Here is a 57,671-nt window from a genome sequence, read left to right on the forward strand (position 1 = left end):
TTCCCCACTGCTGCCTCCCGTAGGAGTCTGGGCCGTGTCTCAGTCCCAGTGTGGCCGGTCGCCCTCTCAGGCCGGCTACCCGTCGTCGCCTTGGTGAGCCATTACCTCACCAACAAGCTGATAGGCCGCGGGCTCATCCTTCACCGCCGGAGCTTTCGACCCTCACAGATGCCTGCGAGAGTGATATCCGGTATTAGACCCCGTTTCCAGGGCTTGTCCCAGAGTGAAGGGCAGATTGCCCACGTGTTACTCACCCGTTCGCCACTAATCCACCCCGAAGGGCTTCATCGTTCGACTTGCATGTGTTAAGCACGCCGCCAGCGTTCGTCCTGAGCCAGGATCAAACTCTCCGTGAATGTTTTCCCGTAATCGGGATGAACACCACGAGAGCGGTGCGAGAGGAGGAATGATCCCCTCGCACACAGCGTCCTCGCTGTGTTATTTCAAAGGAACCTCGTCCCAGCTGATGCTGGAGACGGGGTATCAACATATCTGGCGTTGATTTTTGGCACGCTGTTGAGTTCTCAAGGAACGGTCGCTTCCTTTGTACTCACCCTCTCGGGCTTTCCTCCGGGCTTCCCTTCGGTGTTTCCGACTCTATCAGATCTTTTCTCGATCCGATTTCCTCGGTGCTTTCCAGGTTCCCGCTCTCGCGTTTCCCTTTCCGGCGGTTCCGACTCTATCAGATCCTTTCGGCGTCTGACTCCCAGTCAGGGGGGTTTGCCTTCCGGGCCGTTGGGCCGTTCCGACGTCTCAAACCTTAGCGGATCCGCCCGGCGATTCCCAATCGGGCCGCCGAGTCCCTATTCGAATTGAATTCGGGCATGCCGAAAACAATCCCATCGGGAGATCGTGCTGGTGGTTGGAGTGCCGCACGTGGCGGCGGAGTTGTTGTCGAGGAACCGTTACGGCTCCGTGGCAACCCGAAGAACTTTACGGATCGAGCCGAGGCGTGTCAACCACCCCTGTCAAGATCTTTTTGCTGAACCTGGCCGAAGCTCAGTCCAGGTCGCTGAGGCGACCGCCGGCGTCCGGCTGGGCGTGCTCCACACGGCGCAGGAGCCGGGTCAGCACCTCGCCGAGCGCCGTGCGCTCCGCGGGAGTGAGGTCCTGGAGCAGGTCCTCCTCGAAGACGGTGGCGAGGCGCATCGCCTCCAGCCACTTCTCACGGCCCTCGGGATTCAGCTCGACGATGACCCGGACCCGGTTGGACTCGTCGCGCTCCCGGGTGACCAGGCCCTCGGCGACCATGCGGTCGATCCGGTGAGTCATGGCGGCGGGGGTGAGTCCGAGCCGCTTGGCGAGGTCGCTGGGGCCCAGACGGTACGGGGCTCCGGCGAGGACGAGTGCCTTGAGGACCTCCCACTCGGCGCTGCTGATGCCGAGGGCGGCGGTCTGGCGGCCGTAGGCGACGTTCATGCGGCGGTTCAGCCGGGACAGCGCCGACACGATCTTCTCGACCTGGGGATCGAGGTCATGGAACTCGCGCTGGTAGGCGGCGATCTGTTCTTCGAGCGTCGGCTCCGGGACGCCGGGAGTGTCGGCCATGGCCGCAGTATCGCACGGCTCGACTTTGCCTTGAAGTCCTTCGATGTGTACTCTTTAGCTTCGAACTTTAGCTTTGAAGTCTTCACACCTAACTAGTGAGAGAGGTGAACGTGACCAGGGCGATGGGCGCAGCGATGCGCCGGATCCACGTGGGCAACGCACTCAGCGCATTCGGGCTCGGCTTCACGGTCCCCTACCTGTACGTCTATGTGGCGCAGGTGCGGAACCTGGGGGCCATGACGGCGGGACTCGTGCTCGCTGTCTTCGCCGTGGCCGCGCTGATCGTGCTGCCGTTCGCCGGCCGGGCGATCGTGCGGCGTGGCCCTCTGCCGGTCCTGCTCGCCGCCCTGGTCACCGCCGCGCTGGGCGCGCTGAGCCTCGGACTGGCGGGCAACGCCGTCGCCGTACTGCTGTCCGCCGCGGCCCTCGGGGCCGGGCAGGCGGTGATGCAGTCGGCGCTGGCGACGATGATCGTCGACTGCTCGTCGGCGGAGACGCGGTCGCGGGCGTTCGCGATGCAGTTCTTCCTGCAGAACCTGGGGCTCGGCGTCGGCGGTCTCATCGGCGGCCACCTCGTCGACACGACCCGGGCGTCCTCCTTCACTCTGCTGTTCGCGATCGAGGCGGCGATGTTCCTGCTGCTGGTCGTGGTGATGGCGACGGTGCGGATGCCGCACTCGCCGCAGCTGGGTGACGCGCCGGCCGCTTCGGCGAAGGGCAACTGGAAGCAGCTGCTCGGGAACCGGGCGATGGTGCAGCTGTGTGTGCTGGGCTTCGTCATGTTCTTCGCCTGCTACGGGCAGTTCGAGTCGGGGCTGAGCGCCTACGGCGTCGAGGCCGCGGGGATCTCCACCTCCGCGCTCGGTACGGCGCTGGCCGCGAACACGATGATGATCGTCGTCGCGCAGTTCGCCGTGCTGAAGTTCGTGGAGCGGCGTCGGCGGACCCGGGTGATCGCCGGTGTGGGGCTGATCTGGGCCGTCGCCTGGCTTGCGGCGGGATACGCGGGGCTCGGGCACGGCAGCCAGGAGATGGCGACGGCGGCGTTCGTGTCGACGTACGCGCTGTTCGGGCTGGGTGAGGCGATGTTGTCGCCGACGGTTGCTCCGCTGGTCGCCGATTTGGCGCCGGAGGGGATGGCCGGGCAGTACAACTCTGCGTTTGCGCTGGTCAAGCAGTTGGCGCTGGCTGTGGGGCCGGCGGTGGGCGGGCCGCTCGGGGCATCGCTGCACGCGCCGTACGTCGTGACCTTCCTGCTGTTCTCGCTGGGGATCACTGTGCTGGCGCTGCGGCTGGGGCGGCGGCTCACCGTTGCGCAGGATCAGCCGTGGGTCGCCGCGCAGCGCAGCCGCGTGGTGGCCCGGGGTGGGGCACCTGCAGAGCCGGTGGCCGCGGAGGCGTAGGGCACCCGGGCCGGCCGGGGGTTGCGTCGCTTGCCCGCGCTCGCGGGGTACCGCTGCGCCCACCGTGCCGCCTGGGGTCCCCCAGGCCCTTGAGGCACTCGGGGAGGCACGACTGCCCGCAGCCAAGTCAGCCGGGAGCGCCCCAAAAGGGGCGCGGGGAACTGTGCGGCCAGCCCCCACGCGCCCGCGCTCGGCAAACACCCCTCGGCCCTACGGCACCCAACCCCACGGCGCCCAACCCCACGACGCCCAACCCCACGGCGCCTACCCCTTCGGCAGCAGAAATTCGCACCACACCGCTTTCCCGCCGCCCGGTGTCCTTCTCGAACCCCAGTGGGAGGCGATGGTCGCCACGATGGCGATCCCCCTCCCCGACTCGTCGCCCGGTTCCGCGCGGCGGCGGCGCGGCAGGTGGTCGTCGCCGTCGGTCACCTCGATGATCAGGCGGCGGTCGGTGCGGCGCAGGCGCAGGCGCATGGGTGGGGTGCCGTGCTGGAGGCTGTTCGCGACCAGCTCGCTGGTGGCCAGGACGCCCAGGTCGTGCAGGTCGGCGGGGAAGCGCCAGCTGGTCAGGACGCCGGAGGCGAAGGCGCGGGCGCGGGGCGCCGCCTCCACGCCACCGAGGAGTTCCAGGGCCGCGTTGCGGAAGAGGTCCCCCTCGGGGCCCGTACGGGCGGGGTGCTGGAGGACGAGGACGGCGACGTCGTCGTCGTGGTCGGCGGTGACGCCGGCCGAGCGGACCAGGCGGTCGCAGACGACCTGCGGGGTGCCGGTCGCGCCGGACAGGGCGCGCTCCAGGGATGCGATGCCCTCGTCGAGGTCCTCGTCGCGGCGTTCGACCAGGCCGTCCGTGTAGAGGACCGCCGTGGAGCCGGGGCCCAGCGCGATGGAGCCCGACGCGTGCATCCAGCCGCCGGTGCCGAGCGGCGGGCCGGTGGGTTCGTCGGCGCGCTGGACCGTGCCGTTCTCGTCGCGCACCAGGATCGGCAGATGGCCGGCGGAGGCGTACACCAGGCGGCCCTCGTTGGGGTCGTGGATGGCGTACGCGCAGGTGGCGATCTGGTTGGCGTCGATCTCGGTGGCGAGGCCGTCGAGGAGTTGCAGGACCTCGTGCGGGGGGAGGTCGAGGCGGGCGTAGGCGCGGACGGCGGTGCGGAGCTGGCCCATGACGGCTGCCGCGCGGACGCCTCGGCCCATGACGTCGCCGATCACGAGCGCCGTCCGGCCGCCGCCGAGGGTGATCACGTCGTACCAGTCGCCGCCGACGGCGGCCTCCGTGCCGCCGGGCTGGTAGGTGGCGGCGATCCGGAGGTCGTCCGGCTGTTCGAGTTCCTGGGGGAGCAGGGAGCGCTGGAGGGTGACGGCGGTCTCGCGCTGGCGTCGCTCGCTGGCGCGCAGCCGTTCGGCGGCCTCCGCGTGGTCGGTGACGTCGGTGGCGAAGACGAGAACGGCGCCGCCGCCGCGCTCGCCGTCCTCGGCCACCGGGGTGCAGGTGAAGGTGTAGGAGCGGCCGTCGACGGCCTTGCGGGACTTGAGCGTGCGGGGCTTGCCGCTGCGCAGCACCTGGTCGAGGAGGGGCAGGAGTCCCAGTTCGGCGAGTTCCGGGAGGGCCTCGCGGGCCGGTGCGCCCGGGGGTCGTGCGCCGAAGGCCGCGGCATAGGCGTCGTTGACGTAGGCGATGTGGTGGTCGGGCCCGTGGACGAGGGCGACGAGGGCCGGGACGCGGTCGAGGACGTCGCGCACGGGCAGTTCGTCGACGGCGGGCGTGGACGGCGGTGTCCCGTCGGCCTGCTGCTCGGCGCGAGCCGCGGGTACGGAGCCTTCGCCCCTCCGGTCCGGGGAGACCGCGGTCTCGGTCCGCGCTGCGGCGCGGCGCTGCGTTCCGGGGAGCCGGGCGCTCCAGCGCGTGAAGTTCACAGTGGGGAAAGCCTCGTGGGTGCTGAGGGCGGGCAGGTTCCCGTCCAAGGACGTGGGGCAGTCTGGCAGGTGGCCGTCCGTGGCGATATCCGTCAGACGCCGGGGCGGGCCGTGGAGTTCCTGGGTCCGGTCAGGACGACCCCTTCGGGTCGTCGGAGGGGCTGTGAGGAGGCTTTCCACCGGCCGCGAGTTCGAACTCCGCTCGGGGATGTTCGAGTGAACCGAGCGAGACGATCTCCCGTTTGAAGAGCCCGGCCAGGGTCCATTCCGCCAGGACCCGGGCCTTGCGGTTGAAGGTGGGCACCCTGCTGAGGTGGTAGACGCGGTGCATGAACCAGGCAGGGTAGCCCTTCAGCTTGCGCCCGCCGATCTGGGCGACGCCCTTGTGCAGGCCCAGGGAGGCGACGGAGCCGACGTATGCGTGCGCGTACGTCTCCAGGGGCTCGCCGCGCAGCGCGTGGACGATGTTGTCGCCGAGGACCTTGGCCTGGCGGACCGCGTGCTGGGCGTTGGGGGCGGTGTCGGTGCCGGGCTCGGCGGCGGTGACGTCGGGGACGGCGGCGGCGTCGCCCGCGGCCCACGCGTGCGGGGCGCCGTCGACGGTCAGCTCGGCGGTGCACTTCAGGCGGCCGCGCGCGGTGAGGGGCAGGTCGGTGGCGGCGAGCAGGGGGTGGGGTTTGACGCCGGCGGTCCACACGAGCGTACGGGTCGGGAAGCGCTGGCCGTCGCTGAGGACGGCGACGCGGTCCACGCAGGAGTCCAGGCGGGTGCCGAGCAGGACCTGGATGTTGCGGCGGCGCAGCTGGGTGACGGTGTAGCGGCCCATCTCCTCGCCGACCTCCGGAAGGATGCGGCCGGAGGCCTCCACGAGGATCCACTTCAGGTCCTCGGGGCGGACGTTGTGGTAGTAGCGCGCGGTGTAGCGGGCCATGTCCTCCAGTTCGCCGAGTGCCTCGACTCCCGCGTAGCCGCCGCCGACGAAGACGAAGGTGAGGGCGGCGTCGCGGATGGCCGGATCGCGGGTGGAGGAGGCGATGTCCATCTGCTCGATGACGTGGTTGCGCAGGCCGATGGCCTCTTCGACGGTCTTGAAGCCGATGCCGTACTCGGCGAGGCCGGGGATGGGCAGCGTGCGGGAGACCGAGCCGGGGGCGAGGACGAGTTCGTCGTAGCCGAGGAGTTCGGCGGCCTTGCCCTCCTCGGCGGTGGCGAGGGTGGTGACGGCGGCGGTGCGCACCTCGTGGTCGATGGAGGTCACCTCGCCGACGACGACGTGGCACCGGTCCAGGACCCGGCGCAGTGGCACGACGACGTGACGAGGGGAGATCGAACCGGCGGCCGCTTCGGGGAGGAACGGCTGATACGTCATGTAAGGGTCGGGGGTGACGACGGTGATCTCCGCCTCCCCCTGCCTGAGCTCCCGCTTCAGCCGCCGCTGAAGGCGCAGGGCCGTGTACATCCCGACGTAGCCGCCGCCGACAACGAGAATGCGCGCACGTTCCTTCACCATCCCATGACGCACCCGGCGCAGTTGTTTGTCCACAGCCCCGGCAATTTGTGTGACCGGCGAGCGGGTGTGCGCAGGGTCGGATGCGCCGCGGGGGTGGGGAGAAAGCGGGCAGGTCAGCGGGGGCGGGCGGGAGGGTGCGAAGGTATGTAATCCGGACATAAATGACCCGTACTCCGATCGAGGGGCGCTCTGTACGGAACCTGCCCCTTCTGAATTGACTTCCTCTCAACTATGTTCGTGTGTCGACGGGGTGTAGGGAATGTGGCCGAACGGGTCCGCGACGGGCGGTCCCGCTCGTGGACCGATGCCAGTTCCGAGCACTCCGGAATCAGTGGCGGGGAGTCTCCGGGGGGAGACGTCATTACCGGGGGAAACACATGCATGTTCAGGACACGCATTGGTCATCGACAGCCGCCGTCGCGTCCGGTGGCGGAACGGTGAGCGCGGCAGTGGGCAACGGACGCGCGGACGGGGCGCGTACGGCACCGCTGCGCGTGGATGCACAGCGCAATCTGGAACACGTGCTGCGTGCGGCGCGTGAAGTGTTCGGCGAGCTGGGGTACGGCGCGCCGATGGAGGACGTGGCACGGCGGGCGCGGGTCGGTGTCGGCACGGTGTACCGGCGCTTTCCGAGCAAGGACGTGCTGGTCCGGCGGATAGCCGAGGAGGAGACCGCGCGGCTGACCGAGCAGGCGCGGAGCGCGCTCGGGCAGGAGGACGAGCCGTGGTCGGCGCTGTCCCGGTTCCTGCGGACGTCCGTGGCGTCGGGGGCGGGGCGGTTGCTGCCGCCGCAGGTGCTGCGGGTCGGGGTCGCCGAGGACGGCTCCGACGACTCTCCCGCAGTGGGCTCCGCCGAGTCGGGCGAAGGGACCCGGGTGCCTCAGCAGCGGTCCCAGCCGGGGGCTGGTGCCGGCGAGCTGCGGTTGGTGTCCGACTCGACTGCGGTCGTGTCCCCGGCTCCGGCCGCGGCCGTGCCTGCGGTTGTGGTCGCAGACACGGACGACACGGGGACCGCTGCGCTGCTCGACGTGGTGGGGCAGTTGGTGGAGCGGGCCCGGGCGGCGGGGGAGCTGCGGGCGGATGTGTCCGTGGCGGACGTGCTGCTGGTGATCGCCACGGCGGCGCCGTCCCTGCCGGATGCGGCGCAGCAGGCTGCGGCTTCGGCTCGGCTGCTGGACATTCTGCTGGAGGGGCTCAGGTCCCGGCCGGCGTGAGTGTGCCTCGGCCTCGCCTTCGGCAGCGGTGACTTTCCCACCCGCGCCCCCGTGCAGCTTTCACGGTCGGGTGCGGGTGGCCCCCGTGGGGGGTCTCGCCGTTGTCGGCTGCGGGCCGGGGTGGGGTTGGCTCGCCCCTGCGGGGGCGAGTGACCCTGTAGGGGCCTGCCGCCTAAGACGCGAGCGCGAGCCAGGAAGGATCCAGCCGGCTCGTGGGCGCGGAGGCGAGTGGCCCTGCAGGGCTCTTGTCCCCTTCTGTGTGTGCGGGTTGGGCGCGCGTCTTCGGCGTGTACGGGTTGGGCGTCGGTCGGCTCGCGCGGGCGCGGGCCGGTGATCCCTGCGGGCCTCGCCGAGCTTCGGGCTTGGTGGGTGCTTCTCGTTCGGGGGATGTTCGGGCTGCGACGGTGGCAAGTCCGCTCGGACGGGTGGATGGGTGCAGGGACGGTACTTGAACGAAAGACAATGTGGCACCCTGAGCCGGTGACGGGTTGGGCTGGGGCGGCGTCGGGGGCTTTCCGCGATGAGCGTTGACGGGTGGGACGAGTCGCGCGGTGACGGTGACACGGAATCCGGCGGGCTGACCTCGCCGCAGGTGCCGAGCCAGGGCGGGCGGGCTTCGGTGTCCCCGGCGGACGAGCCGGGCGAGAGCAGTGTGCCCCCTCACGACAGAAGTGTGCCCGCTCAGCGTGACGGCAGTGCGCTGCCGCCGCGCCGGGAGACGCCTCCCGCCGACGGCCAGTTGATCGAACGGATGCGGGCCGGTGACGACTCCGCCTACGAGGAGCTGTACCGGCGCCATGCGGATGCGGTGCGCCGGTATGCGCGAACCTGCTGCCGTGACGGGCACACCGCCGACGACCTGACCGCCGAGGTCTTCGCCCGCATGCTCCAGGCCGTGCGCGGCGGGTCGGGACCCGAGTACGCCGTCCGCGCCTATCTGCTGACCTCGGTGCGGCGCGTCGCCGCGCACTGGACCAGGTCCGCCAGGCGCGAGCAGCTCGTGGACGACTTCGCGGTCTTCGCCCAGCAGACCTCGCGCGCCTCCGAGGTGCCCGACGACAAAACATCCATGGGCCCCTTCGGAGCGGGCCTGGACCTGGGCGCCGATGTACGCGCCCTGCACGAGGCCGAGCAGTCCATGGCGATGCAGGCCTTCCGCTCGCTGCCCGAGCGCTGGCAGGCCGTACTGTGGCACACCGAGGTGGAGGACGAGTCGCCGAGCGAGGTGGCCGTCCTGTTCGGGCTGGACGCCAACGGCACCCGGGTGCTGGCGAGCCGCGCCCGCGAGGGGCTGAAGCAGGCCTATCTGCAGGCCCATGTGAGCGCCTCCCTGGCCGGCGACGAGGAGTGCGCCCGCTACGCCGACCAGCTCGGCACCTACGCCCGCCGCAAGCTGCGCATCCGCGCCGAACGAGGCCTGCGCAAACACCTGGACGAGTGCGCCAGGTGCCGGCTGGCGGCCGCACAGATCGAGGAGGTCGCGAGCGGCATCCCCGCGATCGTGCCGGTCGCGGTCATCGGCTGGTTCGGGGCGGCCGGGTATGCAAAGGCGCTCGGGATCATCGCGGGCGGAGCCGGGGTGGGCGCCGCCGGTGCGGCGGCCACGGCCGGCGGGTCCTCCGCGAGTGCTGGTGGTGCCGGTGCCAGTGGTGGCAGTGCCGGTGCCAGTGGTGGCGCCGGTGGTAGCAGTGGTGGCTCGGTGGCCTCGGAGGGACTCGGGGCGCCGGTGAAGGCCGGGATCGCCACCGGTGTGGTCGCGGTGGCGGCCGCCGTGGTGACCCTGGCGCTGGTGAACGACAGCCACCCGGCCAAGGAGGTGGCCAAGCCGTCGCCGTCCGCGCCGCTCGTCCGGCCGAAGGCGCCGAGCCCCGCGCCGCCGGCGAAGAAGAAGCCCGCTCCGAAGCCGGTGGCCCTGGCCCCGCAGCCGGCCCCGACGCCGAGCCCTACTGCAACGCCCGCGCCCACGCCCACACCGGCTCCCAGACCCAGTTCCGAGCCCACCCCGGCCCCGACACCGACCCCCACACCCACCCCGAAGCCGAGGCCCACGCCGACTCCCACCCCCACCCCCACTCCGGCGCCCACGCCCCCGCCCGTTCCCGTCGTCTACGAGTGGAGCGACCTGCACTACGACGTCGGCGGCGACGGCACCGAGCCCGAGATGCGACTGGGAGAGAGCAGCTGGGTGTGGCAGCGGTACGACATGTCGATCGGCGGCCGGCGATACGCGCCCGGTGTCACCGTCCACGGCGAGTCCTCGGTCACCATCGACCTCAACCGCCAGTGCACCGCCTACGACGCGCTGGCCGGCGTGGACGACCTGGCCCTCGGGCTCGGCAAGGTCTCCTTCTCCGTCTACGCCGACGGGGTCCGGCTGTGGAAGTCCGGGACCGTCAGGGGCGGGAACTCGGCCGTGCCCGTCCATGTGGACCTGACCGGGCGCAGAACCGTACGGCTCGTCGTGGAACCGCACAACAAGGTCTTCGACCAGGTGGCGCTGGCGGACTGGGCCCGGTCCAGGTTCACCTGCCGCTGACCCGGTTCACCGTCCCGGGGCGGGCGCCGTCCGCTCCAGGTGCCGGAGAACCTCCTCCGGGCCGAGGGCAGCGCCCCGGGTGCGCTCGGCCGCGTAGCGGTCCGGGGACAGCACCGCACGGGCCTCGGTGTCGATCTTTTCGGCCTGGGTCCGCTCAGGCTCGGGGCGCGGGTGGCCGCCGCGCCAGTGGTCGGCGGCCGTGAACAGCCGTACCGCCCCCGGCAGATCGCCGAGCCGGGCGAGCAGATCGGCGCCTGTGTCCACCAGGCTCGCGGTGATCGCCTCGGCGCAGCGCCGATCCATCGCCTCGCGCAGTGCCTCGGCCACGATCGGCAGGGCGTGTCCGGGGCCGGACTCGGCGGCCGTGATCCGGGCCTCCACCACGCGCAGGGCGGCCGCGAACTGCGGGGGCGGGGTGCCTCCCGCCGCCGCCACACAGGTCGCCTCGTACAGCTCACGCGCGCGGGCGATGTCCCCGTCGTCATGGGCGAGGTGGGCCCGCATCATCAGGACGAACGCCCGGGACTCGGCCAGTCCGTACCGGTCGGCGGCCGTGCCCGCCTCGTTCAGGGCGGCCAGGGCGGCCTCGCGGTCGCCGGAGCGGTAGGCGATCTCCGCAAGGCGTGCCATCAGGAACGGGGACTCGGCGTGGGCACCCACCTCGTGGGCGAGGCGCAGCGCCTCCTCGTACTCGCCGCGTGCCTCCTCGAACCTGCCGCGGGCCATGTCGGCCTCGCCGGCCGCGCTGCACACCTGCGCCCGCATCCAGCGGTCCCCGACGCGGCGGCTGAGGATCCGCAGCTGTGCCAGGTCCTCGTCCACACCCTGCAGGTTGCCCGGTGAATCGACGACCACGTGGGTGCGGTACATCAGGGAGACGCCGACCTCCCAGTCCCCGCCGTACCGACGGCAGTTGGCGAGCGCCGCGGCCATGTCCGGTCCCACGTCGCTCGCCGAGTCGCCCAGGTAGTAGGCGGTCAGCGGCCAGATGATGCCCGGCAGGCGAGCGGCCCGCGGACCACCGTGCTCGTAGGCGGCGCGCACGCGCGCGAGGTAACCGGGAGTCCGCTCGTCGGCCGCGAACTGCTCGGGGCTCGACTCCGAGATCATGAAGAGTTCGAGCATCCGCAGGTCCATGCGCTGCTCCCGCAGCTGATGGCCTTCCTCGCCGTCAGGGGCGGCGAGGAAGGCGGCGACCGGATCGGCCGAATCCGTCGCCGCCAGCAGGACGTCGGTCTCAGCGCCGCCGGGCAGGGAGTCCAGGGCGACGCCCAGGCGCAGCACCAGGCGCACCCACCGCACCGCCTCGTGGCGGTGGTTGCGCAGCCACCAGAACCAGCCCATGGCCAGGGCGATCGCGGCCGCCTGCGCCTCCTCGCCGGCCCGGACCGCGCGGTCGAGGGCCGCACGGATGTTGTCGTGTTCGCTCTCCAGGCGGGAGATCCAGGGCAGCTGGGCCGCGGACCGCAGCCGGGGGTCGGCCTCTTCGGCCAGTGCGCACGCCCAGGCACGGTGGCGCCGCTCGGCCGCCGCGCGCAGTTCGGGGGTCTCGGTCGCGCGTTCGTTGGCGTACTCGTGGATGGTCTCCAGCATGCGGTACCGCATGCCCCTGGTGCTGCCGGAGCCGTCGTCGCCGTCCGGGCGGCTCGGGCCGTCGGGATGGTTCGGACCGTCCGGGCCGTGGGGGTTGTTGGGGCTGTCCGGGCCATGGGGATTGTCCGGGTCGGCGGGGCCGTCCGGATCGGCCACGACCAGGGACTTGTCCACGAGTGCGCCGATCAGGTCCGCCGCCGGGCCGGTGCACACGGCCTCGGCCGCCGCGAGGTCCCAGCCGCCGGCGAACACCGACACCTCGCGCAGCACCGTCCGCTCCTGCTCGTCCATCAGGTCCCAGGACCAGTCGACCACGGCGCGCAGGGTCTGCTGGCGGGGCAGGACCGTGCGGCTTCCGGAGGTGAGCAGGCGGAAGCGGTCGTCCAGCCGGTCGGCGATCTGCCTCGGGGTCAGCAGCCTGAGCCGGGCCGCGGCCAGCTCGATGGCGAGGGGCAGCCCGTCCAGGCGGCGGCAGATCTCCGCCACTGCCTCGGTGTCGCGGAGCACCGCGCCGGCATCGGGGCGGACGGCCTGCGCGCGCTCCTCGAAGAGGCGGTGCGCCTGCTCGGGGACGAGGGGCTCGACCGGACGCACCGACTCACCGGGGACCCCCAGGGGTTCACGGCTGGTGGCGAGGATCGTGAGCCCCGGGCAGTGGGTGAGGAGAGTCTCGGCGAGGGCGGCGGCCGCGTCGATGACATGCTCGCAGTTGTCAAGGATCAGGAGACGGCTGCGCGGTGCGCAGTACTCGATCAGCAGGGCCGTGGGGTCGGCCTGCGTCGCCCCCAGGTCGTTGGTCAGCAGCGCGGTCTCGCGCAGACCGAGCGCGCTGACCACCGCGCCGGGCACCGCCTCGGGCCGGTCGAGCGGGGCCAGCTCGGCCAGCCAGGCCTGGGGCAGCCCGGCGGCGGCCTCCTCGGCGAGGCGGGTCTTTCCGGAGCCGCCCGGTCCGGTGAGGGTGACCAGGCGGGCCCTGTGCAAGTCGGAACGAATGGCGTCGAGTTCGGGTTCCCGGCCGACGAAGGAGGTCAGGCGGGGGCGGAGGTTGCCCGTCCGCTCCGGGGGCCGGGCGGCGTACGGAGCCGCTGCGGCCGGGGCGGCGGCGGGCGGCGGCTCCTGCTTGAGCAACGAGGTGTGCAGGGCCTGGAGTTCCGGGCCGGGGTCGGTGCCGAAGGCGTCGGCGAGGATGCGGCGGGCGGACTCGTACGCGGCGAGGGCGTCGGCTGAGCGGCCGGTGTCGCGCAGGGCGCGGATGAGCAGGGCGTGCAGGGACTCGTCGTAGGGGTGGGCCGCCGTCAGTTCCGTCAGTTCCGGTACGGCGTCCTCGGCTCGGCCGAGTCGCAGGCGGGCCTCGGCACGGCCCCGGACCGCCTCCAGACGCAGAGCGTCCGGGCGGGCGGCGGCGGTGCGGTCCGGGAGGTCGGCGAGGGCGGGGCCGTTCCACAGGGCGAGTGCCTCGTCCAGGTCGCGGGCCGCGGCCCAAACGTCGCCACGGTCCAGCGCCGCCCGGGCCGCACGGACCAGGGACTCGAAGACGAAGAGGTCCACGCGGTCTTCGACGGCGGCGAGGCGGTAGCCGCCGGGTCCGGAGATCACGGTGTCCTTGCCGAGGGCGCGGCGCAGGCGGCCCACCAGGGCCTGCAGGGCGGCCGGGGCGTCCTGGGGCGGATCGTCCGCCCAGACTTCGTCGATCAGGGACTGCGGGGCGGTGACGCGCCCGGGCCGCAGCGCCAGTGCGGCGAGCAGGGCGCGCACGCGTGGGCCGCCGAGGGGTATGACGGCCCCCTGGTCGTCCTCCGCCTGGGTGACGCCCAGGATTCTGTACCGCACCGGGACATTGTCCCCGGACGCATGGACACAGGCACGGGGGTTGTGCGTCGACCCTGCCCGGGACGGATGCCCGGGCAGGGCGGAACGACCGCACGGGCTGCGCCGAGGAACCGTCCGAAGCAGCGGAACCGTCCAGGCAGAGCCACCGAACCCCCCGCACCACGCGCCCGGTACAGCCCCGGCGGGTCGGCCTACCCGCTGAGCCCCGCGGCCCCGGCGGTTCCCGCGGCCCCCGCGGCCCCCGCACCCAGTACCCCCCTGCGCGGCGGGATCCCCGCCGGCACCGCACGCGCGCGTGCGGGCGTGCCGGTCCAGCAGGTGCCCCGGCGGGCCAGGAGGCGGCCGAGCCAGAGTTCGAGCGAGACCAGTTCGGCGAGGCCGTCGAGGGGAAGGGGTTCGCCGGCCGCCGCGGAGCGGAGGGCCTTGCGGACCACCCGGGCCTCGACGAGGCCGGCCTCGGCGAGGAGGGGCGTGGCGAAGAGGTCGACGAGGGAGTCGGAGGCCACCCGCAGACCCGCGCGCGTGGCCGCCGCGGAGGAGGCGTGGGACGGGGCGCCCCAGCCGGGCGGGAGGTCGGTGACGCCGGCGCCCTCCAGAACCGTGCGCAGGACGGCGGAGCGGGCGCCGGGCTGGACCCGCAGGGCCTCGGGGAGGGCACGGCAGGCGCGGACGACCTGGTTGTCCAGGAAGGGCGCGTGCAGGCGCTGGGAGCGGATCTCGGCGGCCTGTTCCAGGACGCGGAGATCGGCGGCGGACCGGGCGAGGACCGCACGCGCGCGGAACTCACCGGGGCGCTGTCCGGAGCCCCCTGCCGAGCGGTCCGCCTCGCTCTGGAGCAGAACCGATACTTCAGCCAGTGCCTCCCCGGTCAGCCAGCGCGCCGCCGGCCCGGGTCTCGCCCAGGCCAGCCCGGCGAGGGAGGCGCCGACCGCCCCCTCGGGGTCGTCGAAGCGGCGCCGCATCAGCCGCTCGGCGAGCAGCTCCAGACCCGCCCGGTACGGGGTGCGTGCCAGGCGCCGCGCCGCGCCGTACACGCGCGCGGGGACCATCACCGAGCCGTCGGCCCGCGCGAGGGCCGCGACCGGCCGGACCAGGTGGCGCCGTTTGCGGTCCATGAGGAGGTCCGCGAGACGGGCGGGGTGGGCGTCCAGGACCTGTCGGGCACCGTGGCCGGTGAAGTGGTCGGCGCTGCCGGCGGCGAGCCGGGCACGGTGGCGGGCCGCCGTGACCAGCGAGGGGCCCGGTTCGTCGGTGAGGGGACCGTCGAGGTCGGCGAACGGCAGGGTCTCCTCGCCTCCGGTCACCACCACGTGGTGCAGGCGCGGGTTGGCGGCGAGGGTTCCGGCCCGCTCCACCTCGGCCTCGCGGCCGCTGACGGCCAGGTCGTTGAAGGTGACGGCGAGCAGCCGCTCCCCCGCGCCGGTGCCGTGGCCCAGCAGCGTGCCCGGTCTGCCCGGAAGTCCGGCGGCCAGCAGCGCCAGCGTGCCGGAGGCCGGACCGCCGGACAGGTCGGCGCCGATCCCCGGCACCGGCATCCCGCGCGCGGCCCGCCGCTCGGCGGGGCCCATACCGGGCACCGGCCCGGGGTCGAGGTCGGGCACGTGCCGGGGAGCGGACAGTCGCGCGCGGACCGCCTCGACGAGGGCGTCCCGTACGGCGTCCACCGCACGGTCGGGGTCGGCCGGGGGCGCGGCCACGGCGAGGGAGGCGACCGGCTCGTACCCGGCGATCTCTCGTGCTCCTGCGCGCAGGACGAGCGCGTGCCCCGGCGGAATGCGCCGCACGCCGTCGTACGGGGTGGTGTCGCGCAGCGCGGCCGGCACCTCGGGGGCGGCGAGCAGGGCGGCGAGATGCGCGAAGTCGAGGTTGGCCTCGACCAGGTCCGCGAGCGGCAGCGCGGCCGTGGCGAAGGCCGTACCGCCGGCCCAGGGGGTGTGGAACACCGGGCGGGCGCCCGCGAGATCGCCGCAGACGGTGAGGCGGCGGCCCACCTGGACGACGGCCGTGTAGCTGCCGGACCAGGCCGTCAGATGGCGCAGTGCGCCCCCGCGCGCGGTGAACAGGCCGCGCCGCAGCTCCTCGTCGGAGGCGCCGCAGGTGCCGAGGACGGCGATCCGGTTCTGCGCGTCGGCGTTCACCACGCGCACCTCGTCCGGGCGCCAGTCGCCGACGGCCCACAGGGGATCGGGGTCGCCCCACAGGAGCTGGGAGCCGACGGGGTGCAGGGTCTCGCCGTCGTATCCGGTGGCACCCGCGGAGCCGATCGCGGCGCCCGCGGCGGTGCTGCTCCAACCCACCAACCACCGCATCGACGCCTCCACAGGCTGTGGACAACAGTGCACCGTACGAACCGGATCCCCATGCTGCCATGAAGGACGCGCCCTGGAGGGGCGGTGACGCGGCCTTCGATCGGGGAAACCCGGGGAGGCGGTCCGGGAGACGGCGGGGGAGGGCGGTGCGGGAGGGGCAGGCGAACGGCCGTACCGTGCACGGCGGGTGCAGGGTGAGGGCGAGCCGGGTCCGCGGAAGCCGTACGACGGGTGCGACGCGAATGCGCCCCCGATGCGCTCCCGCAAAACGCCCTTCGCGCCCTCAAGTTCCGTGGTGGGAGCAGACATCGCCCGCGAACGGCGGGGGCGATTTTCGGCCAATTCATGGACGGCCGCCCAGAATTGAGCACGCTCCGTACAGGCCTGCGGAAGGCGGACGGGCGTCGGTACGCGCACAGTCCGGGAGGCGGGCATCGCCTCCCGGACCGGTCCGCCACCCGCGGGGATGAAGGTGGCGGTGTCCCCCAGCCCGCTGGATCCAGTACAGCGGGCCGACCCACGCAAGAGCCATGGAACCGCTCCCCCGATGGCCGGAGAAGAGCGCACGGACGGGCGCACGGCCACACGGGCGGGGGCACGAGACGACAGCGTGTGCACGGTGCGTACAGGGCCGTACTTCCGTACGGACCACAATCCCGCCATCCGGAACAATGCCCCTTAACGCTTGGGATGCGGCGAACTACGCTGGGTTTACGAATGCCGCACGGTTATGCCAGCGCGGCAGCCGTCTGTGTCGAGGGGTGACGCATGTCCAGGGAGCAACGCGGGCCGAACGACAAACTCGGCACCGTTCTCGCCCTCGCGGGAATCAGCAACGCAGGACTCGCGCGACGCGTCAACGACCTTGGCGCCCAACGCGGGTTGACTCTTCGCTACGACAAGACCTCGGTGGCGCGCTGGGTGTCCAAGGGGATGGTGCCGCAGGGAGCGGCGCCGCACCTCATCGCGGCCGCCATCGGCCAGAAGCTCGGCCGCCCGGTGCCGCTCCACGAGATCGGCCTGGCGGATGCGGATCCCGCCCCGGAAGTGGGCCTCGCCTTCCCCAGAGACGTAGGACAGGCGGTGAAGTCGGCCACCGAGCTGTACCGGCTCGACCTCGCCGGGCGCCGGGCCGGCTCCGGCGGCATCTGGCAGTCGCTCGCCGGGTCGTTCGCAGTGAGCGCATACGCAACGCCCGCCTCGCGATGGCTGATAACCCCCGCCGACAGCTCGGTCGCGCGGGAGGCGAACTCCGCCGAGGACGCCGGCGCACCGATCAAAGTCGGCCACAGCGATGTGCAGAAGCTGCAGGAGGCCGCCGAGGACGCCAGGCGCTGGGACTCCAAATACGGAGGCGGCGACTGGCGTTCGTCCATGGTGCCGGAGTGCCTGCGGGTGGAGGCGGCGCCGCTGCTGCTCGGCTCGTACTCCGACGAGGTGGGCCGCGCCCTGTTCGGGGCCACCGCGGAACTCACCCGGCTGGCCGGCTGGATGGCCTTCGACACCGGTCAGCAGGAGGCCGCGCAGCGGTACTACATCCAGGCGCTGCGGCTCGCGCGCGCGGCCGCGGACGTCCCTCTCGGGGGGTACGTGCTGGCCTCCATGTCCCTGCAGGCGACGTACCGGGGCTTCGGCGACGAGGGTGTGGATCTCGCGCAGGCCGCCCTGGAGCGCAACCGGGGACTGGCGACCGCGCGCACCATGAGTTTCTTCCGGCTGATCGAGGCCCGGGCGCACGCGCGCGCGGGGGACGCACAGGCCGCCGGCACGGCACTGAAAGCGGCCGAGGGCTGGCTGGAGCGGTCCAGGGAAGGTGACAACGACCCCTCTTGGCTTGGTTTTTATGGATACGACCGGTTTGCCGCCGATGCGGCGGAGTGCTACCGCGATCTGAAGGCGCCGCGGCAGGTGCGGCGGTTCACCGAGCAGGCGTTGTCGAAGCCGACGGAGGAGTTCGTGCGGTCGCACGGGCTGCGGTTGGTGGTCTCCGCCGTCGCCGAGCTGGAGTCGGGGAACCTCGATGCGGCCTGTGAGCAAGGGGTGCGGGCCGTGGAGGTGGCCGGACGGATCTCCTCTGCCCGGACCACGGAGTACGTGAAGGATCTTCTGCATCGGCTGGAGCCCTACGGGGACGAGCCGCGGGTGGTGGAGCTGCGGGAGCGGGCCCGGCCGCTCCTGATGATGGCTCCGGCGTAGGGGGTCTCGGCGTCCGCCGGGTCTTGTGGTCCGGCAGCTGCGGGGCGTCCTCGCCTGCTCGCGCCCACGCGGCGCAGCCGCACCCGGACACGGCCCCGCGCGCTCCTCGCGGGGCCGCTCCCGCCACCCTGGGTTTGAAGGCGTTGTCAGTGGCGCAGTGCACTATCGAGGTGGGAGGTGGTGCAGGTGCGGGTGGGTGCGTACGACTGTGATGTGCTCGTGGTCGGGGGCGGAATCGTCGGGCTGTCCACGGCGTATGCGATCACGCGGGGCGCGCCGGGTACGCGGGTGACCGTGCTGGAGAAGGAAGCGGGCCCGGCCCGGCACCAGACGGGGCGCAACAGCGGGGTCATCCACAGCGGGATCTACTACCGGCCGGGCTCCCTCAAGGCGCGCTACGCGGTACGGGGCGCTGCCGAGATGGTGAAGTTCTGCGCCGAGTACGGCATCGCGCACGCCGTCACCGGCAAGCTGATCGTCGCCACCGAGCGGGAGGAGCTGCCGCGGCTGCACGCACTCGTGCAGCGCGGCCGGGAGAACGGGATTCCCGTGCGGGAGCTGGGCCCCACGCAGATCGGCGAGTACGAGCCGGAGGTGCGCGGCCTGGCCGCCATACACGTCGGCACGACCGGCGTGTGCGACTTCGTGGGCGTCGCGCGGCAGCTGGCGCAGGCCTCGGGGGCGGAGATCCGGTACGGCGCGCGGGTCGTACGGGTGGACCGGCGGCCGGAACGGGGCGTGGCCGTGCTGACCGCGGGCGGGGACGTCGTACGCGGGCGGGTACTGGTGAACTGTGCCGGGCTGTACTGCGACGAGGTGGCACGCCTGACCGGGGACGAGCCCGGGGTGCGGATCGTGCCGTTCCGCGGGGAGTACTACGAGCTGGCGCGGCCCGAGCTGGTACGGGGACTGGTGTATCCGGTGCCGGATCCGGCGTTCCCGTTCCTCGGGGTGCATCTGACCCGGGGGATCGACGGGGGTGTGCACATCGGGCCCAACGCGGTGCCGGCGCTGGCCCGGGAGGGGTACGGGTGGGGGGACCTACGGCCCCGGGAGCTGGCCGGGACGGTGGCGTGGCCGGGATCGTGGGTGATCGCGCGGCGGCACTGGCGGTACGGGGCGGGGGAGCTGCGGCGGTCGGTGTCGAAGGGGGCGTTTCTGCAGGCCGTGCGGAGGCTGCTGCCTGCGGTGGAGGAGGGGGATCTGGTGCGGGCCCCTGCCGGGGTGCGGGCGCAGGCGGTGTTGCGGGACGGGACGCTGGTGGACGACTTCCTGATCCGGGAGGGGGCTCGGGCCGTGCACGTGCTGAACGCGCCGTCTCCTGCGGCCACGGCGTCCTTGCCGATCGGCAGGGAGGTCGGGCGGCGGGCGCTGGAGATGCTGGGCTCGCTGTGAGGCTGCCCGGCGCTGCCGACGCCGCCCCAGGGGGCTCCGCCCCCTGGCCCCCCGGACCGATGCCCACCCACCACCCGACTCGGTGGGCCGGAAACGTGCCGGACCGATCGGCTCGGTGGGCCGAAAAGGTGCCGGACGGGGCGGCTCGAGGCACCGGAAGCGTGCTGGGCCGGCCGATCCCGGGCACCGGAAGCGTGCTGGGCCGGCCGATCCCGGGGGCCGAAAGGGTGCTGGGCCGGCCGACTCGGTGGGACGGAAGCATGCTGGACGGGGCGGCTCGGGGTGCCGGAAGGGTGCTGGGCCGGTCGGCTCGGGGTGCCGAGGAGGCGCCGTAAAATCGGTCTCACTGTGTCTGACTCCCTGAATGCCCCCGAAGCCCAGCGGCCCGCCACCGGCCCGTCGCCGTCCGCGCACGTCCCCGGTGTCTCCGTTCGGCACACCCGGGACAAGGGGGAGCCCCGGTTTCCGGACGGGCCCAAGGCCGATCCCGCCGGGTCGCACTTCGAGCGGCGGATCCGGAGCTTTCAGCCGCGCCGGAGCCGGGTGACGGCCGGACAGGCCGATGCGCTGCAGCGGCTGTGGCCCACATGGGGATTGGACATCGACGGGCAGCACGTCATTGATTTCGAAGAGATGTTCGGGAACGATCGTCCCGTCGTCCTCGAAATCGGGTTCGGGATGGGCGAGGCGACCGCGCAGATGGCCGCCGGGGACCCGGACACCAACATCCTCGCCGTCGACGTGCACACGCCGGGGCAGGGGAATCTGCTCAATCTCGCCGACCAGAACGGCCTGTCCAACGTCCGGGTGGGCAACGGGGACGCCATCATCCTGCTCAGGGAGATGCTCCGGCCCGACTCGCTCGACGGGCTGCGCGTCTACTTCCCGGACCCCTGGCCCAAGAAGCGGCACCACAAGCGGCGCCTGATCCAGCCCGAGTTCCTGTCGCTGGCCGCGACCCGGCTGAAGCCGGGGGCGATCGTGCACTGCGCGACCGACTGGGAGCCGTATGCCGAGCAGATGCTGGAGGTGCTCACCGCGCATCCGGACTTCGAGAACACCCAGGCCGACGGCGGTTTCGCGCCGCGTCCCGAGTTCCGGCCGCTGACCCGTTTCGAGGGTCAGGGACTGGACAAGGGACATGTGGTGAACGATCTGCTCTTTCGCCGCGTACCGCATCAGGACCAGTAACGAGCAGAGGTCGATGCCTTGGCCACCAGCCCTCCGTACCCGACCTACTCCCCCGGCCCCCGAAGCGGAGCGCACCCGCACTGGTGGCAGCGTCGGTGGGTGCGCTACGGAGCGCTGATCACGCTGCTGGCGCTGTCAGGTCTGGTCATCCTCGCGCTCGTGCGCAGACAGACCGGCACGGAGGGTCTCCTGGTCGGACTGGGGCTCGCCGTCCTGCCCGTGCCGTGGCTCATAGCCGCCTTCCGGTGGCTGGACCGGGTCGAGCCGGGCCCCTGGCGCAACCTGCTCTTCGCCTTCGCCTGGGGTGCCTGCGCGGCGGCGCTGATAGCCATCGTCGCCAACAGTTTCGCGACGAAATGGATCGCCACGGCGACCGCCGACCCAGCCAGTGCCGACACCCTCGGCGCGACCGTGATAGCGCCGGTCGTGGAGGAGTCCGCCAAGGCCGCGGCCGTGCTGCTGGTCTTCCTCTTCCGCCGCCGGGACTTCACCGGGATCGTCGACGGCGTCGTGATAGCCGGGGTCACCGCCACCGGGTTCGCCTTCACCGAGAACATCCTCTACCTGGGCACCGCCTTCGGGACCGACCAGATCACCGGCGACCGCGGCATCGCCTCCGTCACCGCCGCCACCTTCTTCGTGCGCATCGTGATGTCGCCGTTCGCGCACCCCCTGTTCACCGTCCTCACGGGCATCGGCTTCGGCATCTCGGCGCTCTCGGCCGAACGGCAGCACGCCCGGCGTGTCCTGATCCCGCTCGGCGGGCTGCTGCTCGCGATGAGCATGCACGCCTTCTGGAACGGCTCCTCGACCTTCGGCGAGTACGGCTTCTTCGCCGTCTACGGCGGCTTCATGCTGCCCGCGTTCGGGCTGCTGACCTGGCTGGCGGTCTGGACGCGGCAGCGGGAGCTGCGGACCGTGCGGGAGGAGCTGCCCGCGTATGTGTGCGCCGGGTGGCTGGGGCCGGCCGAGCCTTTCGTGCTCGGGTCGATGCGGGCGCGGCGGATGGCCCGGGACCATGCCCGTCGGCACTTCGGGGGGCGGCCGGCTGCACGGGCGGTGGCGCAGTACGAGGCGTACGCCACCTCGCTGGCGTTCCTGCGGCAGCGGGGGCGGCGCGGGCGGGCCGGGGCCGACTTCGTCGTGCGGGAGCAGGAGCTGCTGGCCGAGCTGTGGCGGCGCAGGGAAGTGGCCCGGCCGGCGCTGGAACATGCCGCGATGGCGGCCGCCCCGGCCCAGCCGTTGTACGGGGCGCCGGTGGCCTACTGGTACGGCTATCCGGCGGCGCCCCACCCCGCGTACAACCCGTATCGCACCTAGGCAGAGTGCTGCGAAGAGCCTCGGCACGGTGTTGCGGAGAGCCTCGGCGCGGTGTTGCGGAGAGTTCGGCACCGCCGGACCGCGCCATCGTGGCTGATCACCGTTGCGGCGGAGAAGAGGTTGCCGTGGACGCCGAACAGCCGAAGCCGGCACCGGACCAGCTATGCCCAGAAAGCCGACACCGAACCAGCCAGACCACGAGCCCAACGCCGGACCAGCCAAGCCCAGCCGAAGCCGACACCGAACCAGCCAGGCTCGGACCGGAGGCGGCGGTGGACCAGCCAAGCCCAGCCGAAGCCGGCGCCGGACCAGCCAGGCTCAGACCGAAGCCGGCGCCGGACCAGCCAGGCTCGGACCGGAGGCGGCGCCGGACCAGCCAGGCTCAGACCGAAGCCGGCGCCGGACCAGCCAGGCTCAGACCGAAGCCGGCGCCGGACCAGCCAGGCTCAGACCGAAGCCGGCGCCGGACCAGCCAGGCTCGGACCGGAGGCGGCGCCGGACCAGCCAGGCTCGGACCGGAGGCGGTGGTGGGCTGGGCGGGATCAGGCTGAGGCCTCTGTCAGGGTTTTGAGTTCGGTGGTGGTCAGCCGCAGGTCCGCCACCCGCAGGAGCGCCGGAAGCTGTTCCGGGGTGCGTGCCGAGGCGATGGGGGCCGTCACCGTGGACCGGGCGGCCAGCCAGGCGAGGGCGACCGTGGCCACGGGGGCCTCGTGGGCGGCTGCGATCTCGTCCAGTGCCGTGAGGACCCTCTGGCCGCGCTCGGATGCGAGGTGCTTGGCGGCCGAACCGGCGCGGGCGCTGTCGACCGGCGTACCGGGGCGGTACTTGCCGGTGAGGAAGCCCGAGGCGAGGGCGTAGTACGGGACCGCCGCGAGGCCCGCACGGGCGGCGAGGTCCTGGAGCGGGCCCTCGTAGGTGTCGCGGGAGACCAGGTTGTAGTGGGGCTGGAGGGCGACGTACCGCGCCAGACCCTCCCGCTCGGAGAAGTCCAGGGAGGCCCGGAGCCGCTCAGGGGTGATGTTGGAGGCGGCGATGTGCCGGACCTTGCCCGCCTTCACCAGGCCGTCCAGGGCGCCGATGATCTCCTCGACCGGTACCTCGGGCTTGTCGTAGTGGGTGTAGTAGAGGTCGATGTAGTCGGTGCCCAGGCGGCGCAGGGAGGCGTCGGCGGCTGCCTTGATGTTGGCCGCGGACAAGCCCTGGTACTCGGGGTGCTGGCTGACCTTGGTGGCGATGACGACGTCGGAGCGGTTGCCGCGGGCCTTGACCCACTTGCCGATGATCGTCTCGGACTCGCCGCCCTTGTTGCCCTCGGCCCACGCCGAGTAGACGTCGGCGGTGTCGACGAAGTTGCCGCCGGCGGCCGTGTAGGCGTCCAGGACGGCGAAGGAGGTGTCCTCGTCGGCGGTCCAGCCGAAGACGTTGCCGCCGAGGGCGAGTGGGAAGACCTCGAGGTCGGAGGAACCCAGTGTGCGCCGTGAGGCATGAGAGTCGGTCATGTCCGGGTTAACGATCACATCCCTCCCGGACATTCCGGGAGGGATGTGAAGGGTGTGGGGACACACGACCGGCAGCCCTGACGCCGGGGGGTCGTCGTCAGGGCTGCCGGGGACCGGATGAGGGGATGGATCAGGCTCGGGCGGACTGGCCGGTCAGGGGTTGAGGCCCTTGCCGCGCAGCCACGTCATCGGGTCGATGCCGGTGGCCTGACCGTTCGGGTGGACCTCCAGGTGGAGGTGCGGGCCGGTGACGTTGCCGGTGGCGCCGATGCGGCCGATGACGTCGCCGGTGCTGACCTTCTGGCCGACGGAGACGCCGATCGAGGACTGGTGGCAGAACCACAGCTCGGTGCCGTCGTCCAGGGTGAGGACGGTGCGGTAGCCGTAGGCGCCGGCCCAGCCCGCCTGGGTGATGGTGCCGCCGTGGATGGCCTTGATGAGGGTGCCGGTGGGAGCGGCGAAGTCGAGGCCGGTGTGGTAGCCGGAGGACCACATCGAGCCGGGCTGGCCGAAGGTTCCGGTGATCGTGTACGAGACGACCGGCAGCTTGTACTGCTTGGCCAGCTCGGCCAGGCGCTCCGCCTCGGCCTGCTTCTTGGCGGCGGCCTCGGCCTTCTCCTTGGCGTCGGCGGCCTTGGCGGCGGCCTCCTTCTCGGCCTGGGCGGCCGCGGCGGCGCCCTGCTTCTCGGCGGAGGCGAGGGCGACCGCGGTGGCCTTGCTCTGGGCCTTGCTCTGCTGCTGCTCGGCCTGCGCCATGATCCGGTTGCGCAGGGCCTCGCCGGCGTTGCCGTCCTGGTCGCTGTCGGCGGAGTTCACGCCGACGTTGCTGAGCGAGGCCTCGGTGGCCTTGGACGCGTCGGAGGCGGAGGAGCCGTCGTCGAACAGGGAGCCGACGGAGGACAGGTCGGGCATCGAGAGGGAAACCGGCGGCTTGCCGGTGTGGGCGCTCGCCATGCCACCCGCGCCGACGGCGGCGATCACGCCGACGCCGAGGACGGTGGAGCTGCGAGCGAGTCCGCCGCCGCGCTGCTTGGAGACCCGGTGCCGGCCGCGTACCGGGCGGATGGAGTCCTCGGTGGGGTTCCACTCCTCCCAGGGGCCCTCTTCGGTGCGGTGGTCGCCGTAGCCGAAGGTCTCGGTCTCGCGCTGAGACGGGACGAACGGGGCTTCTGGGGCAGGCCGGTTGGACGCCACGAAGGCGTGCTCCTTTCCTTCCTCCGCCTACCGGGTTAGCTGACGGGTTCGGAGCAGGAAGGTCTCCTACGCGCGTATACCGGTCGTGGACCCAAACGGTTCACGACGGCATCCGAGCGATTCACCCCAAGGTGGTGGTTCCCCGGTTCCCTTGCGGGATTCGGCACGTGCGCACGGAGCCGCCTCGGGTGACGGCTGGGACGACCGCGCTGCGTTATCGAACGTTAATAGACCCACCTGTGAGATTCCAAGCCGTTCGGCTTGATCATTAACGTTCTTCGCTGCGGACGTACAGGGCACGACCGGCGGAAAACGGGCGAGTTGACCGGTGTTCAGGAGTCACGAACGTTTTGATGGTGACTCAGATGTTATGCGGAGGGCTGCCGTCCGGTCACTGTGGGTCACAGGGGTGGAAGCTGCGCCCGTCGACCCCGAGGGGTGGTCGCGAGGCCCGCACGGCGGGCGGCCGCTGTGGACCGAGCGGATCTCCGGCGTGATGTACGCCACTTGATGCCCCGAGGGGCGGTCGCAGAGCTGGGGATGCACTCACGGGGCCCGGAAGGGGCGGTCGCGGAGAAAACACTCAGGGCCGGAATCCATTGCTGGATTCCGGCCCTGAGTTTCAGTAGCGGGGACAGGATTTGAACCTGCGACCTCTGGGTTATGAGCCCAGCGAGCTACCGAGCTGCTCCACCCCGCGTCGTTGTGACTCCAGTGTACGTCATGCGCAGGGTGCGAAGCACACGGGTTTCCGTGAGGCGCCGATCACGCCATCAGATGCGCGTTCGGCGCCTTCGCCCGTCCCTCGTGTTCCGGCAGCAGTACGACGTCCACGCCCGCGCCCCGCAGCACCCCGGTGCCGTCGGCCGCCGTCACGAACGTGTCCGGCTCCCGCCAGGCCGTGACGACCCGGCGCACCCCCGCCCGCAGGATCAGCTCGGCGCAGGGTGCGGGCCGGGAGGCGCGGCGGGTGCAGGGTTCGAGGCTGCTGTAGACCGTGGCACCGGCCAGGCGCGGGTCGGCCGGGTCGAGCTTGGCGAGGGCCGCCTCCTCCGCGTGGACCACGGGGTCGCCGGCTTCGCGGGAGTGGCCGCGCGCCAGCTCCGCGCCGTCGGCGGCGACCACCACCGCACCGACACTGAAGGCCGTTCCGGAGGGCGGGCACAGGGCGGCCAGGTCGCAGGCGGTGCGCAGCCAGTGGTGGTCGGCGGCGGTGGGTACGGGGCCGGCGCCGGGGGCGGTGGGCTCGTAGCGCATGAGGACGACGTCCTCGATCCGGCGGGTTTCGGTGAGCCGGAGGCGGCCGCCCTGGTAGGACCCGGGCCCGAACAGGCGCGGCGCCGCCGGATCGCCGACGAACAGCGGGGCGAGGACCAGCTGCAGCTCGTCGGCGAGGCCCTGCTGGAGCAGCTGGGTGTGGACCGTGCCACCGCCCTCGACCATCAGGCGCCGTACGCCGCGCACGTCGTGCAGGTGTTCCAGCAGGGTGCGCCAGTCGAGGTCGCGGCCGAGGGAGACCACGTCGGCACTCCGGCCGAGGGCGCGCGAGGCCTGCTCGATGCCCTTGTCGGTGGTGTACACGAGCTTCTCGCCGCCCGTGTGCCAGAAGTTCGCGGCCGGGTCGAGGTCGCCGCCGGCGGTGACGGTGACCTTCAGCGGGTACGCGGGCCTGCCCTCGGCCGTGCGGGCCGCGCGGCGCTCGGGGGAGTTCACCAGGAGGCGCGGGTTGTCGGCGCGGATGGTGCCGGCGCCGATGAGGATGGCATCGACCGAGGCCCGCACCTCGTCGACGCGGTCGAAGTCGGCCGGGCTGGACAGCAGGAGCCGTTCGGGGCCGGTGTCGTCCAGGTAGCCGTCGAGGGAGACGGCGGCGGACAGCAGGACGTACGGGTACGGCATCGGCGCGCTCTCCCTGGCGAGGCGGAGGACTGTCGGTCTTGGTTCAAGTTTGAAACAAACTTACACTGGCGGCATGACGACCCGCTGGCTCACCCCCGAGGAGCAGCGCGCCTGGCGCGCCTACATCGCCGCCTCCCAGCTGCTGGAGGACGCGATCGACCGGCAGCTCCAGCAGGAGGCCGGCATGCCCCACCTGTTCTACTCCGTTCTGGCCAATCTCTCCGAGGCGTCCGACCGGCGCCTGCGGATGACCGACCTCGCCGAGAAGCTGAAGATCACCCGCAGCCGGCTGACGTATGCGGTGACCCGCCTCGAGCGGGACGGGCTGGTGCGCCGCGAGGAGTGTTGCTCGGACAAGCGCAGCTCGCTCGCGGTGCTGACGGACGAGGGGATGGCCGTACTGGAGCGTACGGCGCCCGGGCACGTCGAGGCGGTCCGTGCGACCCTCTTCGACCGGCTCACGCCGGAGCAGGTGGGGCACCTGGAGGAGATCTGCACGGGGATCACGCGCGGGCTGCAGGGGGACGACGCCGAGGCCGGGGCGGGCGACGTCCCGTGGCGGCGCCGTTCGTCGTGCTCGTCGTCCCGGCCCGACAGCCCTGGCAGTCCCGCCGGCCCCGCCAGTCCTGCCGGCCCCGACGGCCCTGCCGGCCCCTGAGCCGCGCCGGGGCGCACGGCGGCACCGGGGTCACATCGGAGTGCGCGAGAATCGATTGCTTTAACTTTTAAGCATGGGGTAGGGTCTCTCCGACCCACTGCTTCAAAACTGAAGCAACCGCCTCGGAGGGACCCGCATGCCCGACACCCCCGCCGCCACGCCGCGCGCCCGCGTCCGGGTACCGCTGCGCTTCGCCGACGGCTACCGCGTCGACGCCGAACTCGTCACCTTCCACGGCCTCACCGACGGCCAGGAGCACATCGCCGTAGTCCTCGGTGAGCCCGGCCCCGCCCCGCTTGTCCGGCTGCACTCCGAGTGCCTGACCGGGGACGTCTTCGGCTCGGCACGCTGCGACTGCGGCCCCCAGCTGCGCGAGGCGGTCGAGCGCATCGCCGACCGCGGGGGCGTCCTGCTCTACCTCCGCCAGGAGGGGCGCGGCATCGGCCTCTACAACAAGCTCGACGCCTACGCCCTCCAGGACCAGGGCCTCGACACCTACGAGGCGAACGCCGCGCTCGGGCTCCCGGAGGACGCCCGCGACTACACGGCCGCCGCGCAGATGCTGCAGGCCCTCGGCATCGGGGAGCTGGACCTGCTGTCCAACAACCCCGACAAGGCGGAGCAGTTGCGCGCGCTCGGCGTCGTCGTCCGCGACCGGGTGCCGACCGGCGTCTTCACCACGGCGCACAACGTGCGCTACCTCCGTGCGAAGGTCCTGCAGACCCAGCACACGCTGCCGCTCGCGGAGTTGAGCGAGCTGAACGCGGGCTGACCCGGCTCAGCTCCGGCGGCGGGCGGGCAGCCACAGCGCGGGCAGGACCGCCAGGGCCAGCAGGGCCGTGGCCACCGCGTACGCGAGGCGGAACCCGGTGAGGTCCTCGCCCGCCGACCCCAGCACCACCGACAGCAGGGCCGTCCCGACGGACGCCCCCAGCTGGGAGTTGATGCTGAGCGCGGTGCTCGCCGCCGCCACCCGGTCGGCGGGCAGGTCGCGGGTGGCCGTCGTCATGGTCGGCATCAGCACCATGCCGGAGCCGATGCCCATCACCGCGCCCGCGGCCACGACCCGCCACGCGGGCACACCGGCCTGGCCGACCTGCACGCCCACCAGGGCCATCCCCAGGGCGCCCACCGCGATCCCGGCCGGAATCAGACGGCGCGGCGACACCGTGTCGATCCGTCGCGCCGCGATCTGCATGGTCACCCCGACCGCGAGCCCGGCCGGCGCGCCCAACAGCCCGGCGGCAGTCGCGCTCACCCCCCGCTCCTGCTGCCAGTACAGCGGACCGAGCAGCATCGACCCGAAGTATCCGCAGGTGAACAGGGCGAGCGTGGCGATGCCCGCGGTGAAGGTGCGGTCGCGCAGCAGCCCGAGGTCCAGCAGCGGCTCGCGCGCGGTGAGCGCCCGGCACACGAAGGCGGCCGCGAGGGCGGCACCGGCCAGCGTGGGCAGCAGGACGCCCGGTGCCCCGAAGCCGCCGCGCTCGCCGCCGCGGGCCAGGCCGTACAGGAGCAGGGCGAGGCCGGGCGAGAGCGTCAGCAGGCCGGGGAGGTCCAGGCGGGGCCCGGAAGCGGTGCGGCTGCGGGGCGCGTCCGCGGGCAGCAGCCGGGCCGCGAGCGTCAGGGCCAGCGCGCCCACCGGCAGGTTGACCAGGAAGATCCAGCGCCAGGACGCGGAATCGACCAGCCATCCGCCGAGCACCGGCCCCGTCACGGGACCGACCAGTACGGGCAGCCCCAGCAGGGCCATCGCCCGGCCGAGCCGTTCCCGGTCGGCGATCCGCATCACCATCGCCATGCCGACCGGCATGAGCAGCCCCCCGCCCAGCCCCTGCACCGCGCGGAAGGCGATGAGGCTGCCCGCGTCCCAGGCGCAGGCGGCGAGCAGCGAGCCGGCCGTGAACAGGGTGAGCGCGGTCAGATAGGTGCGCCGGGCGCCGATCCGGGCCATCGCCCAGGCAGCGGTCGGGATGACGGCGGCGAGCGCCAGCGTGTACGCGGTGACGGTCCACTGGACGGTCTCCAGCGGGGCACCGAAGGACTCCGAGAGGCGGCGCAGTGCGACGTTGACGATCGTCATGTCGAGCACCGACATCATGGAGCCGATGACCACGACGACCACGGTCCGCCGCAGCGTCCCGGACATGGCGGGCACCGGGCGGGCCGGTGCGGCGACGGACCCGGTGGTACGCATCCGGCCGGCCCTCAGGCCGTGTAGGGACGCTCGGCGCGGGCGGCCCGCAGTGCCCTTCCCCACCAGGTGAGCTGGCCGAGCATGCCCTTGGCGGCGCCTGCGCACACGGCGGCGTCCAGCGGAGCGCCGTCCTTGCCGAGGCCGGACCAGGGGCCGTGCAGGCTGACCGAGTCGCGCACGGTCACCGTGTGCAGTTCGGCGAAGACCAGCCGGAGCTGCTCGACCGCGCGCAGGCCTCCGCCGAGTCCGCCGTAGGACACGAAGCCCACGGGCTTGGCCTGCCACTGGGCGTGGTGCCAGTCGATGAAGTTCTTCAGGGACGCCGGGAAGCTGTGGTTGTACTCCGGCGTGACGACGACGAACGCGTCGGCGGCGGCGAGCCGCGGCGAGACGTCCTCCAGCGCGGCGGCGGCCGCGGGGCTCGGGGTGCCGCCCCACCCGGGCAGCACCAGCGGCAGGTCCACGTCCGCGAGGTCGATGACGTCGAGGGCGAGGCCGGCGTCGCCGGCGGCGGTGCCGAGGAACCAGTCCGCGACGGCCCGGCCCTGGCGGCCCTCACGGACGCTGCCGACGATGACGGCCACGCGCAGCGGTGCTTGGTTGCTGACAACGGACACAGGAATCCCCCATCTCAGGGCGTCGGCCGCCCGGTGCGGCCTCCTGCCCAGCAAAGTACAACGAGCGTTGTAAAAATTACAACGCTCGTTGTAAGTCGGGTAGAGTGCGGGCCAGGAGGAGGCGAGAGTGGGCGAAACGAACGAGTCCCGGCTGGAGCGGGCGCGGCGCGAGGTCTCCCCGCGCAAGCTGGAGAAGCAGATGGCCATAGCGAGCGCGTCCTGCACGCTCTTCGGCCGCGAGGGCTACACGCGCGCCTCGGTCGACGCCCTCGCCGCGGAGGCCGGCGTCTCCACCCGCACGCTCTACAACCACTTCCCCGGTGGCAAGGCACAGCTCTTCCAGACCGTGGTGACCTGGACGTCGGGCGAGGTCCGGGACGCCCAGCTGGCCATCCTGCGCTCGGTACTGGACCCGGAGCGTCTGCCGCACCCCGAAGACCTCGAACGCGACCTCGTCTCCCTGGCCCGCGGGTTCGTCGGTCTCATGGCCGACTACCCGAACCACTTCGCCCTGGTCCGCCACATCCACGCCGAGGCCGACCACGTACCGCCGGAGGTCCTCGGGGCCTGGCACAAGGCCGGGCCGGAACCGGTCGGCCGGGCGGTCACGGAGGCGATGACGCACCTTGCCGAGGCCGGACTGCTCGACGCACACGGCGACCCGGCTCTGGCGGCCGGCCATTTCATGGCCCTGACCTCGCACACCATCGTCCAGTCCACCCACTACGGCGTCCTGCCCCTCCCGCAGGAGGAGACGGACCGCCTGATCACGGGTGGGGTCGCGGCGTTCCTCAGGGCGTACGCGGCATCCGCCGCCCGGCGCTGAGCCGGGTCCCCGGACGGCTGTCCAGAGTGGCGGAGGAGACGTAAACTCGTCGCAAAGACACCCGATCGAGGGTGTGGTGCACATGAGCCATCCTCACAACCTCGTGAGGCCGCTGGAGCAGGTCACGGCCTCCTATCGCTCTGCCCGGCCCCGGCCGGCGCGCAAGGTGGCCGTCACGGAGAGAGCCGACCAGCTCAGCGCGTGGGTCGCCCTCAGCCTGGACGAGCCCTCGGCCCTCAAGAACCTGCAGGACGCGGCAGCAGAACTGCACGACGTCACTCAGCTGACCGCCGTACTCCCGCGGGTCGCCGGAGGGGCGATGGCGCTCATGGGCGCCGAATTCGGGAACATCCAGTTCGTGGACCCGCGCGACGACTCGCTGGTCCTGGTCACCCAGTCCGGCTTCGGCCACGAGTTCCTCGACCACTTCGCGGTGGTCCGGGACAGCCGCTCCGTCTGCGGACGGGCCGCCTGGCAGGGCGTCCAGGCGGTCTCGGACGACGTCCGCGACGACCCGGCCTTCACGCCCCACCAGAAGATCTTCCGCTCGGCGGGGGTCCGCTCGGTCCAGTCCACACCGCTGGTCGATCACAACGGGCAGCTGATGGGGATGATCTCGACGCACACGTCACAGCCCGGCCGGCCGTCCGACCAGGATCTGCGGGTCATGGAGCTGTACGCGCAGCTGGCGGGCGAGGTCATCGCACGGCACCTGGCCGGACACGGTGTCGACGGCCGTCCGCACAACGGCACGCATCTCGATGTGCGCATGCCGCTCCCCGCGCCGAGCGGGACCACACAGTGGGTGTACCGGGTGGACGAACCGTACGGTTCCGACGGGTGCCGCACCTACGGCATCCACCCCAGCCAGTGGCGCGGAAGGATCACCACCGACGACCCGGCCCAGGACGCCGAGTACGCCGCCGCCCTCGTCGCCCGCGATCTGAGGGCCGAGTGGAGCATCAACGGCAACGGATCCACGAGACCCGTCCACGTGCACGTCTGGCGCGGCTGGGAGGGGACCCACCGGGACGCTGCCTTCACCATGGAGGTCCAGCCCGACGTCGACGGGAGGCACCGTCCGGCAGCCGACTCGGTGTAGACCGGGATGCGGCCCCGGACGGGGCAACGACTCGGAGGCCGCCCCACGGGCGGCCTCGAACTCTCGGTTCCCCGCTCACCGTCCGGGAACACGAGGTGCTCGACCTCCTGTCCGACGGCCTGTCAAACGTGCAGATGGGCAATCGGCTCACCCTGTGCCCGGCCACCGTCAAGGACCACGTCAGCTGCGTCCTCATCAAGCTGGGCCCCAACAACCGCGTACAGGCTGCCGTTTACGCCCAACAGGCGTCGGCCCCGATCATAGCACCCTGCTCAGACGAGCCGATCGCGACGGCCGCTGGGGCGTCGCCTGCCTCGCCCACCCCGGCCTTCCGCTCGCGCATCGCGCGCGCACGGCCCCGAAAACGCCACGGCGCCCGAGCCGGCCGAAGCCGAATCGGGCGCCGCACAGCAGGTCGGAGGGCATGCTGCCCGCCTGCGAACCGTAGGCCCTGTGGGACTCGAACCCACAACCAATGGATTAAAAGTCCACTGCTCTGCCAATTGAGCTAAGGGCCCAGGCGATGTTGCCTGTCCGAGCATAGCCGGACGCGGCCGAGTCTCCGATCGGGTATTGGCGACTCGGCCGCGTCGGGTGGCCGGTGCGGGTGGGTGTGATCAGTTTTCGACCGGCTCGCGAGCCCGGACGTGCGCCGGATCGAGGAACCAGTGGCGGGCCGAGGCCGGCCACCAGGTGGTCGGGGAGCCCAGGGCGAGAGCGGCGAGCGCGGCCGGCCAGACCGCCGCCACAGGGGTGCGGGTGCGGGTGCTGGCCGTGTGCCGGACGCAGGAGAAGGGCAGCACGCCGACCACGGGAAAAAGCCTGGATCATGCGGCTGTTGGCGGTCACCGAGGCCATTCCGCAGAAGAGCTGGGCACCGATCACCACCAGCAGCAGCGCCTTGTCGGTCGTTGCTCCCAGTGCGTCCAGGAGGATCTGGGCGGGGGGCGCGCCGGTCGGCGAGGCCGGCTCCTTGTCGTAGGACCGGATGGCGAAGGTGAAGCCGAGGAGCAGGACCTAGCCCGCCACCCGCGACGTCCGGATGGAGCGGGCGATGCCCTTCGGGCCCGCCGTCGACGCGTCGTGGGTCTCCTCCGTCATATGGGCCGAGGCGTCGTGCCCAGTGAGTGTGTACCGCGCCATCAGGAGACCCGGCAGCACCACGTACGGCCCGCTGCCCCCAGCCGGTCCCGTTGACGAACTTCGTGAACACGAAGGACGCCGACCGGGGGTGGTCGGAGACGAGGGCCGGCGCACCGACGATCACGGCGACGCCCAGCACGTGCCACCACACGCTCCTGGGTGCAACCGAGCTGAGCCGGCCGTTCCCCGTCCGCCCCCCACTCAGACCTGCGTCATCCGTCATGTCCCCCAGCGATTCCCCCGCCGGGTGCGTGACATGCGTCACTCGGTGGCCGGAAGTCACCGTCAGGCCGAGAACGGACGGGCCGACAGGGACACCGCGGGAAGAGCCCCCTTGCAGCCCTGCCGGGCCGGTGCCGGCCCTCATGACTGCCGATGACGCCGAAGCCGTTGCTTCCGCCCGCTCACTCGGCGCGGACAGCGCGACCGAGGGGAATCGCCGCCGCCGCGCCGGGCCCGGAAACGCCGCAAGGGCCCGTACGAACGAAGTCGTACGGGCCCTTGCCGGGTCATTCGGCGTCAGCCGGTGGTCGCGGCGTCAGCCGGTGCTCCCGGGCTGCGTCAGCCGTTGCGCTTCCAGCGCGGCTTGTCCTCGCGGCGGCCGAAGGAGCCGGTGCCGCGGTGGTCGTCACGACGGCCGTAGGGGCGGTCGTGGCCGGCCGAGCGGAAGCCCGGGCGGTCGTCGCGGCGGTCGCGGTTGAACGGACGGTCGCTGCCCCGGTGCCCACCGCGCTCGTCGCGGCGGAAGCCGCCACGCTCGTCACGGCGCTCGAAGGAACGGCCACCGCGGTCGCCGCGGTCGCCGCGCTCGTCACGGCGCTCGAAGGGACGGCCACCGCGGTCGTCACGGCGCTCGAAGCCACGGCCACCGCGGTCACCGCGGTCGCCACGCTCGTCACGGCGCTCGAAGGGACGGCCACCGCGGTCGTCACGGCGCTCGAAACCGCGGTCACGGTCCCGGTCGCGGTCGAACGGACGGCGGTCGTCGCGACGCTCGAAGCCACGGCCACCGCGGTCGCCCCGGTCGTCACGGCGCTCGAAGCCACGGCCACCGCGGTCGTCACGGCGCTCGAAGGAACGGCCACCGCGGTCACCCCGGTCGTCACGGCGCTCGAAGCCCCGCTCGCCCCGGTCCCGGTCGAAGCCGCGCCGCTCCCGGCGGTCGTACGACGCAGCCGCCGGACGCTCCTCGCGCTCGGTCTCGCGCTCGGCCGGCTCCTGCGTCACGGACGCCTCGACCACGGCCTCGGCCGCGGCGGCCTGGGCCTCGGCCACCGCCGTCTCCGGGTCCTCGCCGCGCTCGCGGGCGACCCGGACGACGAGCCGGTCGGCCTCCTCGCGCAGTTCGGTCGCGCGGCGCTGGGCGCGCTCCAGCTGCTTGGTGAGCTGGGCGACCTCACGCTCGGCCTGCTGGGCGGCGTTGCCCGCGGACTCGGCCTGGACCTCGGTCATGGAGCGGGCGCCGGTGATCTCGGCGACCTCCGGGTCGAAGGCGGCACCGCCCTGGATGATGTGGCGCGCGGCGTCGACGCCCGCGTCCTCCATCAGGCGGAAGATCTGGCGGCGCTGGTGAGGCAGGGACAGGGACACGACCGTGCCGGTGCGGCCGGCGCGCGCCGTGCGGCCGGCGCGGTGCAGGTAGTCCTTGTGGTCGCCCGCCGGGTCCACGTTCAGCACCAGGTCGATGCCGTCGACGTGGATGCCGCGCGCGGCGACGTCGGTCGCGACGAGGACGTTGACGTACCCGTCCTTGAAGTCGGCCAGCGTGCGGGTGCGGGCGCCCTGGGTCATGCCGCCGTGCAGCGCGTCGGCCTTCGCGCCGGCCTCGCGGAGCTGCTCGGCGACACGGTCGGCGCCCAGCTGGGTGCGGACGAAGATGATCGTGCGGCCCTTGCGGGAGGCGATCGCGGCGGTGACCGGCGCCTTGTCCTTGGGCTTCACGATGAGGATGTGGTGCGACATGGTCGTCACCGCGCCCTGGGCCGCGTCCACCTCGTGGGAGACGGGCTCGTTCAGGTAGCGGTCGACGAGGGTCTGGATCTCGTTCTCCATGGTCGCGGAGAACAGCATCCGCTGGCCGCCCGCCGGGACCTGGTCGAGCAGCTCGGTGACCTCGGGCAGGAAGCCCAGGTCGGACATCTGGTCGGCCTCGTCCAGGACGGTGATCTGCACGTCCTCCAGGGAGCAGGCGCCGCGGTTGATGATGTCGCGCAGCCGGCCCGGGGTGGCGACGAGGATGTCGACGCCGCGCTCCAGGGCGTAGATCTGGTTGCCCATCGACGTACCGCCGCAGACGACCTTCATCTTCAGGCCGAGGACGTCGCCGTACGGCTGGAGGGCGTCGGCCACCTGCATGGCCAGCTCACGGGTCGGGGTGAGGATGACCGCGCGGGGCTTGTGCTTCTGGGTGCGGCCGCCGGCCAGCGTGGCCAGGGTCGGCAGACCGAAGGAGAGGGTCTTGCCGGAGCCGGTGCGGCCACGGCCGAGGATGTCCTTGCCGGTCAGGGCGTCCGGGATGGTCGCGGCCTGGATCGGGAAGGGGGTGGTGACGCCGTTCTGCGCGAGCTTGCGCACGATGCCCTCGGGGAGGCCGAGGTCGGCGAAGGTGATCTGGGGGGTCTGGGTGGTCTGGGGGGTGTCAGCGGTCTCGGGGACCTCGGTCACCAACTCGTCGTCCTGGATGTTCTCGGACATGACGATGTGATCAGTACTGGACACGGACATGCGAATGCGAAACCTTCCGGAGTCTCTTCGGCACGCGCCCGTCAACTCCGTGATTCGCTCACGACCGCCTCAATGCGGTCCGCCACGGCAAGGGAGAGTACGCGCCACACGGCGCGCTCTGTGGTGGCGCCGGGCAAATGGGATCAAACGATCTACCACCATACGCACCTAACACCCCTGAAGGCAAACCGGCCCCATCACCACAGGTCAGCGGCCATGTCCCGGCCGGGCCGCGGTCACGCCGGAGTACCCGCCTCGGGTGCCGGCTCGCGCGCGGCCAGCTGCGGTCCCGTCTCCTCGTGGGCCGAGGACGACGGCTCGGCGGTCGGCGGCTCCGTGGTCGGCGCGGGCGGGGTGGTCGGCGGGGGCTCGGGCGGGGCGGACGTCACCGGAGGCGTCGGCTGGGCCTTGGTCGGCGCCGGCTGTGCGGGCCCCGCGGTCGTGCGCGGCTTCTGCGGTGCCGACGACGCACTGGGCGCCCCGGACGACGTGGGCGAGGCCGAGGCCGACTTGCCCGGCTCGGCCTTGCCGCCGTGCCCGTGCTTGCCGTCACCACCGCGCGCCTGACCGCCGTAGCCGAGGCCGCCCCGGCCGTCCACCGGGCCACCGTCGGGCGCCGGGCCGCCCTGCTGGGCCGCCGAGTGCGAGGGCCTGGCACGGCCGGCGTCGTCGCCCACGCTCACACAGCCGGCGGCGGTGGTGACGGCCAGCACCGCGACGGCCAGTCGGACGGGTACGTACAAGGGGCGCACGGCGGCCACCTCCGGAGGCGGGAAAGGGAGTCGACCTCCCCAACTCCCGCCGCCCGCAAGAGGACACGCGCCGCGCCGACCCGCGTCCCCGCGCCGCGCCCGCCCGTGCCCCCGCGCCTGTCACCCCTGCCCGGCGCCCCTGCCCGGCGCCCCTGCTCTCACCCGTAGCCGAGCGCGTGCAGCCGGGCGTCGTCGATGCCGAAGTGGTGGGCGATCTCGTGCACCACGGTGACCTCCGTCTCGGCGACGACGTCCTCGCGGGTGTCGCACATCCTGAGCGTCGGCCCCCGGTAGACGGTGATCCGGTCCGGCAGCACACCGGCGTACCACTCGCCCCGGTCGGTCAGCGGAGTCCCCTCGTACAGCCCGAGCAGCTCGGGGTCGTCGGCGGGCGGCTCGTCCTCGACGAACACCGCGACGTTGTCCATCAGTCGTGTCAGCTCCGGGGGAATCCGGTCGAGCGCCTCGGCGACCAGTTCCTCGAACTCCTCGCGCGTCATCTCCAGCACACGGTCATTGTCCGGCACGGGACGCCCGTACGAGTGCGGCGAACCGTCGCATATCCACGCCGGAGCCTGGGCATACGGCACCAATGGCCCGCGTCCCCGTCGCAGCCCTGAACCGCATGCCGAGCAGGATCCCGCACCGCATGCGCCGCCCCCGCCGGACCGCCAGCGCCCTCCCCGACCTCCCGCTCGCCCCTCGCCCCCGCCCCTGGCTCGGCGCCCTCGGCCTCGGCGCGGTGGTCCTCGTCGGCGCCTGGCTGGGCCTGCTGATCGTCGGGAACGTGCGGGCGCCGGTCGGCCCGATGGACACGACCATGGCGCTGCGCCCCTCCCTCACCGGCGGCACGAAGATCAATGTCTCCCCGCTGGGCGCACTGACCCTGGACAGCCATGTCGCGCCCGTCCGCCTGGACGTGAACGTCGACCAGCTCGACCCGCTGCGCTCCCAGGCCCTCGTCGACCACCCCGAGCGGCTCTCCGGCCTCCAGGACGAGGTCGCCCGGGACGTCGAGCACGGCACCCTCGACCTGGCCGTGCGCTCCTCGGTCGCCGTGGTCTCCGGGGCGACGGCCCTCGGTCTCGCCGTCTACCGCCGCCCGCGCCGGGCCCTCGCGGCCGGCGGACTGGCCCTCACCCTGCTCGCGGCCTCGGGCGCGACGGCGTACGCCACCTGGAACCCGAAGTCGGTCCTGGAGCCGAGGTTCTCCGGTCTGCTGTCCTCCGCGCCGTCCCTGGTCGGCAACGCGCGCAGCATCGTCACGGAGTTCGACGTCTACCAGAAGGAGTTGGCGCGCCTGGTGACGAACGTGACGAAGCTGTACGACGTCACCTCCACGCTCCCGGCCTACCGGCCGGACCCCTCCACCCTGCGGGTGCTGCACGTCTCGGACATCCACCTCAACCCGGCGAGCTGGAAGATCATCGCCTCGCTGGTGGAGCAGTACAAGGTGAACGTGATCGTCGACACCGGCGACACGATGGATCACGGCACGGCGGCGGAGAACGGCTTCCTGGACCCGGTCCGGGACCTGGGCGTGCCCTACGTCTGGGTCCGCGGCAACCACGACTCCTCCGTGACCCAGCGCTACCTGCAGCGCATGAAGAACGTGCACGTCCTGGACGACGGCCGGGCACAGACCGTCGGGGGCCTGCGCTTCGCGGGCATCGGCGACCCGCAGTTCACCCCGGACCGCTCGGTGGCACCCGGCGGGGACGCGGCCGAGCAGCTGGCGGGCGCCCGTCTGGCCGCGGCCCTGCACGACCAGCGGGTGGCCGGCACCCCGGTGGACGTGGCGATCGCGCACGAGCCGTCCGCCGCCCGGGAGACGGACGGCGAGGTGCCGCTGGTGCTCTGCGGCCACCTGCATCACGAGGGGACGGAGATGCTGAAGTACGGCACCCGGCTGCGCATGGAGGGCTCGACCGGCGGCAGCGGCCTGCGCGCGGTCGAGCACGCCTACCCCGCACCCATCGAGGCCTCGATCCTCTACTTCGACCGCGACAGCCGCCGCCTGCAGGCCTGGGACGCGATCGAGCTGGGCGGCCTGGGCCTGACGACGGCGGAGGTCAGCCGCCACCTTCCGGAGGAGAACATGCCGGGCGCCACACCGCCCCCGCGCTCCCTGTCGCCCTCTTCCCCCACCTCTTCGTCCTCGTCGCCGTAAACCGTTTTGGCGATACTCCCCGCCATCCCATATGCTTCTCACGTCCCCGACGCGCTGAGAAGCGCCCAGGCGGGCCGATAGCCCTCATCGTCTAGCGGCCTAGGACGCCGCCCTTTCAAGGCGGTAGCACGGGTTCGAATCCCGTTGGGGGCACGCAAGATCGTGTGCAACACTGTTGCACGCACAGCTTGGTCCTGTGGAGCAGTTTGGAGTGCTCGCCACCCTGTCAAGGTGGAGGCCGCGGGTTCAAATCCCGTCAGGACCGCTGAGGTTTCACGTGAAACCTCGTGGCTGGGTAGCTCAGTTGGTACGAGCGATCGCCTGAAAAGCGATAGGTCGCCGGTTCGACCCCGGCCCCAGCCACAGCCAGAAGGCCCCGTTCGACAGAGCGGGGCCTTCGTCGTATCCGGCCGGGTCATCGGCCTGCTCTCGGGGGAGGCAGCCTTGGAAGGCGATTTCCGGTTCGACATCGCACGGCGCGGCTACGACCGCACCCAGGTGGACGCCTATCTGGACCGCCTGGCCTCGGGCCCGGCACCCGACGCACCGCCCGTTTTCGACATCGTCCGACGCGGGTACGACCGAGCACAGGTGGACGCTCGGGTGGAGCAGCTGCGGAGCGGGGGGCGAGGCCGATGAGCCGGAGCGAGACCGGAACGGTCCAGGACACGGAGCTGGAGAAGGACCGGGCACGGTACGGGCTGCTCGCGGTCGTGATCAGCAATGTCGCCATCGCCGCGGTCGCGATCATCGGGGTGTGGCGGCTCAACGGCGACAAGGCCGTGGTCGTCGGGGTGCTGACCGCCGCGTTCACCGCGGTGAGCAGCACGACCACCGCCTATCTCGGCATCAAGGCGGTGTCCAACACCGCGAAGTCGATCGCTCTCGGGGACCCGTCGAGCCGGCAGCGCGCACAAGCCGCGCCGCCCGCCCAGCGCACGCCCTGAGCGCGCCCGAAGCAAATCGTTCGCCAGCGATTTCCCCGAGGTGAGATCCTGGACCGCGTATGTCTACGCATCCAGCCCCCGCCCTCGGCACCCTCGCCTCCCGTCTGACCGAGCTGTCGCTGCGCGACGCGCACCGGCTCGGCAGGCGGCTCGAGGGCGCGCGCAAGATCCGTAAGCCGGAGGCCCACGCCGCCGTCCTCGCCGAGATCGAGGCCGAGATCGGCAAGGCCTCGGCACGGATGGACGAACGGCGCTCCCGTGTGCCCGCCGTCACCTACCCGGAGCAACTGCCCGTCAGCCAGAAGAAGGACCTGATCGCCGAAGCCATCCGCGATCACCAGGTCGTCATCGTGGCCGGTGAGACCGGGTCCGGCAAGACCACGCAGATCCCCAAGATCTGTATGGAGCTGGGGCGGGGTGTCCGCGGCATGATCGGGCACACCCAGCCCCGCCGTATCGCCGCCCGGACCGTCGCCGAGCGTGTCGCCGACGAGCTGAGCACGCCCCTCGGCGAGGCCGTCGGCTGGAAGGTCCGCTTCACCGACCAGGTGAACCCGGACGCCACCTTCGTCAAGCTGATGACGGACGGCATCCTGCTCGCCGAGATCCAGACGGACCGCGAGCTGCGCGCCTACGACACGATCATCATCGACGAGGCCCACGAGCGGTCCCTCAACATCGACTTCCTGCTCGGGTACCTGGCCCAGCTGCTGCCGAAGCGGCCCGATCTGAAGGTCGTCATCACCTCGGCGACCATCGATCCCGAGCGCTTCTCGCGGCACTTCGGCGACGCCCCGATCATCGAGGTCAGCGGGCGGACATATCCGGTGGAGGTGCGGTATCGCCCGCTCCTCGAAGAGGACTCCGAGGACGCCGACCGGGACCAGATCACCGCGATCACCGACGCCGTCGAGGAGCTGATGGCGGAGGGGAAGGGCGACGTCCTCGTCTTCCTCTCCGGTGAGCGGGAGATCCGGGACACGGCGGACGCGCTGGAGAAGAAGAAGTACAGATTCACGGAGATCCTGCCGCTGTACGCCCGGCTCTCGCACGCAGAGCAGCATCGCGTCTTCCAGCCGCACACCGGACGCAGGATCGTTCTGGCGACCAACGTCGCCGAGACCTCCCTGACCGTCCCCGGGATCAAGTACGTCATCGACCCCGGCTTCGCCCGGATCAGCCGCTACAGCCACCGCACCAAGGTCCAGCGGCTGCCCATCGAGGCGATCTCCCAGGCCAGCGCCAACCAGCGCAAGGGCCGCTGCGGCCGTACCTCCGACGGCATCTGCATCCGGCTGTACAGCGAGGACGACTTCGACACCCGCCCGGAGTTCACGGACGCCGAGATCCTCCGGACGAACCTCGCCTCCGTCATCCTCCAGATGACCGCGGCCGGCCTCGGCGACATCGAGAAGTTCCCTTTCATCGACCCGCCGGACCACCGCAACATCCGCGACGGCGTACAGCTGCTGCAGGAGCTGCACGCGCTGGACCCGGCCCAGAAGGACCCGCGCAAGCGCCTCACCGACACCGGCCGCAAGCTGGCCCAGCTGCCCGTCGACCCCCGGCTGGCCCGCATGGTCCTGGAGGCCGACAAGAACGGCTGCGTCCGCGAGGTCATGGTCATCGCGGCCGCGCTGTCCATCCAGGACCCGCGCGAGCGCCCGGCCGACAAGCAGGCCCAGGCCGACCAGCAGCACGCCCGCTTCAAGGACGAGACCAGCGACTTCCTCGCCTATCTGAACCTGTGGCGGTACATCCGCGAGCAGCAGAAGGAGCGCGGCTCGTCGTCCTTCCGCCGGATGTGCAAGCAGGAGTACCTGAACTTCCTGCGCATTCGCGAATGGCAGGACATCTACACCCAGCTGCGCACGGTCGCCAAGCAGATGGGCATGCACCTCGAGGAGCCCTCGGCGGGATCCGAGGCCCCCACCGACCGCGTCCACGTCTCGCTCCTCGCCGGCCTTCTCTCCCACATCGGGATGAAGGACGTGAAGGACGGCAACAAGAACGAGTACCTGGGCGCCCGCAGCGCCAAGTTCGCGATCTTCCCCGGCTCGGCGCTGTTCCGTAAGCAGCCCCGGTTCCTGATGTCCGCCGAACTCGTGGAGACCTCCCGGCTGTGGGCCCGGGTCAACGCGAAGATCGAGCCCGATTGGGTCGAACCGCTCGCCGAGCACCTGCTCAAGCGGACGTACAGCGAACCGCACTGGGAGAAGGACCAGGCGGCCGTGATGGCGTACGAGAAGGTGACGCTGTACGGCGTCCCGATCGTCGCCCAGCGGAAGGTCAACTACGGCCGGATCGACCCGGAGACCAGCCGCGAGCTGTTCATCCGCAACGCTCTGGTCGAGGGGGACTGGCGCACGCACCACAAGTTCTTCGCCGACAACCGCAAGCTGCTCAGCGAGGTCGAGGAGCTGGAGCACCGGGCGCGGCGCCGGGACATCGTCGTGGACGACGACACGCTGTTCGACTTCTACGACCAGCGGGTGCCCGAACACGTCGTCTCCGGTGCCCACTTCGACTCCTGGTGGAAGCGGAAGCGGACCGAGCAGCCCGACTTCCTCGACTTCGAGCGCGAGATGCTCATCCGCGAGTCGGCGGAGGCGGTCACCAAGGCCGACTACCCGGACAGCTGGCGGCAGGGGCCGTTGAAGTTCCGTGTCACCTACCAGTTCGAGCCCGGCGCGGACGCCGACGGTGTGACCGTCCACATCCCGCTCCAGGTGCTCAACCAGGTCACCGACGAGGGCTTCGACTGGCAGATCCCGGGCCTGCGCGAGGAGGTGGTGACGGAGCTGATCCGCACCCTGCCCAAGCCGATCCGCCGCAACTACGTACCCGCGCCGAACTACGCGAGGGCGTTCCTGGAGCGGGCGGTACCCCTGCAGGAGCCGCTGGCGGTGACGATGGCCCGCGAGCTCAAGCGCATGGTCGGCGTCCCCTTCGAGGCGGACGACTTCGACTGGGCGAAGGTCCCCGACCACCTGAAGATCACCTTCCGTATCGTCGACGAGCGGCGCCGGAAGCTGGCCGAGGACAAGGACCTGGAGGCGCTCAAGCTCCGGCTGAAGCCCAAGGCCCGCCAGGCCCTCTCCCAGGCCGCGGCCGCGACCGCCTCCCGGCAGGGCGGGGAGTCCCTGGAGCGCAAGGGCCTCACCGACTGGACGATCGGCACGCTCACCCGGGTCTTCGAGACGCGCCGGGCCGGGCAGCCGGTGAAGGCGTACCCGGCGCTGGTGGACGACGGCGACACGGTCTCGGTCCGCCTCTTCGACACCGAGGCCGAGCAGGCCGAGGCGATGTGGAAGGGCACCCGGCGCCTCATCCTGCGCAACATCCCGGTGAACCCGGCAAAGTTCGCATCCGAGAAGCTGACCAACGCCCAGAAGCTGGCGCTCTCCGCCAATCCGCACGGCTCGATCCAGGCCCTCTTCGACGACTGCGCGATGGCCGCGGCCGACAAGCTGATCGGGGACTTCGGGGGGCCGGTGTGGGACGAGGAGTCGTACCGGAAGCTGTACGACAAGGTGCGCGCGGAGATCGTGGACACGACGGTCCGTACGGTCGGGCAGGTGCAGCAGGTCCTCGCGGCCTGGCAGGCCTGTGAGCGCCGTCTGAAGGCCGTGAAGAGCCCCGCCCTCCTGGCGAACCTGGCGGACGTCCGCAAGCAGCTGGACGCCCTCGTGAAGCCCGGATTCGTCACGTGGGCGGGGATACGGCGGCTGCCCGACCTCATGCGCTACCTGGTCGCCGCCGACCGGCGCCTGCAGCAGATGCCGACCGGCGTCCAGCGGGACACCACCCGCATGGAGAAGGTCCACGAGATGCAGGACGAGTACGCCTGGCTGCTGGAACAGCTGCCGCAGGGCCGGCCGGTGCCGCAGCAGGTGCTCGACATCCGCTGGATGATCGAGGAGCTGCGGGTCAGCTACTTCGCGCACGCGCTGGGCACGGCGTACCCGGTCTCCGACAAGCGGATCGTGAAGGCGATCGACGCCGCGGCGCCGTAGTCGATCGTGTACGCAGGGTGAGTTCGACCAGCGGGCGCACCCTCCTGTACAGTCTCTTCTCGCAGCGCAACGCAGAAATAAGCGCCGCGAAACCTGGTCCTGTGGAGCAGTTTGGAGTGCTCGCCACCCTGTCAAGGTGGAGGCCGCGGGTTCAAATCCCGTCAGGACCGCAAACGAAGGGCCCCCGAGAGGGGGCCCTTCTGCTGTTCCACCGAGGCCCCCGTGTCCGCCGCCCTGCTCAGGCCCGCGCAACCGCTCGCGCCCTTGACGACGTCACATTCCACCGGTACCCAGAAACCAGGGCCCGTCCCCCTGTGCGGCCCCTGGAGGTGGCGTATGGCGGCATCGGCCAGGCACGAGACGCGAGCGCTGCTGAGGGCGCATCTGTCGGCCGCTTCGTCCTACCGGCACCTCACCCGCCACTGCCCGATCTGCCACCACCTGCTGCGACTGGCGATGGCCGGCGGCCCACGCCCCACGGAGCCGGGCGACGAGGTCGTCGAGGTCGCGGAGACCATCGGAGTCATCGACGCCATCGAGGTCGTCGTCGAGGACGGGAGTCCCCGCAGCGCGTGACCCGTGCCGGGCCCAACACCCGCCCGGGCATGGCACGCTGGAACGAGAGGTTCCATTAGCGCACGCATGCCGATGTCAACAAGCACCACGGCGTGTGACGGGAGTCACCGCATGAGTTTCTGAAACAGCGGAACTTACCCCCTTCCTACAACTGGTCAATTTAATATGTGCAATTGCACTCCCGCCGGAGGCGCCGCACAGCCGTTCCGACAACCCTCCCCAGACTCCGACAAGGCCGCTCACCGAGGCCTCACCCCACCCCGACCAGCGCACAAAAAAGATCGCGCTGGACCCGGCGGAGTCCAGCGCGATCTACGACGCACCCTGTGGCGATGCCTACAACGCTCTGTTCGGCTTGGGCGTGGGCCCTGTTGGGGCAGGTCCCGCGTCGCTTGGAGCTAGGGTTTCGGGCGCCTCGACCAGTTGGGGGACCGGCCGGTTTGCCCGTTTATGCAGTTGTTCAGGCCTCGCTGCGCTGCTGCGGGATGCCCGCGAGCAGAGCGCGGACCTCGGCCTCGCGGTAGCGGCGGTGCCCGCCGAGCGTACGGATCGAAGTGAGCTTGCCGGCCTTCGCCCACCGCGTGACCGTCTTGGGGTCGACGCGGAACATGGTGGCGACCTCAGCGGGGGTCAGCAGCGGCTCGGCATCAGGGGTGCGAGCGGTCATGAGCGGCCTCCTCGGGAGAACCGAACCTTCTCGGTTCTTTCCTCTAAATTCTGCACCTTGACCCGCGTTGCCCGAAATGGCGGACGCGAGTCGAGTCGGTTATAGGACGAACGGCTTGTCCTCGGCACTACAACTACACCATCTGTCCAGCCGCGTCGGCCAAACCGATGGAATTGCCCTCCCAGGTGTTCATCAGCGACGGAAGCCGATGGACCATGCCATAGCGGACAGTCACGCCACTGTGACGATCAGTCACAGGACAATCAGGAGCCACCAGACCCCCCAAAGCGTGCAATGCAGAGATTCCGCCCACATTGGAGCATAGCGGGACGGATGGAGCCCTCCCCGGACTCCTTGTCCTATTTTGGCACGAGGGGCGGCAAGGGGCGCAAGGGCCGTGTAAGTGCCGTCCATCACCCTTGGGACAAAAGCCCGGATCGGGACCAACGTCCCGTCAGGTGGTCAAGTGCCGTAGACCGTACGTCCTTCGGTGGCTTTTTGACCGTGATCCACGTCACTCAGTTCGCGGAACGTCGGTCACGTACCGCCCGCCACCGCTCCACCAGCCGCCCGTACGCCTCCCCCGCGGCCATCCCGTCGCCCCGGCGCAGCGCCTCGATGCCGTCGGCCACGTCCGCCGCCGAGTGGTCGTCCTCCAACTGGCCCGCGGGCACCGCGTGCACCAGGCCGCCGTAGTCCAGCTCCACCAGCGAGCGCGGATGGAACTCCTCCAGCCAGCGGCCGACGTCCACCAGGCCGTCGATCAGCTGCCCTTCCTCGATGGTGTCCTTCAGCGTGCGCAGGGCCCGCGCCACCCGGCGCCTGGCCTGGACCATCGGCGTGCGGTAGCGCAGCATCGGGGGCACCTCGCCGGAGCCCTTGTCGTACCGGCGTTCCTCGTCGGAGACCAGCACGAACCAGTTCAGCGGGATCTGCCAGGTCGAGGTGCGGATCCAGGGCCGGGCGTCGGGGTTGCGGGTGAGCCAGCGTTCGTAGTCCTGGGCGGCCTGACGGCGCACCACCGGTGGCAGCACCGCGTCCAGCACCGTCGGCGGCAGTTCCTCGGCGAGGTCGGCCAGGGCCTGCCAGCCGCGCAGCCGGGTCCGCCAGGGGCAGACGCAGACGACCCCGTCGACGTCCAGCACGAAGGCGTCGCCGCTCTCGTGCACCGGCACCGGGATCGGTGGCGTGGGCAGCAAGTCGGCGAGCGAGCGGCGCAGTTCGTCCTGGTAGGAGGGGCGGTCGGGGCGGCGGGCGTAGCGGGTCCAGTGGGTGCGCTCCGGCTCCGGGAAGGCGGCCAGCGGCTCGTAGACACGCAGGTACGCGGCGTAGGGAACCACCACGGAGGACACCTTGGGCACGCCTGCTCCCTCCCCATCGGACCCGGCTCGAAACCCTTGCAAATCGTCCCACGGTCATGCGTGCGTGAGCGGTCCGGGAGAGTGATCCTGAACACTGCGCGGATGGCTGGAAGGCACAGGCTCTACGCTCGTCCCAGCACCCCGCCACCCGCACGGGGGCTACGCCCCACTCGCCGCTACTTACACAGGAGTCACCACAGTGACCGACGTAACTGGCGCACCTGCTGATGTCCTGCACACCCTGTTCCACTCGGACCAGGGGGGCCATGAGCAGGTCGTGCTCTGCCAGGACCGCGCCAGCGGCCTCAAGGCCGTGATCGCCATCCACTCCACCGCCCTGGGCCCGGCCCTCGGCGGCACGCGCTTCTACCCGTACGCGACCGAGGCCGAGGCCGTCGCCGACGCCCTCAACCTCGCGCGCGGGATGTCGTACAAGAACGCCATGGCCGGCCTCGACCACGGCGGCGGAAAAGCCGTGATCATCGGCGACCCCGACCGCGACAAGACCGAGGAGCTGCTGCTCGCCTACGGGCGCATGGTCGCCTCGCTCGGCGGGCGCTACGTCACCGCGTGCGACGTCGGCACGTACGTCGCCGACATGGACGTCGTGGCCCGCGAGTGCCGCTGGACCACCGGCCGTTCCCCCGAGAACGGCGGCGCCGGCGACTCCTCCGTGCTCACCGCCTTCGGTGTCTACCAGGGCATGCGCGCCTCCGCGCAGCACCTGTGGGGCGACCCCTCGCTGCGCGGCCGCAAGGTCGGCATCGCGGGCGTCGGCAAGGTCGGCCACCACCTGGTCCGCCACCTGCGCGACGAGGGCGCCGAGGTCGTCGTCACGGACGTGCGTGCGGACGCCGTCGCACGGATCCTCGGGCAGTACCCCGAGGGCGTGTCGGCGGTCACCGACACCGACGCGCTGATCCGGGTCGAGGGACTGGACATCTACGCACCCTGCGCCCTCGGCGGCGCCCTGGACGACGACACCGTGCAGGTGCTCACCGCCCAGGTGGTGTGCGGTGCCGCCAACAACCAGCTCGCCCATCCGGGTGTGGAGAAGGACCTCGCGGACCGCGGGATCCTCTACGCGCCCGACTACGTGGTGAACGCCGGCGGGGTCATCCAGGTGGCCGACGAACTGCACGGGTTCGACTTCGACCGGTGCAAGGCGAAGGCGGCGAAGATCTTCGACACCACGCTGGCCATATTCGCACGTGCGAAGGAAGACGGGATCCCCCCGGCCGCCGCGGCCGACCGGATCGCCGAGCAGCGCATGGCCGACGCCCGCGCGGCACGCTGACACGGGTGCGATCGGACCCCGATCGGGTGTCCGATCGCACACATGCGCGGTACCCGTCGGCGGGAACTTAGAGAGAACTCTCACTTCCACCGGCGGGTCGCACCCCGATAAGTGGTTAAAATCGCCACTGACCAGCGAGGACAGGGCACCTCGAGGGTCCTGTGCACACGCGCGTGCTGCGGGCGACGTACCGTATGGGCGCGGGCTCAGGTACCGTGGAAGCCCTACGGACCGGCCTCTCTGCGGAGGGTCCGTTCCGGATCATGAACGCGTGTCAGACTCTGGGGCCGTCAAGCCCCGTCATCGAGGGGGTCGAGCCATGGGGCGCGGCCGGGCCAAGGCCAAGCAGACAAAGGTCGCCCGCCAGCTGAAGTACAACAGCGGTGGGACTGACCTGTCACGTCTGGCCAATGAACTGGGCGCATCGACTTCGAGCCAGCCGCCGAACGGCGAGCCGTTCGAGGATGATGATGAGCACGACGAGGACGATCTTTACTCTCGGTACGCCGACCTCTATGAGGACGACGACGAGGACGAGGACGAAGGTCCCTCACAACACCGTCGCGGCGCTTGACCTTGCATTGAGCACTCACCCGGTCGGTGGCAAAGCCACCGACCGGGTTCTGTGCTACCCGCAGGTTCGGACGGCGGCGCCTTTAGTTTGAATACGTCCCGACCAGCTCTGCGCCGGTCCCCTTGTCGCCCCGGTCGGTGATCTCACCCGCGACCCACGCGTCGACCCCGCGGTCGGCCAGCGTGGCGAGGGCCACCTCGGCGGACTCCTCGGGCACGATCGCCATCATGCCGACGCCCATGTTCAGGGTCTTCTCCAGCTCCAGGCGCTCGACGTCGCCGGTCTTCCCGACGAGGTCGAAGATCGCACCCGGGGTCCACGTCGAGCGGTCGACGGTGGCGTGCAGCGCGTCGGGGATGACGCGGGCCAGGTTGGCCGCGAGCCCTCCGCCGGTGATGTGGCTGAACGCGTGCACCTCGGTGGTGCGGGTCAGCGCAAGGCAGTCCAGCGAGTAGATCTTGGTGGGCTCCAGCAGCTCCTCGCCGAGGGTGCGGCCCAGCTCCGCGATCTCCGTCTCCAGGGCCAGGCCCGCCGTGTTCAGCAGGACGTGGCGGACCAGGGAGTACCCGTTCGAGTGAAGCCCGGAGGCCGCCATGGCGATCACGGCGTCACCCTTACGGATACGATCCGCGCCCAGCAGCCGGTCGGCCTCCACGACGCCCGTACCGGCGCCGGCGACGTCGAAGTCGTCCTCGCCCAGCAGGCCCGGGTGCTCGGCCGTCTCGCCGCCCACCAGGGCGCAGCCGGCCAGCACACAGCCCTCCGCGATCCCCTTGACGATGGATGCGACCCGCTCGGGGTGGACCTTGCCGACGCAGATGTAGTCCGTCATGAACAGCGGCTCGGCACCGCACACCACGATGTCGTCCATGACCATGGCGACCAGGTCGTGGCCGATGGTGTCGTAGACGCCCATGCGCCGCGCGACGTCGACCTTCGTGCCGACGCCGTCCGTGGCGGAGGCGAGCAGCGGGCGCTCGTAGCGCTTGAGGGCGGAGGCGTCGAAGAGCCCGGCGAAGCCGCCGAGGCCGCCCAGGACCTCGGGGCGCTGGGTCTTCTTCACCCACTCCTTCATCAGCTCTACGGCGCGGTCGCCCGCCTCGATGTCGACTCCGGCAGCCGCGTAGGAAGCACCGGTGGAACTGCCCGTCGTCGAAGACGACTGATCAGACACAGCAGACATTGCCTGGGATCTTTCGGGTTGGTTTCTACGGGGCTTACGGGCGACGGATCGCGTCGGCCGCGGCCGTGGCGGCCGGCCCGGCGGCCAGCTCGGTCTCCAGGAGCTGCTTGCCGAGCAGCTCGGGGTCCGGCAGCTCCATCGGGTACTCGCCGTCGAAGCAGGCGCGGCACAGGTTCGGCTTGGCGATGGTGGTCGCATCGATCATGCCGTCGATGGAGATGTACGCCAGGGAGTCGGCGCCGAGCGAGGTGCCGATCTCCTCGACGGACATGCCGTTGGCGATCAGCTCGGCGCGGGTGGCGAAGTCGATGCCGAAGAAGCAGGGCCACTTCACGGGCGGCGAGGAGATCCGGATGTGGACCTCGGCGGCCCCTGCCTCGCGCAGCATCCGCACGAGCGCCCGCTGCGTGTTGCCACGCACGATCGAGTCGTCCACGACGACCAGGCGCTTGCCCTTGATGACTTCCTTCAGCGGGTTCAGCTTCAGGCGGATGCCCAGCTGCCGGATGGTCTGCGAGGGCTGGATGAACGTCCGTCCGACGTACGCGTTCTTCACCAGACCGGCACCGAAGGGGATGCCCGACGCCTCCGCGTAGCCGATCGCGGCCGGGGTACCGGATTCCGGGGTCGCTATGACGAGATCGGCCTCGACGGGCGCTTCCTTCGCCAGACGGCGGCCCATCTCCACCCGGGAGAGGTACACGTTCCGGCCGGCGATGTCGGTGTCCGGGCGGGCCAGGTACACGTACTCGAAGACGCAGCCCTTCGGCTTCGCTTCCGCGAACCGGGAGGTGCGCAGGCCGTTCTCGTCGATGGCGACGAACTCGCCCGGCTCGATCTCCCGCACGAAGCTGGCGCCGGTGATGTCCAGGGCGGCGGTCTCGGAGGCGACCACCCAGCCGCGCTCCAGGCGGCCGAGGACCAGCGGGCGGATGCCCTGCGGGTCACGGGCGGCGTAGAGGGTGTGCTCGTCCATGAAGGCGAGCGAGAAGGCGCCCCGCACCTTCGGGAGTACCGCGTGTGCGGCCTCCTCGATGGTCAGCGGCTTGCCGTCCTCGTCGACCTGGGCGGCCAGCAGGGCCGTCAGCAGATCGGTGTCGTTGGTGGCCGCGACCCGGGTCGAGCGGCCGTTGGTGTCCTTCGGCAGGTCGGCGACCATCTCGGCGAGCTGCGCCGTGTTGACCAGGTTGCCGTTGTGGCCGAGCGCGATCGAACCGTGCGCCGTGGCGCGGAACGTCGGCTGGGCGTTCTCCCACACGGAGGCGCCGGTGGTCGAGTAGCGGGCGTGTCCGACCGCGATGTGACCTTGGAGCGAACCGAGCGAGGTCTCGTCGAAGACCTGGGAGACGAGGCCCATGTCCTTGAAGACGAGGATCTGGGAGCCGTTGCTGACCGCGATTCCCGCGGATTCCTGACCCCGGTGCTGGAGGGCGTAGAGCCCGAAGTACGTGAGCTTTGCGACCTCTTCGCCCGGAGCCCAGACACCGAAGACGCCACACGCGTCCTGGGGGCCTTTCTCGCCGGGGAGCAGATCGTGATTGAGTCGACCGTCACCACGTGGCACGCCACCGAGTGTAGGCGAGGTCGACCACTGGTCCGAATTGGGGATACGCACCCATAACGCGACAGGGCTAGTCGATCACCTTGGTGGTTTCTTCGTTTGCGCTGGTCAGATGGGCGCCGAGGTGTCAGGGCGGGCCGTCGGCGGCCCGGTGGGCGGTGGCCCCGGGCCTGCTCACCGTATGCATGAGTGAGGTGTCGCACATCATTCGGGTGTGCGGTGGCTGAGACGGACCCGGTCGCCGTCGCCGTCGGTGAGGGTCAGTTTCCCGTCATCCGCCCTGGCCGTGAGCGTGCCGGTGGTGAGGGTGCGGGCGAGAGAGCGTTCGAAGTCCATCCGGTCCGGGTCGCAGGCCATCCTGGTCGTCCGCAGGTCGCCGAACGTGATCCGGTCGCCGTCCACGGTGGCCCGGGAGCCGAACTGGTTGCAGCCGAGGTTTCCGCCCGCCTTTCCGTCCGCGTCGATGCGCAGGTGTGCGGCGGCGGGCGCGTGGCGGGTGGTGCCGCCAGCGGTGAGGCTGTCGACGCGCCAGTCCACGCCGGTCACGGGCTGCCCGGAGCCCGCCGGGCCGCTGTCCGGCCGCGCGCTGCCACAGGCCATCGTGAGCGGGACGAGCACGGCGACCGCTGTCAGGATCATGTGCTGCTTGTGCCGGTTCATGCGGATTCGACGGCCTGCCCGGGCCGCCGGTTCCGTCGCACGAGGAACCGCCGGATGCTCATGGCAGGAACCGCCCGATTCCGCCACGGCAGGATCCGCAGGACCCGTCACATCAACAACCGCAGGATCCGTCACATCAAGAACCGCAGGATCCGTCACACCATGAGCGGCCGGATCCGTCACACCATGAGCGGCAGCAGGTCCCCGATGTCCGCGCGCTCTCCGCTCGCGCTGACCTTGGCCTCCTCCACGGCGGCCGTCCAGGCCGTCCGGCCGGTGGCGAGCCGGAGCCAGGTCAGCGGGTCGGTCTCCACGACGTTGGGCGGGGTGCCGCGGGTGTGCCGGGGCCCCTCGACGCACTGCACGACGGCGTACGGCGGCACGCGCACCTCGGTGGAGGCGCCGGGCGCCTTCACGGCGAGCGCGTCGGCGAGCAGCCGGGTGGCGGCGGCGAGGGCCTGGCGGTCCTGGGGCACGTCCAGGCCGGGGACGGCGGCGTTGAGGTCGTCGGTGTGGACGGCGAGTTCGACGGCGCGGGTGACGAGATAGTCGTCCAGGGGCAGCGCGCCGGCGTTGGTCGCCAGGAGCCGGCTGCCGGGATGGGCGTCGAGAAGGGCGCGCAGGCTCTGCTCGACGTCGGCGAGGTAGGTCTCGAGATCGGGGTGCTCGGCGGCGAGACCCAGGGTGAAGTCGGCGATCGCCGCGGAGTTGGCGGCGGTGGCGAAGGGCCACTCGGCCACCAGCACGTCCTGCTTCGGCGGGGCCGGTAGGTCCAGGGCGCGGTGGACGGCCGTGACGGCCATGCCGATGTGCGCGATCAGGTGGCGCACCGTCCAGTCGCCGAGCCGGGTGGGCAGCGCGAGTTGATCCGGGGTCAGGGCGCGGACTGCCCCCCGCACGTTTCCGAACTGGGCGAGGACCGCGGCACGGGTCCTTGCGGGGTCGTAGCTGCGGGCGCGCTTCTTGGCCGGTGGCATGGTCGTGACCCTATGCCTTCACCGCATAGCCCTTCAGACCGTTTTCCACCAGGCGGAAGACCCGGTGCGCCCGCTCGGCGGCGTCGCCCGCGACGGCGCCCGGGCTCTCGCCGGCGGCAAGGCGGCGGTGGTGCTCCTGGATCAGGGCGTTGCGCGCGGCCATGAGGGTGTTGGCGGCGACCGTGGCGAGCACCGGGTCGCCGGTCTCCTGCGCCAGGACGGCGGTCAGGTCCTGGATGCCGCGCTGAGCGGCCACGACGGCGCGCTCCATCAGCACGGGCGTCTCCTGGACGATCCGGCGCACCTTGAGGAAGAACGGATCGCCGTGCAGGCCGATGGAGGGGTCCCGGGCCTCGATCATCTCCAGGAACTGCCGACGCACGGCGTCCACCGCGGACTCTCCGGCTCCCCGCTCGCGCACGGCGCGGGACGCGTCGTCGAAGTGCTCGTCCATGGGGCGGAAGACCAGGTCCTCCTTGGAGCCGAAGTAGTTGAAGACCGTCATCTTCGACACCTCGGAGGCGTCGGCGATCTCCTGCACCGAGACCTTGTCGAAGCCCCGCTCGGCGAAGAGGTCCAGGGCGGTGCGGTAGATCCGCCCCATGGTGTCGCGCTTCTTGCGTTCCCGCAGTCCCATCGCTTCGGCCATGCGGTCACCTTACCAAGATGAATTTTATGCCAGGCACAAATCTGTGCCCAGATAAAACATTGACTCGGTATATAGGCGAGGGACAAGGTGGTGGCCATGACCGAAACCCAGCGCAAGATCGGCTTCCTCGTCTGTCTGGTCACGATCGTCCTGGCCGTCCTGGACATGCAGATCGTGTCCGCGGCCACCTTCCCGATCGTCAAGGACCTCGATCCCGAGCACGGCGTGGCCAAGGTCCCCTGGCTGGTCAGCGCCTTCTCACTGGCGTCGGCCGCGATGCTCCCGCTCTACGGCAGGCTGTGCGACACGCTCGGCGCCAAGCGGGTCTTCCTCGGCGCCCTCGGCACCTTCCTGGCCGGCTCGGCGCTGTGCGGTGCGGCCCAGTCGATCGGCTGGCTGATCGCCTCCCGGGCCGTGCAGGGCATCGGCGCGGGCGGGCTGATGAGCGTCACGATGGTGGTGATCGTCCAGCTCAAGGGGCCGGGCGACGCGAAGGGCAAGGGCGCCGGCACGGGCGGGATCGTGGCGGGCGGCGGTATGGCGGTCGGCCCCTGGCTCGGCGGCTTCCTCGCCGACCACGTGAGCTGGCGCTGGGCCTTCTACGTCAACCTGCCGCTCGGTGTCGCGGCCCTCGCCGCCGCCGTGTACGCGCTGAAGCTCCCCCGGCACACCACGAGCCGTGCGATCGACTTCCCCGGTGCCGCCCTCGCCGCGGCCTTCTCCACCACGCTGCTGCTCGTCACCGAGTGGGGCGGCAAGCAGTACGCCTGGACCTCCCCGCAGATCCTCGGCCTCGCCCTCGTGTCCGCGGCCGCGTTCGCCCTGTTCCTGCGCCGCCAGTCCACCGCCGCCGAACCGATCCTGCCGCCCTCCCTGTTCCGCGTCCCGGAACTCCGCCTCGGCTTCGCGATCGAGGCCCTGATGGGCATCGCCATGACCGGCGCCATGTACTACGTGCTGATCTACCTCCAGCTCGCCCGGGGCATCGCCAGCTCCTCCGCCGGCCCGTTCCTCATCCCGATGGCGGTCGGCATGACGGTGGCGGGCATCGCGGCCGGACGCCTGAGCGACCGCGGCTGGTCCGAGCGGACCTTCGTGATCAGCGGCTCCGTCATCTGCACCGCCGCCTTCCTGCTGCTGGCCACCACCGGCACCCGCACCGCCCTGTGGCAGCTGTGCGCGGCCCTGCTGCTCATCGGGCTCGGCTTCGGCCAGTTCCTCGGCCAGCTGATCCAGCTGGTGCAGCAGAAGGCACCGCGCCACCAGCTCGGCGTCGCCACCACGGCGGTCCGCTTCTTCCAGACCCTCGGCGGAGCCCTCGGCGCCACCCTCTTCGGCACCCTCCTCGGCCGCCTCTACGACGGCCCCGGCGACGTCGGCTCCCTCGCCGCCCTGCACGGCCCGGCCCGCGCGCAGGGCGTGACGGCGTACGTCTCCGCGCTGGACACGGTGTTCCTGTGCGGGGCCGGAATCATGGCGCTGTCCCTGCTGCTCGCCCTGCGCCTGCCGAAGGCCCGGCCGGTGCCGGAGGCGGAGACCGCACGGGAGACGGTCGCGGCCTGAGCCGGTCGGTCCTCCCGGGAGGCAAGGGGCCGCCGGGAACCTCGGTCAGGTCCGTGACCACCGACAGCGCGCCCGGAGCCGGCACGGACGAAGGCCCCGCCCGGATCTCCGGACGGGGCCTCGGCACAGGCGGTGGCGGTTACGCCAGCAGCGCCTCGATCGTTCCCTCGTGCGCCTCGCGCAGCTCGGCGAGGGGGAGCGTGAACTCGCCCTGGATCTCCACCGAGTCGCCGTCCACGACACCGATCCGCGTGACCGGCAGGCCGCGCGCACCGCACATGTCGTTGAAGCGGACCTCCTCGGAGCGCGGCACGGCGACGACCGCACGGCCGGCCGACTCGGAAAGGAGGAAGGTGAAGGCGTCGAGCCCGTCCGGTACGACCAGACGCGCGCCCTTGCCGCCGAGCAGCGCCGACTCCACGACCGCCTGGATCAGGCCGCCGTCGGACAGGTCGTGCGCGGAGTCGATCATCCCGTCGCGGGAGGCCGAGACCAGGATCTCGCCCAGCAGCCGCTCACGCTCCAGGTCGACCTTCGGGGGCAGACCGCCGAGGTGGTCGTGGACCACCTGCGACCAGGCCGAGCCGCCGAACTCCTCACGCGTGTCGCCGAGGAGGTAGAGCAGCTGGCCCTCCTCCTGGAAGGCGACCGGCGTGCGGCGGGCGACGTCGTCGATGACGCCGAGGACCGCCACGACCGGGGTCGGGTGGATGGCGGCCTCGCCCGTCTGGTTGTAGAGCGAGACGTTGCCGCCGGTGACCGGCGTGCCCAGCTGCTGGCAGCCGTCCGCGAGACCGCGTACGGCCTCCGCGAACTGCCACATCACCGCCGGGTCCTCCGGCGAGCCGAAGTTCAGGCAGTCGGAGACGGCGAGCGGCGTGGCGCCGGTCGTCGCCACGTTCCGGTAGGCCTCGGCGAGGGCAAGCTGCGCGCCCGTGTACGGGTCGAGCTTGGCGTACCGGCCGTTGCCGTCCGTGGCGATGGCCACGCCGAGGCCGGACTCCTCGTCGATGCGGATCATGCCGGAGTCCTCGGGCTGGGCGAGGACGGTGTTGCCCTGCACGAAGTGGTCGTACTGGGAGGTGATCCACTTCTTCGACGCCTGGTTGGCCGACCCGACCAGCTTGAGGACCTGGTCCTTGAGCTCCTCGGAGGTCGCGGGCCGCGGCAGCCTGTTCGCGTCGTCGGCCTGCAGCTCGTCCTGCCAGGAGGGACGGGCGTACGGCCGCTCGTAGACCGGGCCCTCGTGGGCCACGGTCCGCGGGTCGACGTCGACGATCTTGCCGCCGTGCCAGTAGATCTCCAGGCGGTCGCCGTCGGTGACCTCGCCGATGACCGTGGCGATGACGTCCCACTTGGCGCAGATCTCCAGGAAGCGGTCGACCTTCGCAGGCTCGACCACCGCGCACATGCGCTCCTGCGACTCGCTCATGAGGATCTCCTCGGGCGAGAGCGTCGAGTCGCGCAGCGGTACGTCGTCCAGGGTGACGCGCATGCCGCCGGAGCCGTTGGAGGCCAGCTCGGAGGTGGCGCAGGACAGACCCGCCGCACCGAGGTCCTGGATGCCGACGACCAGCTTCTCCCGGAAGGCCTCCAGGGTGCACTCGATGAGGAGCTTCTCCTGGAAGGGGTCGCCGACCTGGACGGCCGGGCGCTTCGAGGGCTTCGCGTCGTCGAAGGTCTCGGACGCCAGGATCGAGGCGCCGCCGATGCCGTCGCCGCCGGTCCGGGCGCCGTAGAGGATGACCTTGTTGCCCGCGCCGGAGGCCTTGGCGAGGTGGATGTCCTCGTGCCGCATGACACCGATGGCACCGGCGTTGACCAGCGGGTTGCCCTGGTAGCAGGCGTCGAAGACGACCTCGCCGCCGATGTTGGGCAGGCCCAGACAGTTGCCGTAGCCGCCGATGCCGGCGACCACGCCCGGCAGGACGCGCTTGGTGTCGGGGTGGTCGGCCGCGCCGAAGCGCAGCGGGTCCACGACCGCGACCGGGCGGGCGCCCATCGCGATGATGTCGCGGACGATGCCGCCGACGCCCGTGGCCGCGCCCTGGTAGGGCTCGACGTAGGAGGGGTGGTTGTGCGACTCGACCTTGAAGGTGACCGCGTAGCCCTGGCCGACGTCGACCACGCCGGCGTTCTCACCGATGCCGACGAGCAGGGCGTCCGACTGGGGCGCCTTCTCACCGAACTGGCGCAGGTGGACCTTGGAGGACTTGTACGAGCAGTGCTCGGACCACATGACCGAGTACATGGCGAGCTCGGCACCGGTGGGACGGCGGCCGAGGATCTCCACCACCCGCTCGTACTCGTCCTTCTTCAGACCGAGTTCGGCCCAGGGCAGCTCGACGTCGGGGGTCGCGGCCGCGTGCTCGACCGTGTCCAGAGGCGTCCGGCTCATGCGTTGACCAGCTTCTTGAGGATCGAGGTGAAGAACGGGAGCCCGTCGGTACGGCCGGTACCGATCAGCGGCTCGACGGCGTGCTCCGGGTGCGGCATGAGGCCGACGACGTTTCCGGCCTCGTTGGTGATGCCGGCGATGTCCCGCAGCGAGCCGTTCGGGTTGAAGTCGAGGTACCGGAAGACGACCCGGCCCTCCGCCTCCAGCTTGTCGAGCGTGTACTCGTCGGCGACGTACCGGCCGTCCATGTTCTTCAGCGGGATGTGGATCTCCTGGCCCTGGCGGTAGTCACCGGTCCAGGCCGTCTCCGCGTTCTCCACCCGCAGCTTCTGGTCGCGGCAGATGAAGTGGAGGTGGTCGTTGCCGAGCATCCCGCCCGGGAGGAGGTGGGCCTCGGTGAGGACCTGGAAGCCGTTGCAGATACCGAGGACCGGAAGTCCGGCCTTCGCCTGCTCGATGACGGACTCCATCACCGGCGAGAAGCGGGAGATCGCCCCGGCGC

General features: G+C 71.5%; 41 protein-coding genes, 6 tRNA genes, 1 rRNA gene, 2 pseudogenes and 1 riboswitch (1 of these 51 running past the window's edge). Of the genes and pseudogenes, 24 read left to right on the plus strand and 26 right to left on the minus strand.

Going from position 1 to position 57,671, the window contains the following annotated elements; all coding sequences use genetic code 11:
- Together AB0H32_RS07350 and AB0H32_RS07355 are read right to left on the minus strand one after the other, a co-directional pair.
- Nucleotides 1–356 (minus strand): 16S ribosomal RNA (locus tag AB0H32_RS07350); the annotation flags it as partial.
- A 643-nt stretch (nucleotides 357–999) separates the two neighbouring features.
- Nucleotides 1,000–1,548: a MarR family transcriptional regulator gene (locus tag AB0H32_RS07355; RefSeq protein ID WP_361115662.1), complete on the minus strand. Its 549-nt coding sequence runs from the start codon at nucleotides 1,546–1,548 to the stop codon at nucleotides 1,000–1,002.
- Nucleotides 1,549–1,658: 110 nt separating this feature from the next.
- Here AB0H32_RS07355 and AB0H32_RS07360 point away from each other — a divergent pair, with 110 nt between their 5' ends.
- Entirely contained in the window at nucleotides 1,659–2,951 is a 1,293-nt protein-coding gene (locus AB0H32_RS07360) for an MFS transporter (protein WP_361115665.1), read from the plus strand.
- Between the two features lie 264 nt (nucleotides 2,952–3,215).
- Here AB0H32_RS07360 and AB0H32_RS07365 read toward each other — a convergent pair whose 3' ends face one another.
- Together AB0H32_RS07365 and AB0H32_RS07370 are read right to left on the minus strand one after the other, a co-directional pair.
- Entirely contained in the window at nucleotides 3,216–4,868 is a 1,653-nt protein-coding gene (locus AB0H32_RS07365; protein WP_361115889.1) for a SpoIIE family protein phosphatase, read from the minus strand.
- Between the two features lie 130 nt (nucleotides 4,869–4,998).
- The gene (locus AB0H32_RS07370) at nucleotides 4,999–6,378 is read right to left on the minus strand and encodes an NAD(P)/FAD-dependent oxidoreductase (protein ID WP_361115668.1); all 1,380 of its coding nucleotides are present in this window, start codon (nucleotides 6,376–6,378) and stop codon (nucleotides 4,999–5,001) included.
- 377 nt (nucleotides 6,379–6,755) lie between these two features.
- On the opposite strand from AB0H32_RS07370, the gene AB0H32_RS07375 reads away from it, so the two are divergent.
- Together AB0H32_RS07375 and AB0H32_RS07380 are read left to right on the plus strand one after the other, a co-directional pair.
- On the plus strand, nucleotides 6,756–7,592 hold the full coding sequence (locus AB0H32_RS07375) for a helix-turn-helix domain-containing protein (protein ID WP_361115671.1): 837 nt from the start codon (nucleotides 6,756–6,758) through the stop codon (nucleotides 7,590–7,592).
- Between the two features lie 520 nt (nucleotides 7,593–8,112).
- Nucleotides 8,113–10,128 (plus strand): sigma-70 family RNA polymerase sigma factor, encoded by a 2,016-nt coding sequence (locus tag AB0H32_RS07380; RefSeq protein WP_361115674.1) that lies wholly within the window; start codon nucleotides 8,113–8,115, stop codon nucleotides 10,126–10,128.
- A gap of 6 nt (nucleotides 10,129–10,134) precedes the next feature.
- Here AB0H32_RS07380 and AB0H32_RS07385 read toward each other — a convergent pair whose 3' ends face one another.
- Nucleotides 10,135–13,551, minus strand: coding sequence for a BTAD domain-containing putative transcriptional regulator (locus AB0H32_RS07385; protein ID WP_361115677.1), 3,417 nt, complete (start codon nucleotides 13,549–13,551; stop codon nucleotides 10,135–10,137).
- 191 nt (nucleotides 13,552–13,742) lie between these two features.
- Nucleotides 13,743–15,860 carry an asparagine synthase-related protein gene (locus AB0H32_RS07390; RefSeq protein ID WP_361115680.1) on the minus strand — a complete coding sequence of 706 codons (2,118 nt, stop codon included), beginning with the start codon at nucleotides 15,858–15,860 and terminating at the stop codon, nucleotides 13,743–13,745.
- A gap of 768 nt (nucleotides 15,861–16,628) precedes the next feature.
- Here AB0H32_RS07390 and AB0H32_RS07395 point away from each other — a divergent pair.
- The 4 genes from AB0H32_RS07395 (at nucleotide 16,629) to AB0H32_RS07410 (ending at nucleotide 21,962) form a co-directional block, all read left to right on the plus strand.
- On the plus strand, nucleotides 16,629–18,056 hold the full coding sequence (locus AB0H32_RS07395) for an MFS transporter (RefSeq protein ID WP_361115683.1): 1,428 nt from the start codon (nucleotides 16,629–16,631) through the stop codon (nucleotides 18,054–18,056).
- Nucleotides 18,057–18,233: 177 nt separating this feature from the next.
- Entirely contained in the window at nucleotides 18,234–19,451 is a 1,218-nt protein-coding gene (lhgO, locus tag AB0H32_RS07400) for an L-2-hydroxyglutarate oxidase (RefSeq protein WP_361115686.1), read from the plus strand.
- 348 nt (nucleotides 19,452–19,799) lie between these two features.
- Complete coding sequence (gene trmB, locus AB0H32_RS07405; protein ID WP_361115689.1) at nucleotides 19,800–20,642, plus strand: tRNA (guanosine(46)-N7)-methyltransferase TrmB; 843 nt, start codon at nucleotides 19,800–19,802, stop codon at nucleotides 20,640–20,642.
- 18 nt (nucleotides 20,643–20,660) lie between these two features.
- Nucleotides 20,661–21,962 (plus strand): PrsW family intramembrane metalloprotease, encoded by a 1,302-nt coding sequence (locus AB0H32_RS07410; RefSeq protein ID WP_361115692.1) that lies wholly within the window; start codon nucleotides 20,661–20,663, stop codon nucleotides 21,960–21,962.
- Between the two features lie 542 nt (nucleotides 21,963–22,504).
- Here the strand turns inward: AB0H32_RS07410 and AB0H32_RS07415 are convergent.
- From AB0H32_RS07415 to AB0H32_RS07430, 4 genes are all read right to left on the minus strand, one after another.
- Entirely contained in the window at nucleotides 22,505–23,461 is a 957-nt protein-coding gene (locus AB0H32_RS07415) for an aldo/keto reductase (RefSeq protein ID WP_361115695.1), read from the minus strand.
- A gap of 153 nt (nucleotides 23,462–23,614) precedes the next feature.
- Nucleotides 23,615–24,655, minus strand: a complete 1,041-nt coding sequence (locus AB0H32_RS07420; RefSeq protein ID WP_361115698.1) for a M23 family metallopeptidase — start codon at nucleotides 24,653–24,655, stop codon at nucleotides 23,615–23,617.
- 7 nt (nucleotides 24,656–24,662) lie between these two features.
- Nucleotides 24,663–24,831: riboswitch (cyclic di-AMP (ydaO/yuaA leader) on the minus strand.
- Nucleotides 24,832–25,281: 450 nt separating this feature from the next.
- Nucleotides 25,282–25,355, minus strand: a tRNA-Met gene (locus tag AB0H32_RS07425).
- A gap of 65 nt (nucleotides 25,356–25,420) precedes the next feature.
- Nucleotides 25,421–26,554: a dihydrofolate reductase family protein gene (locus tag AB0H32_RS07430; RefSeq protein WP_361115701.1), complete on the minus strand. Its 1,134-nt coding sequence runs from the start codon at nucleotides 26,552–26,554 to the stop codon at nucleotides 25,421–25,423.
- A 73-nt stretch (nucleotides 26,555–26,627) separates the two neighbouring features.
- Between AB0H32_RS07430 and AB0H32_RS07435 the strand changes: the two genes are divergently transcribed.
- Both AB0H32_RS07435 and ribA read left to right on the plus strand, forming a co-directional pair.
- Nucleotides 26,628–27,212: a MarR family transcriptional regulator gene (locus AB0H32_RS07435; protein ID WP_361115704.1), complete on the plus strand. Its 585-nt coding sequence runs from the start codon at nucleotides 26,628–26,630 to the stop codon at nucleotides 27,210–27,212.
- A 136-nt stretch (nucleotides 27,213–27,348) separates the two neighbouring features.
- Complete coding sequence (gene ribA, locus AB0H32_RS07440; protein WP_361115707.1) at nucleotides 27,349–27,984, plus strand: GTP cyclohydrolase II; 636 nt, start codon at nucleotides 27,349–27,351, stop codon at nucleotides 27,982–27,984.
- 6 nt (nucleotides 27,985–27,990) lie between these two features.
- On the opposite strand, the gene AB0H32_RS07445 is transcribed toward ribA, so the two are convergent.
- Both AB0H32_RS07445 and AB0H32_RS07450 read right to left on the minus strand, forming a co-directional pair.
- A complete protein-coding gene (locus tag AB0H32_RS07445; RefSeq protein ID WP_361115710.1) occupies nucleotides 27,991–29,406 on the minus strand; it encodes a DHA2 family efflux MFS transporter permease subunit in 1,416 nt (471 codons plus the stop codon).
- Nucleotides 29,407–29,417: 11 nt separating this feature from the next.
- Nucleotides 29,418–30,023, minus strand: coding sequence for an NAD(P)H-dependent oxidoreductase (locus AB0H32_RS07450; RefSeq protein ID WP_361115713.1), 606 nt, complete (start codon nucleotides 30,021–30,023; stop codon nucleotides 29,418–29,420).
- A 127-nt stretch (nucleotides 30,024–30,150) separates the two neighbouring features.
- Here AB0H32_RS07450 and AB0H32_RS07455 point away from each other — a divergent pair, with 127 nt between their 5' ends.
- From AB0H32_RS07455 to AB0H32_RS07465, 3 genes and pseudogenes are all read left to right on the plus strand, one after another.
- Entirely contained in the window at nucleotides 30,151–30,849 is a 699-nt protein-coding gene (locus AB0H32_RS07455) for a TetR/AcrR family transcriptional regulator (RefSeq protein ID WP_361115716.1), read from the plus strand.
- An 82-nt stretch (nucleotides 30,850–30,931) separates the two neighbouring features.
- Complete coding sequence (locus tag AB0H32_RS07460; RefSeq protein ID WP_361115719.1) at nucleotides 30,932–31,951, plus strand: GAF domain-containing protein; 1,020 nt, start codon at nucleotides 30,932–30,934, stop codon at nucleotides 31,949–31,951.
- Nucleotides 31,861–32,178, plus strand: a pseudogene (locus AB0H32_RS07465) (helix-turn-helix transcriptional regulator); the annotation flags it as partial. The gene AB0H32_RS07460 and the pseudogene AB0H32_RS07465, both read left to right, overlap by 91 nt.
- A 218-nt stretch (nucleotides 32,179–32,396) precedes the next feature.
- Here the strand turns inward: AB0H32_RS07465 and AB0H32_RS07470 are convergent.
- From AB0H32_RS07470 to AB0H32_RS07490, 5 genes and pseudogenes are all read right to left on the minus strand, one after another.
- Nucleotides 32,397–32,469: transfer RNA gene (locus AB0H32_RS07470), tRNA-Lys, on the minus strand.
- Between the two features lie 99 nt (nucleotides 32,470–32,568).
- Nucleotides 32,569–33,248: pseudogene (locus AB0H32_RS07475) on the minus strand (amino acid permease); the annotation flags it as partial.
- 407 nt (nucleotides 33,249–33,655) lie between these two features.
- On the minus strand, nucleotides 33,656–35,818 hold the full coding sequence (locus AB0H32_RS07480; RefSeq protein WP_361115722.1) for a DEAD/DEAH box helicase: 2,163 nt from the start codon (nucleotides 35,816–35,818) through the stop codon (nucleotides 33,656–33,658).
- Between the two features lie 236 nt (nucleotides 35,819–36,054).
- A complete protein-coding gene (locus AB0H32_RS07485; protein ID WP_361115725.1) occupies nucleotides 36,055–36,570 on the minus strand; it encodes a hypothetical protein in 516 nt (171 codons plus the stop codon).
- 158 nt (nucleotides 36,571–36,728) lie between these two features.
- Nucleotides 36,729–37,079, minus strand: a complete 351-nt coding sequence (locus tag AB0H32_RS07490) for a metallopeptidase family protein (RefSeq protein ID WP_361115728.1) — start codon at nucleotides 37,077–37,079, stop codon at nucleotides 36,729–36,731.
- A gap of 83 nt (nucleotides 37,080–37,162) precedes the next feature.
- Between AB0H32_RS07490 and AB0H32_RS07495 the strand changes: the two genes are divergently transcribed.
- The 9 genes from AB0H32_RS07495 to AB0H32_RS07535 all read left to right on the plus strand — a co-directional run bounded on the left by AB0H32_RS07495 (nucleotide 37,163) and on the right by AB0H32_RS07535 (nucleotide 44,279).
- Nucleotides 37,163–38,740 carry a metallophosphoesterase gene (locus tag AB0H32_RS07495; RefSeq protein WP_361115731.1) on the plus strand — a complete coding sequence of 526 codons (1,578 nt, stop codon included), beginning with the start codon at nucleotides 37,163–37,165 and terminating at the stop codon, nucleotides 38,738–38,740.
- A gap of 80 nt (nucleotides 38,741–38,820) precedes the next feature.
- Nucleotides 38,821–38,893: transfer RNA gene (locus tag AB0H32_RS07500), tRNA-Glu, on the plus strand.
- A gap of 37 nt (nucleotides 38,894–38,930) precedes the next feature.
- Nucleotides 38,931–39,005: transfer RNA gene (locus tag AB0H32_RS07505), tRNA-Asp, on the plus strand.
- A 24-nt stretch (nucleotides 39,006–39,029) separates the two neighbouring features.
- Nucleotides 39,030–39,103: transfer RNA gene (locus AB0H32_RS07510), tRNA-Phe, on the plus strand.
- An 81-nt stretch (nucleotides 39,104–39,184) separates the two neighbouring features.
- On the plus strand, nucleotides 39,185–39,379 hold the full coding sequence (locus tag AB0H32_RS07515; RefSeq protein ID WP_361115734.1) for a DivIVA domain-containing protein: 195 nt from the start codon (nucleotides 39,185–39,187) through the stop codon (nucleotides 39,377–39,379).
- Nucleotides 39,376–39,687: a hypothetical protein gene (locus AB0H32_RS07520; protein WP_361115737.1), complete on the plus strand. Its 312-nt coding sequence runs from the start codon at nucleotides 39,376–39,378 to the stop codon at nucleotides 39,685–39,687. Before AB0H32_RS07515 ends, AB0H32_RS07520 begins: the two co-directional genes overlap by 4 nt.
- 59 nt (nucleotides 39,688–39,746) lie before the next feature.
- The gene (gene hrpA / locus AB0H32_RS07525; RefSeq protein WP_361115740.1) at nucleotides 39,747–43,703 is read left to right on the plus strand and encodes an ATP-dependent RNA helicase HrpA; all 3,957 of its coding nucleotides are present in this window, start codon (nucleotides 39,747–39,749) and stop codon (nucleotides 43,701–43,703) included.
- 95 nt (nucleotides 43,704–43,798) lie between these two features.
- Nucleotides 43,799–43,873 (plus strand) — tRNA-Asp (locus AB0H32_RS07530).
- A gap of 166 nt (nucleotides 43,874–44,039) precedes the next feature.
- On the plus strand, nucleotides 44,040–44,279 hold the full coding sequence (locus AB0H32_RS07535) for a DUF6274 family protein (RefSeq protein ID WP_361115743.1): 240 nt from the start codon (nucleotides 44,040–44,042) through the stop codon (nucleotides 44,277–44,279).
- Between the two features lie 460 nt (nucleotides 44,280–44,739).
- Here the strand turns inward: AB0H32_RS07535 and bldC are convergent, their stop codons facing one another.
- Nucleotides 44,740–44,946: a developmental transcriptional regulator BldC gene (gene bldC, locus AB0H32_RS07540; protein WP_003949541.1), complete on the minus strand. Its 207-nt coding sequence runs from the start codon at nucleotides 44,944–44,946 to the stop codon at nucleotides 44,740–44,742.
- A gap of 518 nt (nucleotides 44,947–45,464) precedes the next feature.
- Nucleotides 45,465–46,307 carry a hypothetical protein gene (locus tag AB0H32_RS07545; protein WP_361115746.1) on the minus strand — a complete coding sequence of 281 codons (843 nt, stop codon included), beginning with the start codon at nucleotides 46,305–46,307 and terminating at the stop codon, nucleotides 45,465–45,467.
- 199 nt (nucleotides 46,308–46,506) lie between these two features.
- Between AB0H32_RS07545 and AB0H32_RS07550 the strand changes: the two genes are divergently transcribed.
- Both AB0H32_RS07550 and AB0H32_RS07555 read left to right on the plus strand, forming a co-directional pair.
- Entirely contained in the window at nucleotides 46,507–47,604 is a 1,098-nt protein-coding gene (locus tag AB0H32_RS07550) for a Glu/Leu/Phe/Val dehydrogenase dimerization domain-containing protein (protein WP_361115749.1), read from the plus strand.
- A gap of 319 nt (nucleotides 47,605–47,923) precedes the next feature.
- Nucleotides 47,924–48,178 carry a DUF3073 domain-containing protein gene (locus AB0H32_RS07555; RefSeq protein WP_361115752.1) on the plus strand — a complete coding sequence of 85 codons (255 nt, stop codon included), beginning with the start codon at nucleotides 47,924–47,926 and terminating at the stop codon, nucleotides 48,176–48,178.
- Between the two features lie 82 nt (nucleotides 48,179–48,260).
- On the opposite strand, the gene purM is transcribed toward AB0H32_RS07555, so the two are convergent.
- The 5 genes from purM to AB0H32_RS07580 form a co-directional block, all read right to left on the minus strand.
- Complete coding sequence (purM, locus tag AB0H32_RS07560) at nucleotides 48,261–49,361, minus strand: phosphoribosylformylglycinamidine cyclo-ligase (protein WP_361115755.1); 1,101 nt, start codon at nucleotides 49,359–49,361, stop codon at nucleotides 48,261–48,263.
- 34 nt (nucleotides 49,362–49,395) lie between these two features.
- Entirely contained in the window at nucleotides 49,396–50,925 is a 1,530-nt protein-coding gene (purF, locus tag AB0H32_RS07565) for an amidophosphoribosyltransferase (protein WP_361115758.1), read from the minus strand.
- Between the two features lie 201 nt (nucleotides 50,926–51,126).
- Entirely contained in the window at nucleotides 51,127–51,561 is a 435-nt protein-coding gene (locus AB0H32_RS07570; RefSeq protein WP_361115761.1) for an META domain-containing protein, read from the minus strand.
- Nucleotides 51,562–51,761: 200 nt separating this feature from the next.
- Complete coding sequence (locus AB0H32_RS07575; protein WP_361115764.1) at nucleotides 51,762–52,559, minus strand: sterol carrier family protein; 798 nt, start codon at nucleotides 52,557–52,559, stop codon at nucleotides 51,762–51,764.
- A 10-nt stretch (nucleotides 52,560–52,569) separates the two neighbouring features.
- Nucleotides 52,570–53,208, minus strand: a complete 639-nt coding sequence (locus AB0H32_RS07580) for a TetR/AcrR family transcriptional regulator (protein WP_361115767.1) — start codon at nucleotides 53,206–53,208, stop codon at nucleotides 52,570–52,572.
- A gap of 96 nt (nucleotides 53,209–53,304) precedes the next feature.
- Here AB0H32_RS07580 and AB0H32_RS07585 point away from each other — a divergent pair, with 96 nt between their 5' ends.
- Entirely contained in the window at nucleotides 53,305–54,771 is a 1,467-nt protein-coding gene (locus AB0H32_RS07585) for an MFS transporter (protein WP_361115770.1), read from the plus strand.
- A 139-nt stretch (nucleotides 54,772–54,910) separates the two neighbouring features.
- Here AB0H32_RS07585 and purL read toward each other — a convergent pair whose 3' ends face one another.
- A complete protein-coding gene (purL, locus tag AB0H32_RS07590; RefSeq protein ID WP_361115773.1) occupies nucleotides 54,911–57,169 on the minus strand; it encodes a phosphoribosylformylglycinamidine synthase subunit PurL in 2,259 nt (752 codons plus the stop codon).
- A protein-coding gene (gene purQ, locus AB0H32_RS07595; protein ID WP_361115776.1) for a phosphoribosylformylglycinamidine synthase subunit PurQ crosses the window boundary here: on the minus strand, nucleotides 57,166–57,671 show its 3' portion. 175 nt of this gene lie beyond the right edge of the window; only the last 506 of its 681 coding nucleotides appear in the window; the start codon falls outside the window, past its right edge; the stop codon is at nucleotides 57,166–57,168. Before purQ ends, purL begins: the two co-directional genes overlap by 4 nt.

The organism is Streptomyces sp. NPDC020362 (genome assembly GCF_040642095.1).
In the GTDB taxonomy this organism is placed as follows: domain Bacteria; phylum Actinomycetota; class Actinomycetes; order Streptomycetales; family Streptomycetaceae; genus Streptomyces.

Bases quoted from the DNA above. Each gene is read 5' to 3' on its own strand.
- hrpA (WP_361115740.1), top strand. From the start codon at position 39,747: ATGTCTACGCATCCAGCCCCCGCCCTCGGCACCCTCGCCTCCCGTCTG.
- AB0H32_RS07570 (WP_361115761.1), bottom strand. From the start codon at position 51,561: ATGATCCTGACAGCGGTCGCCGTGCTCGTCCCGCTCACGATGGCCTGT.
- AB0H32_RS07395 (WP_361115683.1), top strand. From the start codon at position 16,629: ATGTCCAGGGAGCAACGCGGGCCGAACGACAAACTCGGCACCGTTCTC.
- purL (WP_361115773.1), bottom strand. From the start codon at position 57,169: ATGAGCCGGACGCCTCTGGACACGGTCGAGCACGCGGCCGCGACCCCC.
- AB0H32_RS07445 (WP_361115710.1), bottom strand. From the start codon at position 29,406: ATGCGTACCACCGGGTCCGTCGCCGCACCGGCCCGCCCGGTGCCCGCC.
- AB0H32_RS07370 (WP_361115668.1), bottom strand. From the start codon at position 6,378: ATGGTGAAGGAACGTGCGCGCATTCTCGTTGTCGGCGGCGGCTACGTC.
- AB0H32_RS07375 (WP_361115671.1), top strand. From the start codon at position 6,756: ATGCATGTTCAGGACACGCATTGGTCATCGACAGCCGCCGTCGCGTCC.
- AB0H32_RS07520 (WP_361115737.1), top strand. From the start codon at position 39,376: ATGAGCCGGAGCGAGACCGGAACGGTCCAGGACACGGAGCTGGAGAAG.
- AB0H32_RS07355 (WP_361115662.1), bottom strand. From the start codon at position 1,548: ATGGCCGACACTCCCGGCGTCCCGGAGCCGACGCTCGAAGAACAGATC.
- ribA (WP_361115707.1), top strand. From the start codon at position 27,349: ATGCCCGACACCCCCGCCGCCACGCCGCGCGCCCGCGTCCGGGTACCG.
- AB0H32_RS07575 (WP_361115764.1), bottom strand. From the start codon at position 52,559: ATGCCACCGGCCAAGAAGCGCGCCCGCAGCTACGACCCCGCAAGGACC.
- AB0H32_RS07585 (WP_361115770.1), top strand. From the start codon at position 53,305: ATGACCGAAACCCAGCGCAAGATCGGCTTCCTCGTCTGTCTGGTCACG.
- AB0H32_RS07580 (WP_361115767.1), bottom strand. From the start codon at position 53,208: ATGGCCGAAGCGATGGGACTGCGGGAACGCAAGAAGCGCGACACCATG.
- AB0H32_RS07495 (WP_361115731.1), top strand. From the start codon at position 37,163: ATGGCCCGCGTCCCCGTCGCAGCCCTGAACCGCATGCCGAGCAGGATC.
- AB0H32_RS07415 (WP_361115695.1), bottom strand. From the start codon at position 23,461: ATGACCGACTCTCATGCCTCACGGCGCACACTGGGTTCCTCCGACCTC.
- AB0H32_RS07390 (WP_361115680.1), bottom strand. From the start codon at position 15,860: ATGCGGTGGTTGGTGGGTTGGAGCAGCACCGCCGCGGGCGCCGCGATC.
- AB0H32_RS07535 (WP_361115743.1), top strand. From the start codon at position 44,040: ATGGCGGCATCGGCCAGGCACGAGACGCGAGCGCTGCTGAGGGCGCAT.
- AB0H32_RS07435 (WP_361115704.1), top strand. From the start codon at position 26,628: ATGACGACCCGCTGGCTCACCCCCGAGGAGCAGCGCGCCTGGCGCGCC.
- purM (WP_361115755.1), bottom strand. From the start codon at position 49,361: ATGTCTGCTGTGTCTGATCAGTCGTCTTCGACGACGGGCAGTTCCACC.
- AB0H32_RS07480 (WP_361115722.1), bottom strand. From the start codon at position 35,818: ATGTCCGTGTCCAGTACTGATCACATCGTCATGTCCGAGAACATCCAG.
- AB0H32_RS07460 (WP_361115719.1), top strand. From the start codon at position 30,932: ATGAGCCATCCTCACAACCTCGTGAGGCCGCTGGAGCAGGTCACGGCC.
- AB0H32_RS07430 (WP_361115701.1), bottom strand. From the start codon at position 26,554: ATGCCGTACCCGTACGTCCTGCTGTCCGCCGCCGTCTCCCTCGACGGC.
- AB0H32_RS07380 (WP_361115674.1), top strand. From the start codon at position 8,113: ATGAGCGTTGACGGGTGGGACGAGTCGCGCGGTGACGGTGACACGGAA.
- bldC (WP_003949541.1), bottom strand. From the start codon at position 44,946: ATGACCGCTCGCACCCCTGATGCCGAGCCGCTGCTGACCCCCGCTGAG.
- AB0H32_RS07555 (WP_361115752.1), top strand. From the start codon at position 47,924: ATGGGGCGCGGCCGGGCCAAGGCCAAGCAGACAAAGGTCGCCCGCCAG.